Annotated in this window: 45 protein-coding genes and 1 pseudogene (1 of these 46 running past the window's edge); 18 read left to right on the forward strand and 28 right to left on the reverse strand. The window is 64.2% G+C overall.

Annotation, left to right across the window (positions count from 1 at the left end):
- The 3 genes from FJ546_RS31310 to FJ546_RS22520 all read left to right on the forward strand — a co-directional run.
- Window positions 1-2,702: hypothetical protein (locus FJ546_RS31310; RefSeq protein ID WP_181168048.1), on the forward strand; the 2,702-nt coding region annotated here is incomplete at its 5' end.
- Window positions 2,703-2,880: 178 nt separating this feature from the next.
- Window positions 2,881-5,010, forward strand: a complete 2,130-nt coding sequence (locus tag FJ546_RS22515) for a type I secretion system permease/ATPase (protein WP_140891459.1) — start codon at window positions 2,881-2,883, stop codon at window positions 5,008-5,010.
- Window positions 5,007-6,551, forward strand: coding sequence for an HlyD family type I secretion periplasmic adaptor subunit (locus FJ546_RS22520; protein WP_140891349.1), 1,545 nt, complete (start codon window positions 5,007-5,009; stop codon window positions 6,549-6,551). Before FJ546_RS22515 ends, FJ546_RS22520 begins: the two co-directional genes overlap by 4 nt.
- A gap of 185 nt (window positions 6,552-6,736) precedes the next feature.
- Here the strand turns inward: FJ546_RS22520 and FJ546_RS22525 are convergent, their stop codons facing one another.
- The 9 genes from FJ546_RS22525 to FJ546_RS22565 all read right to left on the reverse strand — a co-directional run bounded on the left by FJ546_RS22525 (window position 6,737) and on the right by FJ546_RS22565 (window position 15,845).
- The gene (locus FJ546_RS22525) at window positions 6,737-7,285 is read right to left on the reverse strand and encodes an invasion associated locus B family protein (protein ID WP_140891350.1); all 549 of its coding nucleotides are present in this window, start codon (window positions 7,283-7,285) and stop codon (window positions 6,737-6,739) included.
- The gene (locus FJ546_RS22530; protein WP_140891351.1) at window positions 7,270-7,731 is read right to left on the reverse strand and encodes a DUF4189 domain-containing protein; all 462 of its coding nucleotides are present in this window, start codon (window positions 7,729-7,731) and stop codon (window positions 7,270-7,272) included. Before FJ546_RS22530 ends, FJ546_RS22525 begins: the two co-directional genes overlap by 16 nt.
- A gap of 36 nt (window positions 7,732-7,767) precedes the next feature.
- A complete protein-coding gene (locus FJ546_RS22535) occupies window positions 7,768-8,436 on the reverse strand; it encodes a hypothetical protein (RefSeq protein WP_140891352.1) in 669 nt (222 codons plus the stop codon).
- 13 nt (window positions 8,437-8,449) lie between these two features.
- Window positions 8,450-9,010, reverse strand: a complete 561-nt coding sequence (locus FJ546_RS22540; protein WP_140891353.1) for an invasion associated locus B family protein — start codon at window positions 9,008-9,010, stop codon at window positions 8,450-8,452.
- Window positions 9,011-9,017: 7 nt separating this feature from the next.
- Window positions 9,018-13,505, reverse strand: a complete 4,488-nt coding sequence (locus FJ546_RS22545; RefSeq protein WP_140891354.1) for a YadA-like family protein — start codon at window positions 13,503-13,505, stop codon at window positions 9,018-9,020.
- Window positions 13,506-13,703: 198 nt separating this feature from the next.
- Window positions 13,704-14,222 carry an AraC family transcriptional regulator gene (locus FJ546_RS22550; RefSeq protein ID WP_140891355.1) on the reverse strand — a complete coding sequence of 173 codons (519 nt, stop codon included), beginning with the start codon at window positions 14,220-14,222 and terminating at the stop codon, window positions 13,704-13,706.
- Window positions 14,223-14,416: 194 nt separating this feature from the next.
- Window positions 14,417-15,334 (reverse strand): AraC family transcriptional regulator, encoded by a 918-nt coding sequence (locus FJ546_RS22555; protein ID WP_140891356.1) that lies wholly within the window; start codon window positions 15,332-15,334, stop codon window positions 14,417-14,419.
- Between the two features lie 79 nt (window positions 15,335-15,413).
- Window positions 15,414-15,641: a hypothetical protein gene (locus FJ546_RS22560; protein WP_140891357.1), complete on the reverse strand. Its 228-nt coding sequence runs from the start codon at window positions 15,639-15,641 to the stop codon at window positions 15,414-15,416.
- 9 nt (window positions 15,642-15,650) lie between these two features.
- Window positions 15,651-15,845, reverse strand: coding sequence for a hypothetical protein (locus FJ546_RS22565; protein WP_140891358.1), 195 nt, complete (start codon window positions 15,843-15,845; stop codon window positions 15,651-15,653).
- 311 nt (window positions 15,846-16,156) lie between these two features.
- Here FJ546_RS22565 and FJ546_RS22570 point away from each other — a divergent pair, with 311 nt between their 5' ends.
- The 12 genes and pseudogenes from FJ546_RS22570 to FJ546_RS22630 all read left to right on the forward strand — a co-directional run bounded on the left by FJ546_RS22570 (window position 16,157) and on the right by FJ546_RS22630 (window position 30,293).
- A complete protein-coding gene (locus tag FJ546_RS22570; RefSeq protein ID WP_140891359.1) occupies window positions 16,157-17,620 on the forward strand; it encodes a phosphatidylserine/phosphatidylglycerophosphate/cardiolipin synthase family protein in 1,464 nt (487 codons plus the stop codon).
- 242 nt (window positions 17,621-17,862) lie between these two features.
- Window positions 17,863-18,657 carry an endonuclease/exonuclease/phosphatase family protein gene (locus FJ546_RS22575; RefSeq protein ID WP_140891360.1) on the forward strand — a complete coding sequence of 265 codons (795 nt, stop codon included), beginning with the start codon at window positions 17,863-17,865 and terminating at the stop codon, window positions 18,655-18,657.
- Window positions 18,658-18,734: 77 nt separating this feature from the next.
- The gene (locus FJ546_RS22580) at window positions 18,735-19,055 is read left to right on the forward strand and encodes a hypothetical protein (protein ID WP_140891361.1); all 321 of its coding nucleotides are present in this window, start codon (window positions 18,735-18,737) and stop codon (window positions 19,053-19,055) included.
- Window positions 19,056-19,173: 118 nt separating this feature from the next.
- Window positions 19,174-19,776, forward strand: a complete 603-nt coding sequence (locus FJ546_RS22585) for an ANTAR domain-containing response regulator (protein ID WP_032931485.1) — start codon at window positions 19,174-19,176, stop codon at window positions 19,774-19,776.
- Entirely contained in the window at window positions 19,773-21,011 is a 1,239-nt protein-coding gene (locus FJ546_RS22590; RefSeq protein ID WP_140891362.1) for a CmpA/NrtA family ABC transporter substrate-binding protein, read from the forward strand. Before FJ546_RS22585 ends, FJ546_RS22590 begins: the two co-directional genes overlap by 4 nt.
- Window position 21,012: 1 nt before the next feature.
- Window positions 21,013-21,222 (forward strand): annotated as a pseudogene (locus FJ546_RS22595) (ABC transporter ATP-binding protein); the annotation flags it as partial.
- Window positions 21,223-21,619: 397 nt separating this feature from the next.
- The gene (locus FJ546_RS22600) at window positions 21,620-21,811 is read left to right on the forward strand and encodes a twin-arginine translocation signal domain-containing protein (RefSeq protein ID WP_140891363.1); all 192 of its coding nucleotides are present in this window, start codon (window positions 21,620-21,622) and stop codon (window positions 21,809-21,811) included.
- Between the two features lie 116 nt (window positions 21,812-21,927).
- Window positions 21,928-23,169: a nitrate/nitrite transporter gene (locus FJ546_RS22605; RefSeq protein WP_246686922.1), complete on the forward strand. Its 1,242-nt coding sequence runs from the start codon at window positions 21,928-21,930 to the stop codon at window positions 23,167-23,169.
- Between the two features lie 10 nt (window positions 23,170-23,179).
- Window positions 23,180-25,630: a nitrite reductase large subunit NirB gene (gene nirB / locus FJ546_RS22610; protein WP_140891365.1), complete on the forward strand. Its 2,451-nt coding sequence runs from the start codon at window positions 23,180-23,182 to the stop codon at window positions 25,628-25,630.
- 211 nt (window positions 25,631-25,841) lie between these two features.
- Window positions 25,842-26,171: a nitrite reductase small subunit NirD gene (gene nirD, locus FJ546_RS22620; protein ID WP_095772697.1), complete on the forward strand. Its 330-nt coding sequence runs from the start codon at window positions 25,842-25,844 to the stop codon at window positions 26,169-26,171.
- A 2-nt stretch (window positions 26,172-26,173) separates the two neighbouring features.
- The gene (locus FJ546_RS22625; RefSeq protein WP_140891366.1) at window positions 26,174-29,035 is read left to right on the forward strand and encodes a nitrate reductase; all 2,862 of its coding nucleotides are present in this window, start codon (window positions 26,174-26,176) and stop codon (window positions 29,033-29,035) included.
- Window positions 29,036-29,564: 529 nt separating this feature from the next.
- On the forward strand, window positions 29,565-30,293 hold the full coding sequence (locus tag FJ546_RS22630) for a hypothetical protein (protein ID WP_246686923.1): 729 nt from the start codon (window positions 29,565-29,567) through the stop codon (window positions 30,291-30,293).
- Between the two features lie 98 nt (window positions 30,294-30,391).
- On the opposite strand, the gene FJ546_RS22635 is transcribed toward FJ546_RS22630, so the two are convergent.
- The 10 genes from FJ546_RS22635 to FJ546_RS22675 all read right to left on the reverse strand — a co-directional run bounded on the left by FJ546_RS22635 (window position 30,392) and on the right by FJ546_RS22675 (window position 43,872).
- Window positions 30,392-31,906 (reverse strand): aldehyde dehydrogenase family protein, encoded by a 1,515-nt coding sequence (locus FJ546_RS22635; protein ID WP_140891368.1) that lies wholly within the window; start codon window positions 31,904-31,906, stop codon window positions 30,392-30,394.
- A gap of 188 nt (window positions 31,907-32,094) precedes the next feature.
- Entirely contained in the window at window positions 32,095-33,369 is a 1,275-nt protein-coding gene (locus FJ546_RS22640) for an RNA polymerase sigma factor (protein ID WP_140891369.1), read from the reverse strand.
- Complete coding sequence (locus tag FJ546_RS22645) at window positions 33,366-33,740, reverse strand: YciI family protein (RefSeq protein ID WP_140891370.1); 375 nt, start codon at window positions 33,738-33,740, stop codon at window positions 33,366-33,368. The genes FJ546_RS22640 and FJ546_RS22645 overlap by 4 nt, the downstream gene beginning before the upstream one ends.
- A 100-nt stretch (window positions 33,741-33,840) precedes the next feature.
- The gene (locus tag FJ546_RS22650) at window positions 33,841-34,932 is read right to left on the reverse strand and encodes a DNA topoisomerase IB (RefSeq protein ID WP_140891371.1); all 1,092 of its coding nucleotides are present in this window, start codon (window positions 34,930-34,932) and stop codon (window positions 33,841-33,843) included.
- Between the two features lie 106 nt (window positions 34,933-35,038).
- Complete coding sequence (locus FJ546_RS22655; RefSeq protein WP_246686924.1) at window positions 35,039-35,635, reverse strand: hypothetical protein; 597 nt, start codon at window positions 35,633-35,635, stop codon at window positions 35,039-35,041.
- Window positions 35,632-35,841: a glycosyltransferase gene (locus FJ546_RS31705; RefSeq protein ID WP_246686925.1), complete on the reverse strand. Its 210-nt coding sequence runs from the start codon at window positions 35,839-35,841 to the stop codon at window positions 35,632-35,634. Before FJ546_RS31705 ends, FJ546_RS22655 begins: the two co-directional genes overlap by 4 nt.
- Before the next feature lie 44 nt (window positions 35,842-35,885).
- A complete protein-coding gene (locus tag FJ546_RS22660; RefSeq protein WP_019860913.1) occupies window positions 35,886-36,770 on the reverse strand; it encodes a transglutaminase family protein in 885 nt (294 codons plus the stop codon).
- A 3-nt stretch (window positions 36,771-36,773) separates the two neighbouring features.
- On the reverse strand, window positions 36,774-39,185 hold the full coding sequence (locus FJ546_RS22665) for a circularly permuted type 2 ATP-grasp protein (RefSeq protein WP_140891372.1): 2,412 nt from the start codon (window positions 39,183-39,185) through the stop codon (window positions 36,774-36,776).
- A 6-nt stretch (window positions 39,186-39,191) separates the two neighbouring features.
- Window positions 39,192-42,551, reverse strand: a complete 3,360-nt coding sequence (locus FJ546_RS22670; protein ID WP_140891373.1) for a transglutaminase family protein — start codon at window positions 42,549-42,551, stop codon at window positions 39,192-39,194.
- 124 nt (window positions 42,552-42,675) lie between these two features.
- On the reverse strand, window positions 42,676-43,872 hold the full coding sequence (locus FJ546_RS22675) for an acyl-CoA dehydrogenase (RefSeq protein WP_140891374.1): 1,197 nt from the start codon (window positions 43,870-43,872) through the stop codon (window positions 42,676-42,678).
- A gap of 102 nt (window positions 43,873-43,974) precedes the next feature.
- Between FJ546_RS22675 and FJ546_RS22680 the strand changes: the two genes are divergently transcribed.
- Window positions 43,975-44,886 carry a LysR family transcriptional regulator gene (locus tag FJ546_RS22680; protein ID WP_140891375.1) on the forward strand — a complete coding sequence of 304 codons (912 nt, stop codon included), beginning with the start codon at window positions 43,975-43,977 and terminating at the stop codon, window positions 44,884-44,886.
- Here the strand turns inward: FJ546_RS22680 and FJ546_RS22685 are convergent, their stop codons facing one another.
- The 8 genes from FJ546_RS22685 to FJ546_RS22720 form a co-directional block, all read right to left on the reverse strand.
- Window positions 44,887-47,211: a Tex family protein gene (locus tag FJ546_RS22685; protein WP_140891376.1), complete on the reverse strand. Its 2,325-nt coding sequence runs from the start codon at window positions 47,209-47,211 to the stop codon at window positions 44,887-44,889.
- A 129-nt stretch (window positions 47,212-47,340) separates the two neighbouring features.
- Window positions 47,341-48,522: a serine hydrolase gene (locus tag FJ546_RS22690; RefSeq protein ID WP_140891377.1), complete on the reverse strand. Its 1,182-nt coding sequence runs from the start codon at window positions 48,520-48,522 to the stop codon at window positions 47,341-47,343.
- A gap of 33 nt (window positions 48,523-48,555) precedes the next feature.
- Window positions 48,556-49,752, reverse strand: coding sequence for a serine hydrolase (locus FJ546_RS22695; protein WP_140891378.1), 1,197 nt, complete (start codon window positions 49,750-49,752; stop codon window positions 48,556-48,558).
- A 63-nt stretch (window positions 49,753-49,815) separates the two neighbouring features.
- Window positions 49,816-50,850, reverse strand: a complete 1,035-nt coding sequence (locus tag FJ546_RS22700; protein WP_140891379.1) for an extracellular solute-binding protein — start codon at window positions 50,848-50,850, stop codon at window positions 49,816-49,818.
- A gap of 23 nt (window positions 50,851-50,873) precedes the next feature.
- A complete protein-coding gene (locus FJ546_RS22705; RefSeq protein ID WP_140891380.1) occupies window positions 50,874-51,674 on the reverse strand; it encodes an ABC transporter permease in 801 nt (266 codons plus the stop codon).
- The gene (locus FJ546_RS22710) at window positions 51,667-52,587 is read right to left on the reverse strand and encodes an ABC transporter permease (RefSeq protein ID WP_010911255.1); all 921 of its coding nucleotides are present in this window, start codon (window positions 52,585-52,587) and stop codon (window positions 51,667-51,669) included. Before FJ546_RS22710 ends, FJ546_RS22705 begins: the two co-directional genes overlap by 8 nt.
- Window positions 52,587-53,681, reverse strand: coding sequence for an ABC transporter ATP-binding protein (locus FJ546_RS22715; RefSeq protein WP_140891381.1), 1,095 nt, complete (start codon window positions 53,679-53,681; stop codon window positions 52,587-52,589). Before FJ546_RS22715 ends, FJ546_RS22710 begins: the two co-directional genes overlap by 1 nt.
- Before the next feature lie 139 nt (window positions 53,682-53,820).
- A complete protein-coding gene (locus tag FJ546_RS22720; RefSeq protein ID WP_140891382.1) occupies window positions 53,821-55,500 on the reverse strand; it encodes an amidohydrolase in 1,680 nt (559 codons plus the stop codon).
- Between the two features lie 259 nt (window positions 55,501-55,759).
- Between FJ546_RS22720 and FJ546_RS22725 the strand changes: the two genes are divergently transcribed.
- Together FJ546_RS22725 and FJ546_RS22730 are read left to right on the forward strand one after the other, a co-directional pair.
- The gene (locus tag FJ546_RS22725; protein WP_140891383.1) at window positions 55,760-56,413 is read left to right on the forward strand and encodes a TetR/AcrR family transcriptional regulator; all 654 of its coding nucleotides are present in this window, start codon (window positions 55,760-55,762) and stop codon (window positions 56,411-56,413) included.
- Window positions 56,414-56,436: 23 nt separating this feature from the next.
- Window positions 56,437-57,468, forward strand: a complete 1,032-nt coding sequence (locus tag FJ546_RS22730; RefSeq protein ID WP_140891384.1) for a histone deacetylase family protein — start codon at window positions 56,437-56,439, stop codon at window positions 57,466-57,468.
- Between the two features lie 74 nt (window positions 57,469-57,542).
- On the opposite strand, the gene FJ546_RS22735 is transcribed toward FJ546_RS22730, so the two are convergent.
- Window positions 57,543-57,671, reverse strand: the 3' portion of a protein-coding gene (locus tag FJ546_RS22735; protein ID WP_246686926.1) for a TMEM43 family protein. It continues 117 nt past the right edge of the window; 129 of the gene's 246 nt are visible here — the last part of the coding sequence; its start codon lies beyond the right edge, outside the window — the gene reads right to left on this strand; it ends in the stop codon at window positions 57,543-57,545.

The following is a 57,671-nucleotide window of genomic DNA, read 5'->3' on the forward strand; positions in this document are numbered from 1 at the left end:
ATCCCGACATCGTGCTCGGCCGCGAGACGAACAGCACCGGCACGGTCGCGTTCGCGCTCCTGCTGCAGCCGACGAGCAGCGGCGCCACGATCTGGGTCGTGCAGTACGAAGCTCTCGCCAACACGAAGCCGGCGCTAGGGGAGGACGCGAACACCCTCGATCTCTCCACCCTCGTCTATGTCAGCGGGTCGACCACCACCACCTCGTCGTTCTTGATCGGTACCAAGCAGCCCGGACAAAATTACTGGCTGCCGTTCAACAACACCACCGGGACAGCAACGGTCATCGTGACCGGGCTCGATACCACCAAGCTCGACACGGTCAACACCAGCTCGGTCGGCGACGGCAGCGACAGCCAGTCGATCACGCCCGGCGGGGCCCTGCGCTTCGATTTCGTCACCACCACGGGCTACAGCACGACCACCAACACCAAGGACAAGACCTTCCTCACCGACAACTCGCTCAGCATCTCGACCTTCATCGAAGGCACCGGCGCGAGCTTCGACATCAGCCAGGTGACCCCGACCGGCAAAACGATCAGCGTAAAGATCGTCGCCCAGAACGAGTCCGCTGGCACTTTTAGCTCTGGCCCTGGCTCTTACGCGGACACCACTGTCAATACAGTGCCACTCACCGAAATCAAGGTCTGGACCGGCGGGGTCGGCGGGACCTTGGTCGCCGACTCGGCGCAGGCCCCCTCTCTCAACCATGGCATCACCTTCGGAGGCACCGCTAGCGCCCCCGATGGGACCGTCAACAATCTCGCCGTCCACGAGACGATTCAAATCCTCACCGGCAGCACGCTGTTCGACCAGTTCGTGGTTGAAAACAACAACCCACCCAAGGGCGCGGGCTTCGACATCCTCAACGTCTCCCAAACGCAGTCGAGCACCCAAACCGACACCACGGAAGTCGGCGCGCACATCATCTTCGAGGACAGCGTGCCGACCGCCAGCACGAGCACGGTGGCGAAGACGGTCTACGAGGACGGACTGGTCGCGCTGGACGACCCGACCAGCGCGACCACCGCCACGGGCTCGGTCTCGACGCTCTTCAACCCGGGCGTCGACAAGCCGCTCACCTACGGGCTTTCAAGCGATACATCCAGCCTGACGAGCCAGAACCTCGAGTCGGGCGGGCACGCGTTGTCCTATTCGGTCGATACCACCACCGACATCTTGACCGCCTCCTACACCGTCGGAGCGGCTACGACCACCGTGTTCACGCTCGCGCTGACCAAGAACGGCGCGAACGCCGGCGATTTCACCTTCACGCTCGACGCGCCTGTCGATCATGCGCCGGGCGCGAGCGACTCGAAGTCGACCGAGATCGACTTCGGTTCGATCGTCCAGGCGACCGACGCTGACGGCAGCCAAGCCACCGCGGCCCTCGCGGCGCTGGCGGTGACGGTCGTCGACGACGTGCCGGAAAACTTCACGCCGGTGCCGATCGCCAGTGCGGACAACATCCAGGACGCCGCCGGCTCGACGGCCACCAAATACCTGACTGGCGGTGCGAATGATCCGTACCCCGCCCTGAACATCGATGACCACGCCGGGGCCGACGGCTTCGGCGCCCTGACCTTCACCGGCACGAACGGCTCGCAACTCACGGGCCAGCTCGACAGCGGCGCGACCGGGACTCCCCTGACAACAGCGGGCGGGTCGCCCATCTACCTGTTCGGCTTCGGCACGGGCACACTGACCGCGACGACCGACCCCAACGGCCTGATTGCTGCGGACGACGTGTTCACCATCACGACGGATCCGGCCAACAACCAGTACACGTTCGACATGCTACAGGCGATCGGCAACGGCTCGCATACCCTGTTCAGCGACTTCGCCGACGTTCCGGCCGGCGACTACGCCTGGTTCTCGTTACCGTTCAACCCGACGACGAAGCAGCCGGTCACCCCGGGCATGTCGGTGGTCTTCACCGGCAAGACTGCCGGCACGGACACGGTCAACCCCAGTTCGATCGGCACCGGCACCGATGCCCAGTCGGTCAAGGACGGCAACGCCATCCGGATCGACTTCGTCAACGACGTCCATTCGATCAACACCACGAACGACCTGAAGTCCCTCGGCACTCTCGGCTATGCCGGCCACTACGAGGTCAACGACAGCGGCTTCACCCTGGCTCAAGTCAATGGGTCGGGCGGCCCGAACGCGACCGTCGACATCCGCCTCGACGCCTACGACATCGCTCAAGGGTCGCTCACCCCCGGAGTGGGGACGTTTCCGAGCGATTCGAACCAGGACGCGATCACCGAAGTCAAGCTCGTCACCTTCGACAGCAGCGGCAATGAGACACTCCTCGCCGATTTCACAGGGAGTGGGACGAAACCGATCACCTCCGGCGGCAAGACCGAGTCCGTGACGGTCAATTTCGATCCGACGGGGGACGGCAACGGCGTGGATGTGGAGGGCCTCAAATACATTCCTGGCGTCTATATCCTCGCCAGCACCGCCGACGGGTTCGACCGCCTGGTGGCGACCAACGTCGACACGACTTACAACAACGCCAATCACTCGTTCGACGTGGGCGCGGTGAGCGCCGGAACCTTCGTCGCAGGCACGGACGTCAGCATGGCCTTCGACCTCGCGCTGCGGGACGCCGACGCCTATGCGAGCGCCCCGACCAGCTTCACGGAGGTCGGGACGGGCACGCTCAACATCAAGCTGACGGCACCCACGGTGTGACAGGTGGCTTCGGCCGAGCCGGGAACCCGGCTCGGCCTTTCTTTTAGGGGGCGTGGCGTTGGACCAAGCAAGCAGTGACATCATCGCCCTGACCGCAGAGGCCGAGCCGCCCGAGGCAGAGCGCGCGCCGACCGAGCTATCCAGAGTCGGACCTGCGCCCGCGCCGCCGTTCACGCCGATGGACTCTGGCCTGGCCGGGCTGGCGGTGATCGCGGGATACTACCGCATCGCCGCCGATCCGGCGCAGATGCGCCATCAGCTCGCGCTGACGGGGCGATTCGCCGCGGTCGAGGATATCGTGCGCGGCGCCAACATCCTGGAGCTGCGCTCTCGAATCCTGCGCCGCATCACGGCCAAGCGCCTCGCCGCCGTTCCCTATCCCGCCCTGATCGGCCTCAAGGACGGCACCTTCGGCGTGCTGGCAGCTTCACCCACTAAGGGGCTCGCACGGCTGCTCGATCCTATCGCCCGCATTGCTCGGGAGCTGCCGATCGCGGACATCGCGGCGCTCTCCTCGGGCGAGGTTGTGCTGGTCACGCGTCGTCTGGGTGGGGCAGGCACAAACCCCAGAACTTTCGGATTCCGCTGGTTCCTGCCCTCGATCCTGCGTTACCGGCGGCCTCTCGCCCAGGTCGTGCTCGCGTCGCTCTTCGTGCAACTGTTCGCGCTGATCACGCCGGTGTTCTTCCAGCTCATCGTCGACAAGGTGCTGGTGCACAAGGGGGTGTCGACGCTCACCGTGCTGATCGTCGGCCTGGTGACGCTGGGGCTGTTCGACTCGGTCCTGCAATTCCTGCGCGCCTATACGCTGAGCCACACCACCAACCGGATCGACGTCGAGCTCGGCCGGCGCCTTTTCCATCACCTCTTCCGCCTGCCGCTCGCCTATTTCGAGACGCGCGCGACCGGCCAGACGGTCGCGCGCGTGCGCGAGCTCGAAACGATCCGCAACTTCCTGACCGGACAGGGGCTTACCGCGCTGCTCGACCTCGTCTTCACGCTGGTCTTCTTCGTCGTGATGTTCATCTATTCGGAAAGACTGACGCTGGTCGTGCTCGGCACGATCCCCGTCTATCTCCTGATCGCGGTGCTGATCCGCCCGGTTCTTCGCGAGCAGATCAATGAAAAGTTCAACCGCGGCGCGCGGTCGCAGCAGTTTCTTGTTGAATCGATTGTCGGCGCGCCGACCCTGAAGGCGGCGAGCGTCGAGCCGATGATGCAGGCGCAATGGGAGGAGCGGCTTGCCGCGTACGTCCGCACCTCGTTCGACGCCGGCATCACCGGCGCGCTCGGCCTGAACCTCATCCAATATGTGAGCAAGGTGACGACGGCGTTGATCCTGCTCTTCGGTGCTGAAGCGGTGATCGACGGCGCTATGACGGTCGGCGAGTTGATCGCGTTCAACATGATCGCCTCCCAGGTCGTTGCGCCGATCCTTCGCCTCTCGCAGCTCTGGCAAGATTTCCAGCAGGTCCAGGTTTCGGTGGCGCGGCTCGGCGACATCCTGAACACGCCACCAGAACCCGTGCCTCAGAATCTGCTGACGCTGCCGCCCCCGAATGGAGCGATCGAACTGCGCGGCGTGTCGCTGCGCTATCGGCCCGATGCGGCCGAGGCCCTGCGCAATGTCACGCTGTCGATCGCCCCGGGCGAAGTCATCGGTTTCGTCGGTGCGTCGGGTTCGGGCAAGTCGACGCTGGTCAAGGTGGTGCAAAGGCTCTATTCGCCGCAGGCTGGGCAGGTAATGCTCGACGGCGTCGATATCGCCCAGCTCGATCCGGGATGGCTTCGCCGTCAGATCGGGGTCGTGTTGCAGGAAAACATCCTGTTCAACCGGTCAATCCACGAAAATATTGCACTCGGCGATCCCGCCGTGGCGCGGGCGTGGGTGATCCAGGCAGCCAGGCTCGCCGGCGCCGACGAGTTCATCGCGCAGATGCCGCAAGGCTACGACACGATCATCGAGGAGCGCGGCGCCAATCTCTCGGGAGGACAGCGCCAACGCATCGCCATTGCCCGCGCGCTCGCCACCAATCCGCGCATCCTCATCTTCGACGAGGCGACCTCGGCGCTCGACTACGAGAGCGAACGCATCGTCCAGGAGAATATGCGTGCAATCGTGCGCGGCCGCACGGTGCTGATCATCGCCCATCGCCTGGCGGCGGTGCGTCCATGCACGCGCATTGTCGGAATGGAAAGGGGCGAGATCGTCGAGATCGGAAGCCACGAGGAACTCCTCGCGCGCAAAGGCGGCCTCTACGCCCGGCTCTGGGCGCTGCAATCGGATCAGGCGAGGGCCGAGCCATGAATGAGAGAACCTTGCCGCCGCTGCCTTCGCCATCGCCGCGTCCAGTCAGCCAATCCGTGGCCATTATATCTGGTCGCGATCGCGAATTCCTGCCTGCGGCGATTGAAATACTGGAAACGCCGGCGCCGCCGCTGTCCGTCATCACGATGCTGACGATTTGCGCCTTCTTCGCCGCCGCGCTCGCATGGTCGTTCTACGGCCGGCTCGACGTCCACGCCGTGGCGCCCGGCAGAATCGACACGGCCGGGCACGCCAAGGTGATACAGCCGCTCGACCCCGGCAAGATCGCGGCAATACATGTTCAGAACGGGCAGCGCGTGAAGGCGGGAGACCTGCTGCTGGAGATGGACCCCGCGGAGCCGGCGGCTGAGGAAAACGCGCAACGCGACGGACTTGATGCAAACCTCGCCGAGATCGCACGGCGGCGGTTTGCCATCGCGACGGCGCGCGCGGTGCTCGACGGTCCAGCGAAATCGAGCGAAGCAAATGCGGGCGAGGTCATTGTCGCGCAACTGGCGCAAGCCGCCGCTGACCCCGAGCCGAGGATTGCCTGGGACATCGAGTTGCCGGAAGCGACCCGCCTGCGCGAGGCTTCAGTACTGATGGCCGACCTCGACCAGCTCATCGGCGCCTTGCAAAGCCTCGACAAGCAGGTCCTGCAGAAGGACGCGACGCGTCAGCGCCTCAATATGAGCATCGCCTACCAGAACAAGTTGATCGAAACACTGACACAGCTCGTCGGCACCCGCCAGGAGGCGCTCAATCGTGAAGTCGGCAGCAAGATCAATCTCTACGACTCCACGCAGCAGCTGGAGAAATCGCAATCGTCGCTGGCGTCGGACGAAGGGCAACTTATCGAGACCGATGCCGCCCTGAAGGAGCTTGGGAGCGAGAAGATCATGACGCTCTCGCAATTCGTAGCCGACAACGACAACAAGCTCGCCGACGCCGAGCGCAAGGCGGACGAAGCCAAACAGGCGGTCGTCAAGGCGGACGCTCGCCTCGCACGTACCAAGCTCTATTCACCGGCTGACGGCGTCGCGCAGCAGATCGCCGTGACCACGGTCGGTCAAGTCGTGACGACAGGGCAGCAGCTCCTGGTCGTAGCGCCGACGGATGGGACGCTGCAGGTTGAGGCGCTCGTCGCCAACCTCGACATCGGCTTTATCAAGCTTGGCCAGAGCGCGGCGATCAAGGTCGACGCCTTTCCCTTCACTCGTTTCGGCGTGCTGCACGGCCGAGTGACGCGCATCGCCTCCGAAGCGGTCGAGGAGCAGGAGGCCAAGCGCGGGCTCGCCAACGCGGTAGCCGCCGCCAATACGACTGCTGCGCCCGCCAGCCAGGCGGGGCAGCCTCAGAGCTTTGTCTTCCCGGTCACCATCGCGCTCGAGGAACAGGCGATAAACATAAACGGCGGGATGATCCCTCTGACTTCGGGCATGACGGTGAGCGTGGAAATCAAAACCGACAGCCGCCGCGTCATCGACTACCTGCTGTCGCCGCTCGCCAAGGTAGCTTCCGAGGCGTTCAGAGAGAGATGATGTATCCCGGCCGAGCCACGATTTGTGCCGTGCGCTCGGTCAGCTTTCCACGTTTCACGAGCGTGGGTTTGACATAGGTTCCTCATCATCACGATCCGGTGACGGCGGAGCCGGGACTAAACGACCTCGGCTCGCCAACGTTCCATGGAACCCGGCAAAGGCGGCCGGCACGCAGTTCCTCGTCCCTACCGTGCGCTCAACGCGACCATGCGGTCGAGCGCCGCGGTCAGGCCATGCAGCGACACCGGGAATGTCAGTGGCGTCTCCGCATCTGTCGTGACATTGAGCTTCAGCACCTCGCCTACCCTCAGCTTTCCGAGCACGGATCGGTCAATGGAAAACACCGCGATGCAGCCTGTCGGCAGGCAGGTCCTGAAGCGCTGCGGGGACAATGGCGGCTGATCGTCGATCTGCGGCGTCACGCCCGGATCGAGCAAGATGCCGAAGGGCAGAAGCAGGGTGGCCATCGTCGACCCGTCCGCGCGCCTCTGTATCTCCATGGCAAGCAGCCTTTGGCCATTCTTCTGGACCTGGTCCTGTGAAAGCGAGCAAACCCTCGCATTCTCCTGGACAGAGCAAGCCACGCTCCAGTCCTGATAGACTTCGCGCAACGATGACGGTCCATCTGGAGCAGCCGCTGCCTTTTGTTGAGCCGACGCTGGCGACATCAACGAGAATGCGATTGTCCCGTATGCGCAGGCGGCCTTGAGGCCACGCTTCATGTGCAGACCCATTCGCGAATCTTGCATTTGGCCCCTGACGCCTCGCAGGTCTGCAAGGCAAGGTCTTCGGCCTCCCGGCGGGTCTCGGCCGAATTCACGCCCCAGGGCGTGAAACGGTTCTCGACCTTGTCGGCCATGGCGAGCGCGCCGCAATGCTTGTAGGGAAAGCCGGTCTCGTCGTCATCAGTCCAATGGCGATGGTTGCGGAAGACGGAGACGACGTTGCAGGCCTTGCCGCCGGCGTTCTCGCAATATTTCTGCGCGATGTCCTTCGCCTCCTGCCGCTTGTCGGCGCCCCAGAAGAAGCCGTATTTGCTGTCGGACTGCGAATAGGCGATGGCCGCCCAGATGCCTTTTTCCTCCTGCTGCGGTTCCGAAGGTGCCACCAGGTCGGCCGAGACGACGTGTCCGCTCCACAACAAGGTCAAGCCCAAAACTGCCAAAGCCCGTAATCTCATGGTCGGCACCCCTTTCCTTGATCCTGGTCGCTTTACCTACTTCGCCGCCGAGGCGACGGAGATCACCACGCAGCTTTTGCCTGTCGGCAAGAGAAGGGCCTCACCGGCATTGCCGCCGAGCTCGTAAACCTCGACCTGCCCGAGATGGTCGGTGATCTTGCTGCCTTGCGGAAGAATGGACTGGAGATCGGCGCATGGGCTGGCGAACGGCGCCACCCGCACCATCGTCCCTTCGCAACCCGAAGCGGTGGGCGATGCGAAAACGACGCCCGCGGCAGGTCCGCTATAGCGTTCCGTCGCATAGTCCATGCCGACGAAGGCCTGGACCGCATGCTTGTCTGCGGCCTGGTCGTTCCACAAGGATTTGACGCTGTATTTCGTGCCTGTCGTCAAGATCTGCCCGAGCACCGGATAGATGGTCGAACAGGCCTGCACCCCGGCCTGCTTGACATGCTCGAGGAAAGGCGTGTCCGGAAGCGCCGGGTTGGCGGTCTCAGCCTGTGCGGCCGTCGCGCTGCCGACCAGATTGGCGATCGCGGCGTAGTTCCCGGCGGCGAAGCCAAGGCCGGCCACGGCGAGCCCCAACAATGAAAATCCGACGACGCGCGGCCACCGCCGCGGTCTCGTTTCGACGAGCCGCTGCCGATCCGCCTCGACGGCCGGGCTGCTGCGTTTTGCGGACATGAACTGGTCCTGCTGGCTCATTGTGTTGCCCCGGTCATTTGAGTGGCGAAAGGGCTGCCGACAGCCCCTTGAGTGTTGCTGCGGTCACGGTGATCGTCTTGCCGTCGACGGTCGGATAGGAAATCGCCGGCGTCGCATTCTGCGTGATCTGCTGGCGCATGACGGGGCCGACCGGCAGCATGCCGACACAGACCACCTCATTGCAGCCGTTCAGGTGGACGTCGATCGCCTGGTCCCGCCCGTCGAATTTCAGCGACACCAGGCCGTCGCTCCTGGCGTTCGGCGCGGTGCGAACGATCATGTAGGGCTTGCCGTCTTGCGTGGCGGCAAGCGACCAGCTGAAGGCCATCTTGCCCGAGGAATCCTCGATCACCTGCGAGACATTGCAGACCTTCTTGCGGGCCTTGAGGTTCTCGTCGCAGATCAGCGTCCAGTTTTCGAAGGGACGGATCGTGCGCTGATAGGTTCCCAGCTTCACGTCGGGCGGCAGCACCACATCCGAAGGCTTGATCCTGTAGGGCGACGTCACCTGTCCCGCGGCCGGCGCGAGGCCGCCGCAGAGCACCAGGCAAGTCAGTACGGCAAGTCCTTTCATTCCTGCCTCAGTTCAAGGTGAAGCTGATGCCCGCGCCTACGCCGACATGACCGCCGGCGGCCGTGCCCGACACGTTGCCGCGGATGCGGCCGTCCTCGCTCGTGTAGCCCGCACCGAAGGCCAGGGCGCTCGAATCCCGCCAGAAGCCGCCGCCCGCCGCGACGCTGAGCTTGCCGGGACGGTCGTCATACCGCAGCGAGGCCGCGGCAAGGCCGATCGCCGCCGCCTGGCGGGCTTCGTCGCGTATGCCGTCGATGTCGGTATTGAGCTGGCTGAGCTTCTGGTCGGTATAGTTGTTGGCCTGCTGCAAGGTCGTGGCGGCCACCTTGTCGGTGTAGCTGTTGGACGTGCTGATGGCGTAATCGACGCGGTTGTTCATCTGGGTGACGTTGACCGCATCGGTGCCGGCAACACCGGGGCCGACATTGGAGATGACCACCGGCGCGTTGACGTCGCCACCCTGCAGCGTGATGCTGTTCTTCTTGCTGCCGTCCGGATTGGTGTCATAGGTGACGGCATTCTGGGTGAGCGATCCGAGGCCCGATTTCAAATCCTCGACCGCCGTGTTGGTGGCGTAGAGCTGCGAGCCGTTGATCGCATCGGTGCTGCCGGCGTTGACCCGTCCGGCGGCGACATTGGTGATCGTGCGCTCGGCACCGGCGTCGCCGACGCTGACGGTCCCGGTCGGGGTGGTGCCGGCGAAGGCGTAGGTCTTGCCGTTGATGACGGTGCTGGAGGTGCCGACCGCGGCCTGCGTCACCGAGCCCGAACCGAGCGCCACGTCATTGGCGTTGTTGGCCTTGGCGCCCTGGCCGAGCGCGACCGCGCCTTGTCCCGTGGCTGTCGAGCCATTGCCGGCGGCAAGGCTGTTGGTGCCGCTGGCCACGCTGGCCGGCCCGATCGCCACGCTGTCGGTGCCGCTGGCGGTGGAGTCGGCCAGCGTCGAATTGGCGTGGAAATACTTGATGCCGCCGCCATTGCTGATGTTGGTCAGCGCGTTGTTGACGGCCGTGAACCCGTCATAGACGGTCGAATAATTGTTGCCCTGGATCGTATAGGTCGGGCCGGTGATCGAACCGTCGGGATTGACCGTGGTGCCGCCGCCGAACAGGTTGCTGATGTTTTGCGACACGCCCTTAAGCTGCGAGACGTTGACGGCGTCGGTGTTGGCCGAGCCCGCCGCTACATTGGTGAGCTTGCGTTCGGCTCCAGCGCCGCCGATCGACACTTCGCCGACCGAGGTCTGTGAGCCTGACAGCGCGTAGGCCGTGTAGTTCGCCTGCGCGCCGACCGTGGTGACGGATTGCGCTCCAAGCGCGACGCTGTTGACGAAGGTGCTTTGGGCGCCGGCGCCGAGCGCCACCGACTGGATGCCGGAAGCCAGCGAATTGGTGCCGAGTGCCAATCCGTCGGCCAGCATCACATGGGCATTCTGGCCGATGGCCGTTCCGCCGGGTGCGGTCTGGTCGACGACGGCGCCGTTGCCGATGCCGACGCCATTATCGCCGTTGACGACCGTCGTCGGGCCGACCGCGACCGATTCCGCGCCGACCGCCAGCGAGTCGCCCGCCGTCGAATTGGCATGGAAGTACTTGGTCGAGGTGACCGACACGGCGGCGATGGCGCCGGCGAGCTGGCGCACCGTCACCGCGTCCTGATTCTGCGTGCCGTCGGCGACGTTGGTGATCTGCCGGTACGCCGAGGTGGTGCCGACCGACACGGCGCCGAGCAGCGCCTTGTCGGTGGTGTTGTACTGGATGAAGTTGGACGGCCCGGCCGCGATCTGCCCGGAAGCCGGAGCGATCGCGCGATCCGAGACGGAACCCGAGCCGAGCGCCACGCTGCCGTCGATGCTGGCCTGTGTGTCGCGGCCGAGCGCCAGCCCGCTGACGCCGGTCGCGGTCGCCTGGTAGCCGACGGCGGTGGAGCCGACCCCTTGCGCGAAGGAATCGGTTTGCGCCAGTCCGGCCTCGTTGGTGCGGGCGTAGCGGATGCCTATGCCATTGGCGTCGGTATAGGCGGTCGAGGTGTCGCCGGCGATGTTGTTGATCGTGTTGCCGAGATTGGTGACGCCACTGCCGATATTGGCGATATCGGTCGTGTTCTGCGTGACCTGCTGGTTGGTGGCGAAGAGCTGCGAGCCGTTGACCGCGTCGGTCGAGCCGCCATTCAACTGTCCGGCCGCGACGTTCTGGATCTGGCGCTCGGCGCCAGCCGACCCGACCGAGAAGGCGCCCGCCGGCGTGCCACCGGCGAAGGTGTAGTTCACGCCGCCGATCGTCGCTCCGCCGACATTTGTCGTTGCGCCCGATGCTGAATTCAGGCCGATCGCCACATCGCCGGCATTGTTGGCCACGGCGTTGGGTCCGACAGCGACGGAATTCGTTCCAAGGGCCTGGGAATCCGGCAGGGCCGAATTGGCGTGGAAATACTTGATGCCGCCGCCGACATTGATGTTGTTGAGCGTTGCGCCGATGGCGTCGACCGCCTGGTTGGTGGCGAAGAGCTGCGAGCCGTTGATCGCATCCGTTGAGGAGCCACTGATCCGCCCAGCCGCCAGGTTGGTGAGCGTGCGTTCCGCGCCGGGCGCGCCGATGCTGACCGTCGAGGTCGGATTGGTGCCCTGGAAGGCATAGGTCGTGCCGTTGATCACGGCATTGGGCGTGCCGACCGCTGCGACCGTCACCGAGCCGGAGCCGAGCGCCACGTCGCCGGAGCTTGCCGCCGCGGTGGCACCGTCGCCCAGCGCGACATTGCCGGCGAGGCCGGCGGCACCCGCCGTCGAGCCGTTGCCCAGCGCCACGGAGCCTTGCCCGATCGCCTTGTTGCTGTTGCCGATGGCGACGGCGCCCGCCGCCATATTGGCCGCGGAGGCACTTGCCGTGCCGTCGCTGTTGGCGATGTTGTTGGCGCCGCCGGTGAAGGCGCCGGTGCCGCTGGCATAGCTGGGATCGCCGATGGAAACCGCGCCGTCGCCATAGGCGGTGTTGCCGGAACCGATGGAGACGGCCTTGCCGCCGGTCGCCACCGCATTGGTGCCCATGGCGACCGCTTCGGCCGAACTGGCCTTGGCATTGTTGCCGACGGCGATGGCGCTCGTCGCCGACGCATTGGCGCCGATGCCGAGTGCGGTACTGCCTGCCCCGCCTGCGTTGGCGCTGACGCCGGCGGCGAGGGAATTGTCTCCTGTCGCGTTCGCGCCGGACCCGAACGAGGAGGCGTTTGCGCCGCTGGCTACAGCGACGTTACCGACCGCTGTGCTGGCGGTGCCACTCGCAATTGAGGTCGTGCCGATGGCGATGGCGCTGGCCGCCGACGCAGTCGCATTGGCTCCGACCGCAAGCGACCGAGCGCCCGAAGCATTGGACTCGGAACCGATCGCGTTTGCGAAGTCTCCGCCTGATTGCGCGGCGTTTCCGATGGCGGTGGAAGCGACGCCCGGCGCCAGCGCTGCGCGCCCGAGCGCCATTGAATAGTTGGCGCTGGCGTTGGAGCTTTGACCCAACGCTATGGCGTTGAGCGCACTCGCTTGACTGAGCCGACCCAATGCCACGGAACTGCTGCCCGATGCATTCGCCTCGCGCCCAAGCGCCACCGCAAATACATCCGAGGCTTGCGAGCTCTGGCCGATGGCAACGGAAGACATTGCGCTTGCATTGGAGCCGATGCCGAGCGCGGTGGAATTGGCGCCACTGGCGACCGATGACCAGCCTCCGGCGAACGAACTAGCGCCGCTAGCCAAGGAACTGGTGCCGACGGCAGTGGAATTCCCTCCCGAAGCGACGGAGAAGGTACCCAAGGCGTTGGCACCAGCCGCGGTGGCTTGGGCCTGAACACCGAGCGCTACGGAATTGACGTTGCTTGCGATCGTGCCTTGGCCCAGCGCCATCGCGCCACCCGCGCCTGTGGCTTTGGCGTTTAGGCCAAGAGCCACCGAGTATTGCGCCGACGCAAGGGATGACCGTCCGACCGCGATGGCGTCGGCCTGGGAAGCCGTGACATCCGTACCGATGCCGATTGCGCTCGTCGCAGTACTGCCTGTTCCGGCGACTGTTCGTGAGCCAAGATAGATGGAGTTGATCTGGGAGGCGATCGAGCCGAAGCCGATCGCGACGGCATTCTGGGCACCCGCACTGGCATTGGTGCCCTCGGCTATCGAGTCGGCTCCGTTTTGCACGGCTCCGGATCCAAACGCGATACCGCGTACCCCGTTCGCCGTGCCGCCGCCGCCGAAAACCTGTGCTGATGCCGGCGTGGCGATGCCGCCCAATGCGATCGCACCCAGCGCCGCCGCCACCATCTTGCCGATGCCGAGCATGCCGAGTCCAGATCCGTTGCGCCGCATGCCGAGCACGCGGTGCGCCATGCGCAGCACCGCCATCAGCCGGCGGCGAACCGAGCGAGAGCGGGGATCGGCCCCCGCAATCCAATGCCTGGCGAAATGCGCCGTGCGGTGCTGAACAAACGAGCCACTCGAAATGTAATTGTCGGTCATGGTCCCTCTCCGTTCGCCAGCCGTCAGGAAATATCCGACAATTCCAGCAGTCGCAGAAAGCCATGATTCTGGTTTGCCGTATTTCAGGAAATTGCTGTTTTGTCAGAAAAAATCGCGGCAACTTCGCGGGAGTTAACGGATAGTTACTTTAGTTAGAGCTTTAATAATGCAGACTAAAACAACGACGCGACCAATATATCACTTAAGCTTCGAATCAAGCTTGCCGAAGCGAGCCTGCAAAGGCGTCGATCGCCGGTATTTCTTCATCACGGTAGTAAAATGGCTCTGGCTCGAAAAGCCGCTCAAATGGGCGATATCGGCGATCGTCATGCGGCTTTCGGCAAGCAGTCTTTCGGCGAAGCCCAACCGCAGATCAAGCACATATTGATGCGGCGGCACCCCGAACGTCCGCGAGAAAGCCCGCACGAAATGATAGGACGACAGCCCGCAAACCGCCGCCATTTCGGCAAGCGCTATCTTGCGCGTAAAATTCTGATCCAGGAAATCCCGCACCTTGCGCGCGCTGTGGGCGGAAAGCCCGCCTTTCACGTTCAGCGCCGGCTGTCGCGCCGGACCGGGTCCGGATGCCGATCCCGGAGGGCCATCATCAGACCGCATCTTTCGGTCCCTTGATATTTCGCAGATGGAATTCAACCCGAGACCGCCCTCCCCGTTCCCCCCAAAAACAATTCGTGATTGATCGAGCTGTGGCTGCATTGTCGCTCCGGTTCATTCGATCAGTCCGGCCAGATGGCGAATAGTGCACAGGCTGCATGCTACTTCGAATGACTCCCGTAATGCCTGCGGCACAGTGGTGGCGGACGTATTTTGGAAAACTCCGGAAGCTTAGTAGGAAATTCCGGTCTTGGATTATCGGAAGGCAGGTGTTGCCACTTTGCCATCCCGAGCTTTCAGTTTCTGCCCGGCGCATATCCGGTCATGGTCGGTGTTCTGCCCCTGTACCTCTTCATGGTTGCGGCCAGATGACTCTGATCCGAAAACCCTGCGAGGTAGGCGACTTCGGCGATTGCAAGCTCGCCGTCAACGAGTAACTTTTCCGCGAAGTCCAGGCGCAGGTTGATCAGGTATCGGTGCGGCGGCATGCCGAACGTGCTGGCGAACCTTGCTATGAAATGATTGGGCGAAACCCCCGCGACCGAAGCCAGCTCGGCGACCATGACCTTCCGCACGAAATTCTCGTCGAGATATTCGCGCACGCGTCGGGCGCCGGCGGCGGAGAGCCCGCCCTTGGGCGACGCGGTCTGCCGGCTGCGGCCAGTGTAGGTGCGCAGCAGATGCACGCCGAACACGGTGAGCAGCGAGTCCAGGTAGAGCTCGTTCGGCGGCAGCTTGCCGGTCAGCTCCGCGGTGATCATCTGGGCGATGTTGAACGCCCTCAGGTCGACCTTGCCGAACGCAGGCGGCTCAAGCTCCAAGTCGGAGCGATCGAACTCGTGCGCGGCCAGCTCCGATAGTGCTTCGGGGGAGATGGAAATGACGGCGTTTTCCCTGGTCTGCGACCAAGCCAAGGTGCTGTCGACTCCAGCGGGATTGATGACGAGGCATCCGACCGGCGCATCGTATTGCGTGATCTTGTCGCTGCCGAGCGAGGCTCTGAATTTGCGCCCAGGTCTCAGCACGATGCCCGCGGAATGTTCCCTGGCCAGGAACGTCTGCGACCCGGGACCGCGGACGGAATAGATGACGCTGCCACGCGCGGTGGCTCTTCTGGGACCGGCACTTTCTGGAATGATGTCCAGGACATATCGGGCTACCCGATCGACGCCCCGGGAAACGCCGCTTTCCCGAGCTTCGCCCGCATTTTTCATTCGCGTCGCCTCAGCCGCCTTGCCGCCGCCTGAAATCCCCTTGCCCGAACCCGGAACCAAAGTAACGCAGGCGTCTCGGCTAGGGAAGAACTCCCATGCGCAAAGAAAAATTTTTATTCGCGAAAAGAGAGAAAAAATGACCGGTCATCGAAATTGGCGAGCATTCTATTTCAGGGCGATGGCCGATTTTCGCCATCCCAGAGATCCATTTATCGCCCGTGGGCGCGGCTTCGGCGAATCCATTGCTTCGTTTTTTGGCGCCGGCATCGGCAGCCAGGCACGACGGGGCGCCAAGCCGGCCGGTCACGAGCGGCTGCTACAGATCACCGCGACGTTTCTCGTACAGATCCCAGGTGAGTTCGACAAAGGCCAGAAGGACATCGTCGCGGTTCCAGCCGGCCGCGACCGCCGCCTGGACGATCTCACGGACGGGAGGCAGCAACTGGCGCTGGCATTCGGCAGACAGGTCGCCGTCCCCCACGGGAGGCCCCTCGAAGTTGAATTTCGTCATTCGGCGTCCCCCCGCCTCGGATCAAAGTTTATACCGCTAATTTCGTTCCAACTGATATACAACAGATGTGATGCCAAATTACAGGAAGCCTTGGACCACAAGGGCAGCACAGGGCGATGCAGGATCACGCCGTCTCTTTGCTTTCCCTCGCGTCAAGTTGATTTTCCCAGGCGGGCGTTCAGGGAGAATTCATTGTCCAAACCCTGCCTGGGACTAGATCTCCTTGGCCAGGCGGCAACCGCCATCCACCGAATGCGAGGCATGAACCGGCCGCATTGCGTTCTGCAACCGCTCGCTGGATAGTCCCGGCAATGTTCGAGACCATTGCGACTCACTGGACCCAAATCCTGGCGATCATCTCGGTGGTCATGGCGACCGTCGGCATCGCCCACGCCGTCATGACCAAGGAGGATGTGCGCGCCGCCACCGGCTGGGTCGGCGTGATGGTGCTGTCACCGATCCTTGGCGTGCTGATCTATGCCGTGGCCGGCATCAACCGCATCCGCCGCGCCACGATCACGGCGCAGCGTCCGCTCACCGGCGACGCGGTATCCGCCAAGCACGAGCGCGACATCGCCGCCGAGGAGGCCCTGATCGTCGAGCGCTACGGTCAGCGCTTCACCGGCCTGCGGACGCTGGGCGACAGGGTGGCGCGGCGCGCCCTCAACCCGGACAATGCCATCGACGTTCTGGAGACTGGCGACGAGGCCTATGCCGCCATGTGCGCGGCGATCGACGGCGCCGAGCGCAGCGTCCTGCTCGAGACCTATATTTTCGACAATGACGCCGTCGGCCTGCTTTTCGTGGAATCGCTGGCCGGTGCCGTCCAGCGCGGCGTCGCCGTTCGCGTGCTGATCGATGCCGTCGGTGCCCGTTACTCCGTTCCCAGCATCCTCGGCCATCTGCGCCGCGCCAACATTCCCGCCGACGTCTTCAACGGCAACATCGTCATAGGCCTGCGCCTGCCCTACGCCAATCTCCGGACCCACCGGAAGATCCTTGTGGTCGACGGCACCGTTGCCTTCACCGGCGGGATGAACATCCGCAAGGGTTTTTCGGCCGAGTTCGCAGGCTCCAACAGCGCCAGGGACACGCATTTCAAGGTCACCGGACCTGTCGTCGCCGACCTGTTCTCGGTCGCTGCCGAAGACTGGCGCTTCGCCACCAACGAAGCGCTGAAGGGCGATGCCTGGCGAATTGCCCCGCTGTCGCCGCCACCCGGCCAGCCGATGCTGGTGCGGGCGGTCGCATCCGGGCCGGATGCCAGCAATGAGACCAACCACAAGCTGCTGATCGGCGCCTTCTCGGTGGCGCGCAAGTCGATCCGTTTGATGTCGCCCTATTTCCTGCCGGACCGCGAACTGATCAGCGCCTTGATCACCGCCGCCCGGCGCGGCGTCGAGATCGATGTCGTGGTGCCGGCGGTCAACAATCTCTTCCTCGTCGACCGCGCCATGACCGCGCAATTCGACCAGATCCTGAAGAATTATTGCCGCATATGGCGCACGGACGGCCCATTCGACCATTCCAAGCTGCTGTCGATCGACGGCGTGTGGGCCTATGTCGGCTCGTCCAACCTCGACGCCCGGTCGCTGCGGTTGAACTTCGAGATCGATCTGGAGATCCTCGACGCCGGCTTTGCCCGCGAGATCGAAGCCCGGATCGGATCGGCAATCGAAACGGCCATTCCCGTCACGCTGGACTCCTTGCGAGCCCGCCCCTTCATCATCCGGCTGTTCGACCGCATCCTGTGGCTGGGATCGCCCTATCTCTAGATGGGTTTCCACCCTATCTCTAGATGGGTTCTCACCCTATCTCTAGATGGGCTCTCACCCTATTTCTGGAAGGCTTTAACAAAACGACGTTTTTGACGGATAGTTGGTGTCGGCCATGGAACATAAGCGCAAAGACTCGATTTGAGGTGCATGGTGAGACCAGCAGGCATGGCAGGCACACGGTGCGGATAAACGGACGCAGCCTCCCGGCAACCATGCTTTTGTCCATTCGCGACAGGCGGATGCGCAAGGCAAACGCGGCTGCGCACAAGGCAACCGCCACCACGGGCACCTTGGTTGCCTCCTACAACGTCCACAAATGCATCGGCGTCGACCGCAAATTCGATCCCGAGCGCACCAGCCGCGTCATCCGCGAAATCGACCCCGACGTCATCGCGCTGCAGGAAGCGGACAACCGTTTCGGCGACCGTGACGGGCTTCTCGACCTGCCCCGCCTCGAGCGGGAAACCGGCCTGGTGCCGGTGCCGATTTCAGCGACCGGCAAGGGCCATGGCTGGCACGGCAATGTCCTTCTGTTCAAGAAGGGCGTCGTCCGTGACGTGCATCAGATCAGGCTTCCGGGCCTGGAACCGCGCGGCGCGGTGGTGGCGGAGATCGACCTCGACGGAAACCGTACCTTGCGCATCATCGCCGCCCATCTCGGCCTGCTGCGCCATTCGCGCTCGCAGCAGGCCCGTGTCGTGCTGGACATCATGAGCAGCGCCGATGAAAAGCCGACCTTGCTGCTCGGCGACCTCAACGAATGGCGGCTCGGCAACCGCTCGGCGCTCAACACGCTGCACGCGACGTTCGGGCCTCAGCCGCCGGCGGTGCCCACCTTCCCCTCGAACCTGCCGCTTTTGGCGCTCGACCGGATCATGACCAATCGGCACGGAATGATCGCAGCGGTCGAAGCCCATGACACGCCGCTTTCGCGCGTCGCCTCCGACCATCTGCCGCTCACGGCCTTCGTTCGCCTGGACCACATGGTTTCCGCCGATAACGCCATGATGTCCCCGGCGTCGCAAAGCGTGTAGATCTGCAGTGGAACGCTCCGGGTCATCCGCGAGTTTATGTGTCAAGTTTATATGTGCTGAACGCACAGGAGGACAAAATGAAAAACTTGATTTTAGCGTCCCTTTTGGCATTGGCCGCAACCGCATCGGTCATTGCGCCGACGCAGGCCGCAAGTGTGACTATCCAGTCCGACGACGGCAACCAATATTCACCAGACGATTCCGACAATGGCGGGATCGTTATTCGCCGGCATCATGACCGGCGCTATGACAACCAATATGAGGACGACCAGAGCGTTCAGTACGATAATTATGGCCAGTATCGGCGTTACCACCGGCACCATCGCTGCCATGTGGAAACAGTCGTGCATTGGCGCCACCACCATAGGGTGGTCGAAGACGTTCGCGTTTGCGGCTAACCCGCGCCTTACCCCGTTCTGACAGGACGTAGTCCTCGGCGGCGGCATAGCCATATTCCTTTCAAGGACGTGGCTATGCCGCATTGCACAATTTCTCGGCCTTCCCCACAATGCAGGCATGGTCCGATCCTCCCTAGCCGTCCTGGTGATCGATGAAAATCGCATCCGCGCCTCGATCATCGAGGCCGGCCTGCGCGAAGCCGGCCATCAGCTTGTCACCGTCATCCATGACGTAACCGGCATTGCGCGGCGGATCGCCGAGATCGAACCCGACGTCATCGTCATCGACCTCGAAAACCCCAACCGCGACATGCTCGAAAACATGTTCCAGCTGTCGCGCGCCGTGAAGCGCCCGATCGCCATGTTCGTCGACCGCTCCGACCAGGCCTCGATCGAGGCCGCGGTCGATGCCGGCGTGTCGGCCTATGTCGTCGACGGTCTGCGGCAAGAGCGTGTCAAGCCGATCCTCGACATGGCGGTGAGCCGCTTCAATGCCTTCTCGCGCATGGCGCGCGAACTGGAAGAGGCGCGCAGCGAGCTAGAGAGCCGCAAGGTCATCGATCGCGCCAAAGGCATACTGATGAAGTCGCGCGGCCTCTCGGAGGAGGCCGCCTACACGCTGCTGCGCAAGACGGCGATGAACCAGAACCGCAAGATCAGTGACATCGCCCAGAGCCTGGTGACCGCGGCCGGGCTGCTGGGGCCGGCGGAGGACGAATGAGCATGAGGCATCAGATCACCGCCGGCTTCATGCCGCTTTTCGACAGCGCCGTGCTGGTCGCCGCGAGCGAGCTTGGCTTCGCCGCCCGCGAAGACATTGAGTTGACGCTGCACCGCGAGACCTCCTGGGCCAACATTCGCGACCGCATCGCCATCGGCCATTTCGATCTTGCGCATATGCTGGGGCCTATGCCGCTCGCCTGCAATCTCGGGCTGACGCCGCTCGCTTCCGAGACCATCGTGCCGTTCTCGCTCGGGCTCGGCGGCAATTGCGTCACCATCTCCAACGCTGTCTGGGCCGGCATGGCGGCGCATGGCGCCCAAGCCGATCTCGATCCCGCGTGCGCAGGCGCGGCCCTGCGCGCATTCATTCGCGATCGAGCGGCCGCGCGCCGCGAACCGCTGCGCTTTGCCGTGGTGCACCCGCATTCCGGGCACAATTACGAACTGCGCTACTGGCTTGCCGCTTGCGGCATCGATCCCGACCGCGCAATCGAGATCGTCATCGTGCCGCCGCCCTTCATGGCCGACGCGCTCGCCACTGGACGCATCGACGGCTACTGCGTCGGCGAACCCTGGAACAGCGCTGCGGTCGCCGCCGGCACCGGCCATATCGTCACCGTCAAGGCGCAGATATGGCGCAACAGCCCGGAGAAGGTGATCGGCGTGCGCAAGGCCTGGGCCGACGAGAAACCGGAGGCGCTGGCGGCGCTGCTGCGCGCGCTGCATCATTCGGCGCGCTGGTGCCAGGATCCGGCCAACCACGCCGAATTGGCCGCGGTGATGGCGCAGCCCGGCTTCCTCGGCCTGACGCCGGCCGTGCAGATGCCGATCCTGACCGGCCATCTGCAATTGGGCGGCGGAGCGGAGCTGGATGTCGACGACTTTTTCTTGCCCTTCGACAAGGCGGCGAACTTTCCGTGGAAGAGCCATGCACTGTGGCTCTACACGCAGATGGTGCGCTGGGGTCATGTCGCGCACACGCCTGATAATCTCGCCATCGCCCGGGATTGCTATCGGCCCGACCTCTACCGCTCGGCGCTGAAGCCGCTCGGTGTCGCGCTCCCCGGGGCCAATGCGAAGGTCGAGGGCGCGCTCAAGGTCGCCACCGCGGTCGGCGCGACCGGCGCCGGCCTGGTGCTCGGCCCGGACGGTTTCTTCGACGGCCAGATCTTCGATCCCGACGAGATCGACGCCTACATAGCGCGCCAGAAATCGGCCCGCACGGAAGCCTGATCACGATGTCGACGAGGCGGTGCTGCTCTCCGACCGCATCGTCATGATGACCAACGGTCCGGCAGCGACCATCGGCGAGGTGCTTGCGGTGCCGCTGGCGCGCCCACGCCGGCGCGTCGAACTTTCCTCCGACCGGACCTTCCTGCGCTGCCGTGAGGCGGTGCTGAAGTTCCTCTACGAACGCCACCGCTTCGTCGCAGCCGCCGGGTAAGGCCATGACCGAAAAGCGCGATCATCGGCAATTGGCAATGTGCATCGGTAATAGGCAGCCTACCGCACTGCACAAATATTATGCTGCCGCGCAAGGCATTCTGACTAATCTTTGATCCGCTACCGCGCTTGGTCGAAAATCGTTCGGCTGCGGTTCACATTGATTTCATTCGATAATCCAGGCAGCTCTCGAATTGGCACGCTTCCTGCATTTCAGAATGTAGGTCCGCAAAGGGCCAAGTGATAACGGCGTCCAATGGCGGGCGCCACAGGCAAAGCTGCCGCTCAGGTCATGCGCGATCCCGGATGGACGGACGCGCGAAGACCTGGCCGGCGGCTTTTTTGTTTTTCGCTCGATCGACGGCGCTGGTCCAAGCGGCGCCAAAACGGAGACAACGATGACGAAACGGATCGGAACTGGCGCGTCCCTCGCGGACTTCACGCGGCGCGATTTTCTGGCCAGCAGCGCGCTGACGGCGGCACTTTTCACCGCCGCGCTCCTGCTGTTTCCGATAGGCGCCAAGATTCAAGGCAAGGACCTGACCGTCGCGAACTCGGTCTCGTTGCATCCATCGATGCCGCGCCGCTGATCATTCACCCACAAAATATCCATGGTGCCTCCCACGCCGCAGATCGGAGCCAGACATTGACCGCAAATCTCCCAGCCCCGCCCAGCCAGGACAGTGCCCCCCGGCAGGCGCTTGTGATGTCCACCATCGCCTTCACCGTATGCTTCGCGGTGTGGACGATCTTTTCAATCATCGGCGTTCGCATAAAGCAGGATCTCGGGCTGAACGAGACGCAGTTCGGCCTGCTCGTCGGCACGCCGATCCTCACCGGTTCGCTCGTGCGCATGGTGCTCGGCGTCTGGACCGACCGCTTTGGCGGACGGCTGGTCTACACCGCGACCATGCTTGCGGCGGCGGTGGCGACCTTCCTGCTGGCTTTCGCGCATACCTACGGGCAGATGCTGGTTGCCGCGCTTGGCGTCGGGCTCGCCGGCGGCTCCTTCGCCGTCGGCGTGTCCTATGTCTCGCGCTTCTTCCCCGCGGACAGGCAGGGTACCGCCCTCGGCATCTTCGGTGCCGGCAATGTCGGGGCCGCGGTCACCAAATTCCTGGCGCCCTTCGTGCTTCTCTCCTGGGGCTGGCAGTCGGTGGCGCTGATCTGGGCCGCAGCGCTCGTCGTCATGGCCGCCATCTTCTGGTTCACCACCGGCGATGATCCCGTCATCGGCGAGCGCCGCGCCGGCAAGGCAACACCCACCAGAAATTTCTGGCAGGAATTCGCGCCGCTCAAGAATGTGCAGGTCTGGCGCTTCGCCTTCTACTATTTCTTCGCCTTTGGCGCGTTCGTGGCGCTGTCGCTCTGGCTGCCGCGCTACCTGATCGGCGTCTACGGCTTCGGGCTTGCGACCGCCGGCATGATAGGCGCGGCCTATTCAATTCCCGCAAGTGTCTTCCGCGCCTATGGCGGCGTGCTTTCCGACCGGATCGGTGCCCGCACCGTGCTCTATTCGACGTTCGCCGTCAGTGCCGTCGCGACTCTCGTTCTGTCTCTCCCCTCGGCAGACTACGTCGTGCGCGGCATTAGCGGGCCGATCGCCTTCCATTTCGAGATCGGCCCGCTCGCCTTCATCGCCGTCGCCTGCGTGCTCGGCTTCTTCATGAGCCTCGGCAAGGCCGCGGTGTATAAGCACATCCCGGCCTACTATCCGCGGAATGTCGGCGCGGTCGGTGGTGTGGTGGGCATGATCGGCGGGCTAGGCGGCTTCATCCTGCCGATCGCCTTCGGCGCGCTCAACGACCTCACAGGCGTGTGGTCGAGCTGCTTCATGCTGCTGTTCGTCATCGTCGCCACCTGCCTTGCCTGGATGCATGTCTCCATCCGGCGCATGGAGCGCGCGGCATCCGCCGAAACTTCACCCCTTTCCTACGCGGCTGAGTGAGAGAGCGGACATGACAGAAAAACTCGTCATCATCGGCAACGGCATGGCCCCCGGGCGCATGCTGGAGCACCTCCTCGAGCAAGCGCCGGGCCGCTACGCCGTCACCATCTTCAACGCCGAGCCCCGCGTCAATTATGACCGCATCATGCTGTCGCCGGTGCTGTCGGGCGAAAAGGATTATGAGGAGATCATCATCCATGGTGACGGCTGGTACATCAAGCATGGCATCACCCTCTACAAGGGTCACAAGATCGTTGCCATCGACCGGCAGGCGAAAACCGTCACCTCCGACCATGGCGTAACCGAGCCCTACGACAAGCTCGTCATCGCCACCGGCTCGGTGCCGTTCATCATTCCGGTGCCGGGCCACAACCTGCCCGGCGTGCTGACCTACCGCGATCTCGACGACGTGCGAGCCATGATGCTGGCCGCCCAGTCGCGGGCCAAGGCGGTCGTCATAGGCGGCGGGCTGCTCGGGTTGGAGGCGGCGGCGGGTCTCAACGCGCAAGGCATGGACGTCACCGTGCTGCATGTCATGCCGACGCTGATGGAGCGCCAGCTCGATCCGGCCGCCGGCTACCTACTGCAGCGCGCGGTGGAGCAACGCGGCATCAAGGTCATCACCAAGGCCAACACCCAGGCAATCACCGGCAACGGCAAGGTCGAGCGGGTCGAGCTCGCCGACGGCACCGTCATTCCGGCGACGCTGGTGGTGATGGCCGTCGGCATCAGGCCGAACGCGGCGCTGGCCAAGGATGCCGGCATCGCCGTCAACAGAGGCATCGTCGTCGATGCCGGCATGCGCAGCAACGACCCCGACATCTACGCGCTCGGCGAATGCGCCGAGGTCAACGGCATGGTCTATGGGCTGGTCGCGCCGCTCTATGAGATGGCGCGCGTCGCCGCCCACCAGCTTGCCGGCAACGAGGCCGCCGCCTTTGTCCATTCGGACACGCCGACCAAGCTCAAGGTCACCGGCATCGAGCTGTTCTCGCTCGGCGACTTTGCCGAGGGCGAGGACCGCCAGGAAATCGTGCTGCGCGACGCCTCGGCCGGCGTCTACAAGCGGCTTGTGCTGAAGGACGACCGCATCATCGGCACGGTGCTCTATGGCGAAACGGCGGACGGCGCCTGGTTCAACGACCTGAAGAAGAAGCAGACCGACATATCGGAGATGCGCGATACCTTGATCTTCGGCCAGTCCTATCAGGGGGGTGCCCCGCTGGACCCTATGGCGGCCGTTGCAGCCTTGCCGGATGATGCGGAAATCTGCGGCTGCAACGGCGTCTGCAAGGGCAAGATCACAGGCGCTATCACGGCCAAGGGCCTGACCGCGCTCGACGATGTCAGGGCGCACACCAAGGCGTCCGCCTCCTGCGGTTCCTGCACCGGGCTGGTCGAGAAACTGATGGTGCTGACGCTCGGCGACACATACAACCCTGCGGCCGTGCAGCCCATGTGCTCCTGCACCACGCTCGGCCACGACGAGGTGCGCCGGCTGATCAAGGCAAAGCACCTCAAGACCATTCCCGCCGTCATGCAGGAACTGGAGTGGAAGACCTCCTGCGGCTGCGCCAAATGCCGGCCGGCGCTCAACTACTACCTCGTCTGCGACTGGCCGGACGACTACGCCGACGACTACCAGTCGCGCTTCATCAATGAGCGGGTGCATGCCAACATCCAGAAGGACGGCACCTATTCGGTGGTGCCGCGCATGTGGGGCGGTGTCACCAATGCCGCCGAACTGCGCGCCATCGCCGACGTCGTCGACAAGTTCGATATCCCGATGGTCAAGGTCACCGGCGGCCAGCGCATCGACATGCTGGGCATTCGCAAGGAGGACCTGCCGGCGGTGTGGGCCGATCTCGGCCAGGCCGGCTTCGTCTCCGGCCACGCCTATGCCAAGGGCCTGCGCACGGTGAAGACCTGCGTCGGCTCCGACTGGTGCCGCTTCGGCACGCAGGATTCGACGGGGCTGGGCATCCGTATCGAGAAATTCATGTGGGGCTCGTGGACCCCGGCCAAGGTCAAGATGGCGGTGTCGGGCTGCCCGCGCAACTGCGCCGAGGCGACCTGCAAGGATGTCGGCGTCATCTGCGTCGATTCTGGCTACGAGATCCATTTCGCCGGGGCGGCAGGCCTCGACATCAAGGGCACCGAAGTGCTCGGCCTTGTGAAGACCGAGGACGAGGCGCTGGAGCATATCGTGGCGCTGACGCAGATGTACCGCGAGCAGGGCCGCTATCTCGAACGCATCTACAAATGGGCCAAGCGCATCGGCATCCCCGAGATCAAGCGCCAGATCATGGACGACGATGCCAAGCGCAAGGCCTATTACGACCGCTTCGTCTTCTCCCAGAAATTCGCCCAGGTCGACCCGTGGTCTGAACGCGTCTCCGGCAAGGACAAGCACGAGTTTCGGCCGATGGCTTCGGTCGGGTTCGCGCAGGCGGCGGAGTGATGGAGATGTTTGCGCGAAGCACCCCCCTCTGGCCTGCCGGCCATCTCCTTCTCAAGGGGGGAGATCGAATGTCGTTTCGGCTTTCGCCAATCTCCAACGTCGCAGGACGGTCGCCGTCATCGAGGCTGCCAATCTCGCCCCTTGAGGAGGAGATGTCCGGCAGGACAGAGGGGGGTGCCTTGGCGCAATCCTATCAAGCAAAGGCAGCCCAATGAACTGGATCGCCATCGGCACCATCTCCGACATCCCCCGCCGTGGTGCGCGCTGTGTCGCCACCCCGCAAGGCAAGGTCGCCGTCTTCCGCACCCAGGACGATCAGGTCTACGCCATCGACGACCATTGCCCGCACAAGGGCGGGCCGCTGAGCCAAGGCATCGTCCATGGCGCGGCGGTGACCTGCCCCCTGCACAATTGGGTGATCTCGCTGGAGACAGGCAAGGCGCTCGGCGCCGACGAGGGCGCAGTACGCACCATCCCGGTCAAGGTCGAGGGCGAGCGCCTGTTCCTGGCGCTGGAAGCGCTGGCCAGCCGCGCTGCCTGACCATGGAGATCGACGCAGCACGCGAGGTGAGGACCACTTGCCCCTATTGCGGGGTGGGCTGCGGCGTGCTGGCGAAGGTCGCCGCGGACGGGCAAGTGTCCGTCCGCGGCGACCCCGATCATCCCGCGAATTTCGGCCGGCTCTGCTCCAAGGGTTCCGCCCTGGCAGAGACCATCGGTCTCGACGGCAGGTTGCTTCATCCAGAAATCCACGGCCGCCGGACAGGCTGGAACGAGGCGCTCGACATCGTCGCTTCGACCTTCTCGCGCACCATTGCCGAGCACGGACCGGATGCGGTCGCCTTCTATGTCTCGGGCCAGTTGCTGACCGAGGATTACTACCTCGCCAACAAGCTGATGAAAGGCTTCATCGGCTCGGCCAACATCGACACCAATTCGCGTCTCTGCATGGCCTCGTCCGTCGCCGGCCACCGCCGCGCCTTCGGCTCCGACACGGTACCGGGAACCTATGAGGATCTGGAACGCGCCGACCTGATCGTGCTGGTCGGCTCCAACCTCGCCTGGTGTCATCCCGTGCTCTATCAGCGCATCGCGGCGGCCCGGGAAAAGCGGCCGGAGATGAAGATCGTGCTGGTCGATCCGCGCCGCACCATGACATCTGATATCGCCGACATGCATCTGGCGATCGCGCCCGATGGCGACGTCGCCCTGTTCACCGGCCTGCTCGCCTGGCTCGGCCAGCACAATGCGCTCGACCGCGCCTATATCACGGCGCACACGACCGGCTTCGGACAAGCTCTTTTTGCGGCATCGGCGCTCGATCTCGCCAGTGTTGCCACCGCAACAGGCCTGAGCGAAGACGAGCTTGCCCGCTTCTACAGCCTGTTCGCCGCGACCGCGAAGACGGTGACCGTTTACAGCCAGGGCGTGAACCAGTCGTCGTCCGGTACCGACAAGGTCAACGCCATCATCAACTGCCATCTCGCGACCGGCCGCATAGGCAAACCGGGAACCGGCCCGTTCTCGGTGACCGGCCAACCCAACGCCATGGGCGGTCGCGAGGTCGGCGGCATGGCCAACATGCTCGCCGCCCATATGGAGATCGAGAATCCCGAACACCGCGATCGCGTGCAGCGCTTCTGGAATGCGCCTGACATCGCGCAAAAGCCCGGGCTGAAGGCCGTCGAGATGTTTCAAGCCGTGGCTGACGGGCGCATCAAGGCGCTGTGGATCATGGCCACCAACCCGGTCGATTCGATGCCTGACGCAGACGCCGTCGAAGCGGCAATCAAGGCTTGCCCGTTCGTTGTGGTTTCGGACGTGCTGGCCAGCACGGACACAGTGCGTCATGCTCATGTCCGGCTGCCCGCCGCCGCCTGGGGCGAAAAGGACGGCACCGTCACCAATTCGGAGCGCCGCATCTCGCGCCAGCGGTCGTTTCTGGCGGCGCCCGGCGAGGCGAGGCCCGACTGGTGGATCATTGCGGAGGTGGCGCGGCGGATGGGTTTTAGCGAGGTATTTGCCCATGAGACGCCTGCGGAAATTTTTGGCGAGCATGCCGCCCTGTCTGGGTTTGAGAATGACGGTGCGCGGGATTTTGATATTGGAGCTCATGGCGGAATGAATGCAGAGGCCTATGAAGAACTGGCGCCGTTCCAATGGCCAGCGCCGGCCCGAGGCGCCCCCCTCTGGCCTGCCGGCCATCTCCCCCTCAGTGGGGGAGATCAGCTGTTGCCTCGGCTTTCGCCAGTCTCCAACGTTGCAACTGGAGAGCCGGCGTCGAAGCTGTCGATCTCGCCCATCAAGGGGGAGATATCCGGCAGGACAGAGGGGGGCGATCAAGCTCGACATTCGCAACAAGCGAACGGCACGACGGAGCAGCAACCCGCGCGTTTCTTCGCCAACGGCCATTTCTACACACCCGACCGCAAAGCCCGCTTCATCGCCATCCGCGCCACCACGGAAACCCGCACCACCGCCGACTTCCCGCTCGTCCTCAACACCGGCCGCATCCGCGACCACTGGCACACCATGACGCGCACCGGCAAAAGCCCGCGTCTGTCCCAGCACATCGCCGAGCCCTTTGTCGAAATCCATCCCGTGGACGCGCAGCACCACGGCATCGGCGACGCCGACATCGTGCGTATCTCCAGCCCGCGCGGCGACGTCCTGGTCCGCGCCCTGATCACGTCACGCCAGCGCCAAGGCAGCGTCTTCGCGCCGATGCACTGGACCGATCAGTTCGCGGCAAAAGGCCGGCTCGACGCACTGACCGCACCGCTCATCGATCCGGTTTCAGGTCAGCCGGCGTTGAAACATGTCGCCGCCCGTATCGAGAAATTTGCCGCAAAGGCCTTTGGTTTCGCCGTGATGCGCCGCCGTCCCGAGGCGATTGCTGCCGACTATTGGGCGGTCGCTCGTTGCAGGGGCGGATGGCGGGTCGAGCTTGCCTTTGCCGACGACGACGCCGACTGGACAGCCTTCGCCGGTTCGCTCTTCGAGGCTCCTTCGGCCGAAATGCTTGCCTATCACGACCGCGACGCCGGTCAGCACCGCATCGCCGCCTTCGACGGTGAGCACCTCACGGGTGCTTTGTTCGTCGCGCCCGGTCCGGTCGCGGTGTCGCGCGGCTGGGCCGCCGAACAGCTCGAAGAGGTTCACGCCAGCCAGCGCGAGCGCTTCAGGATCGTCGCCGGCCGCGCCTGTGCCGAACGGCCGGATGCCGGCGCGACCGTCTGTTCCTGCTTCAACGTCGGGGCCAACCAGATCGTGGCTGCGGTGATGGCCGGCTGCACCACCGTCGAAGCCATCGGCGGCGTGCTGAAGGCCGGCACCAATTGCGGCTCCTGCCGGTCCGAGATCCGCGCCCTCATCCAGGCTGGCCGCGTTCAAGCGGCCGAGTGAGCCGCAATCTCGTGCGACTTGAGCGGTCCGCGAGGCCGCGCCAAACCTGACCAATTGTTAATACGACTTCGTCGGGCTTCGGCCATATTGGTGGATGGGATGATGCCGCCGTGGACCAGCAATTGGAAATGGTCACCTGCCCGCTCATCCAGGTGAATTTCAAAGAGGGCCAGGACCCGCAGGTCGCCCTTCAACGGGGCAGCCGTTCGGCCGACTATCGTTGCGAGGGGTTTTCCAATCAGTTAGCGGACTGAGCCACGAACCCGTCGCTGTCGATCCGTGCCTCGGCTGGCCCTGTTGTCCGCAAATGGTACGTCTGGACACAAGTGTTGAAGGCTGAAAAATAGGGAACGTAACGTCGCTATCCGAGTTGATTCAAGAGATCGGGAGATTCGCGCTGAATCTGGAAGAGATAGCCTCCCATCCGGCCTTGCACCGCTACGTACAGGAACAGTCGCAGTCCCTGATCCGAATCTATGAGGAAACCCCGCGACTGGCTTCAATCTTTGCCACGCAGCAACGCTGGTTGATGGCTCATGTCGGGCTTTCCATGCATTTCCGGCGGGACCCGAACGACCGCCGCAAGGAGTTGACCGTCTCGCGTTTCACCGAGATCGTGTACAAGAACGCCGTGGCCAGCCGCAATACGGCGGATGCTTTCATCAAGGAGATGCTGCACTACAACATCGCCGAGTACGTGGCGGGCGGGGACGGCCGCACGCATCCCCTGCAACCGACGCCCGCCACCATCGAGAGGTTCACCGGCTGGGTGACCGCCCATCTGCGCACGCTTGACCATATCGATGGCGGCGACCGGCTGGGCAGATATCTGGAACGGCCTGACATGCTTGCCACGCTGCAGCCACTGATCGCTGACGGCCTGCTGGCCTCAAAGCCGGTGCGCGAACCCAACCAGACCTTTTCCCTTTTCATCTGGCTCAACAATGGCGGCATCGTCATGGACTGGCTGATGTCCGGCATCGATCCGGATCATGCCGGCCTGGAGCGGATTCCGACCAGCGTCGTTTCGATCGGCGATTTCGCCAAATGGCTCAACCTGTCGCGGACCCATCTTGGCCGCAAACTGCGCACCGCCGAGGAACTCGGCAGCATTGGCTGGCTTGGCCAACGCGGCCATTCGGTGATGTGGGTGTCGCACGGGTTCTACGAGGAATACATGACCGTGCAGGCCGCCAAGCTGGCTGTCGTCGACAATGCCTTCAAGGCTTGTTTCCCGCCACCGCAAGGCGGTGACTGAGCAGCGCCCTGCACAGGGGCCGATTTTGGCGAAAGCGTGAGGCGATTGATGCTCTCCGAGCATCAATCGCCTCTGATCTTGGACAGACCTCGGCGTTCTCAGTCGATGTCGAACGAAACGCCTTGGGCAAGCGGCAGCGCCTTGGAATAGTTCACCGTATTGGTGGCGCGGCGCATATAGGCCTTCCACGCATCGGAGCCGCTTTCGCGGCCGCCGCCGGTTTCCTTTTCGCCGCCGAAAGCACCGCCGATCTCGGCACCCGACGTGCCGATATTGACGTTGGCGATGCCGCAGTCCGAACCGTCGACACCGAGGAAACGCTCCGATTCCTGCAGATCGCGGGTGAAGATCGACGACGACAGGCCCGCACCCACCGCGTTGTGTTCGTCGAGCACGGCGTCGAAATCCGAATACTTCATCACATAGAGGATCGGCGCGAAGGTCTCTTCCGTCACCGGCGACACCTGCTTCGGCATCTCGACCAGCGCCGGATGCACATAATAGGCGTCCGGGTGGCCGTTCTCGACGCGCGCGCCGCCGGTCACCTTGCCGCCATGGGCGGTGGCTTCCTTCAAGGCCTTCTGCATGGCGTCAAAGGCGGCCTTGTCGATCAGCGGCCCAACCAGCGAAGAGGTCTCCAGCGGATTGCCCACCGAAACACTCTCATAGGCCCTCTTCAACCGCGGCAGCAGCGCATCATAGACGCTCTCATGCACGAACAGGCGCCTCAGCGTCGTACAGCGCTGGCCGGCCGTGCCCATGGCGCCGAACGCGATGGCGCGCAGCGCCATGTCGAGATCGGCGGTGGGGCAGACGATGCCGGCATTGTTGCCGCCGAGTTCCAGCACGGCACGCGCAAAGCGCTTGGCCAGGCGCGGGCCGACGTCGCGGCCCATGCGGGTCGAGCCGGTCGCCGAAACCAGCGGCACCTTGGGATGGTCGACAAGGATCTCGCCGACGGCGCGGTCGCCGATTAGCACCGGCGCCAGCCCCTGCGGCGCGTCGACGCCGAAACGCTTGACCGCGCGCTTGAATATCGCCTCGCAGGCAAGTGCCGTCAGCGGCGTCTTCTCCGATGGCTTCCACACCACCGCGTCACCGCAGACCAGTGCCAGTGCCGCATTCCACGACCACACCGCGACCGGGAAGTTGAAGGCGGAAATGACGCCGACCACGCCGAGCGGATGCCAGGTTTCCATCATGCGATGGCCCGGACGCTCGGTGGCGATGGTCAGACCGTACAATTGCCGGGACAGACCGACGGCGAAATCGCAGATGTCGATCATCTCCTGCACTTCGCCGAGGCCCTCGGACGGGATCTTGCCGACCTCGATCGACACCAGCCGGCCAAGCTCGGCCTTGTGCGCACGCAATTCCTCGCCGAGCAGCCTTACCAGTTCGCCGCGCTTCGGGCCGGGCACCAGCCGCCAGGACTGGAACGCCTTGTGCGCGGCATCGATGGTCTTGGCCGCATCGGCCGGCGAGATGGTCTTCAGCGCCGCGATCTGTTCGCCCGTCACCGGGCTGCGCACGATGAGATCGCCGCCGGACAGCGCGTCCTTGGCCACACCCAGTTTCGCCAGAAGCTCGGCCGTTTCCTTCGCTATGGTCATTTTTGTCCCTTTCAGATCCCGTCGTCATCATCTGGCGTCGGGTCAAAGCCTCGCGCCATCTCGCCCGCGTGCCGAAAAGGCACTTCGGGCACAGTCATGGCGTGGCCTTACTCGTTTCAAGGGAAAATCGCCACCCCGGCATGGTCTAAGCCCGGGCGACACGATTGAGCCAGATGGGCAAACGCGGCTCAGTTGGCCTTTTTCGCCGGCACGCGCACGGCGCCGTCCTTCATCAAACGGTCGATATGCATGCGGATATGGGCTGCCTCCGCCGCCGTGTTGGCCAGCGCGATGGCCCGGTCGAAGGCAACCCGCGCCTCCTCACCCCGGTCGAGTTGCATCAGCAGCCCGCCCTTGAGGCCGAAGAAGTGGAAATAGCCGGAAAGCCTTTCTTCCAGCGGCTCGATCATGGCAAGGGCGGCTTCCGGGTCGCGTATTTTCGAGACCGCCACCGCGCGGTTGAGCGTGATGACGGGCGACGGTTGCATCTGTTCGAGCAGGCCGTAGAGCAGATCGATCTCCACCCAGTCGGTGTCCTCGGCCTTTTCTGCCCGGGCATGCAAAGCGGCGATTGCCGCCTGCACCTGATAGGGACCGGGCTTGCGATGGCGCAACGCCTTGTCGACCAGCGCCAGCCCCTCGTCGATCATCTTGCGGCTCCACAGGCCGCGATCCTGGTCCTCCAGCAGCACGATCTCGCCGTCTTCGTCGAAGCGGGCCGGCGCGCGCGCATGCTGCAGCAAAAGCAGCGCCGTCAGCCCCATGATCTCCGGCTCGGTCTGGAACAGCCGCAGCAACAGCCGGGCAAGGCGGATCGCCTCCTCGCATAGCGGCGCGCGGGCCGGCGCCTCGCCGCTATTGGTCGAATAGCCTTCGTTGAAGATCAGGTAGACCATCGCCGCCACCGCGGCGAGCCGCTCGGAACGCTCGACCGCGCCCGGCGTCTCGAACGGCACGCCAGCGTCGGCGATGCGCGCCTTGGCGCGGGTGATGCGCTGCTCCATGGCGCTCTCGCCGACCAGGAAGGCGCGAGCGATCTGCTTGACGGTGAGACCGGAGACGATGCGCAGCGCGACCGCGATCTGCTGCGTTGCGGGAAGGTCCGGATGGCAGCAGATGAAGAGCAGCCGCAATATGTCGTCGCGGTAGTGCGCGCCGTCCAGCCGCTCGGCGATGTCGCTCTCGGCATCTTCCAGATCGGAGATCTGGTCCTCTTCCGGCATCGGCGCCTGCTTGGCGCGCTTGCGCACCGCGTCGATGCCGCTGTTGCGGCCGACGAAGATCAGCCAGGCCGCCGGGTCGCGCGGCGGCCCGTTCTGCGGCCAGTTCTTCAACGCCCTGAGACAGGCATCCTGGAAAGCTTCCTCCGCCGTATCGAGATCGCGGAAATAGCGCAGCAGCGCGCCCATTGCCTGCGGGCGGGCGGCGCTGATCGCGGAGCTGATCCAGGCAAGTTCGGTCATACGGCAACACCGGTGGGATTGAACACCGAGACCGGCCGGATCTCGTAGGAGCCGCCGCTCGGGTTGACCTCGGAGAGCTCACGGGCGAATTCGACAGCCTCGTCGAGATCGGTGCATTCGAGCGTGTAGAAACCCAGGAACTGCTCCTTGGTCTCGGCGAAGGGCCCGTCGATGACGACCGATTCGCCTTTCACTTTCCGCAGCGTCGTCGCCGCCGTCGTCGGCAAAAGCCGCGCCACCGGGCCAAGCCGGCCAGCCTTGGCGTACTTGTCCTGAACGTTGAGGAGATTGGCCATGACTTCGTCGTCCTGCGCCTTGCTCCAGGAGCTGACGACGTCTTCGGAGGCATAGCAGAGTATGGCGTAGAGCATGGGCTGGTCCTTTTCTGTATCAAAGGACGAAACAGTATGACCGATCCCGACACGACGTCGACAAAAAAACACGGATTGAGCGACCGTCAATCGCCGCCAGTCACCGTTGATGCGCCTTCAACCATCTCAGCACGATCGCTTCCTCGTCATCGAGACCCTCGATGGGCCGCTTGCGCTTGTTGGCTTCCGCCATTTCTGCCAGCAGCCGTCCCTGCGACCAGGCCTCGAAAACCAGCGGATGAATATAGCATTTGCGGCAGACGGCGCGCGTGTTGCCCAGCCGCTCGGCCACCTTGTCGATGACGCTGTTCATCACCCGCTTTTGCTGGGCCTGGGTTTCGGGCAGCTCCGTCTGCGCAAACAGCGACGCGGCATGGATGGTGCCGCCCCAGGTGCGAAAATGCTTGGAGCTGAACGCATCGCCGGCGGCATCCCTGATGTAGCGGTTGACGTCGTCGGAGTGGATCGGGCGTCTATTGCCTTCCTCGTCGAGATACTGGAACAGTTTCTGGCCCGGCAGGTCCTGCGCACCCCGCACGATGCGGGCGATACGGCGATCGACCAGCTTCAGTTTCCATTCCTTGCCGGACTTGCCCTCGAAGGCGAAGCGCAGGCTCGATCCCTTGATATCGACATGGCGGTCGCGCAACGTCGTCAGGCCGAAGCTCTTGTTGTCTCGCGCATAGGCGGCATTGCCGACGCGGATCATCGTGTTGTCGAGCAGCCAGACGACCGCGGCGACGACGCGCTCGAACGGCAGGCCGTGGCGGCGCAAATCGCTGTCTATCGTGCGCCTCAGGCTGGCCAAGCTTTCGGCGAAGGCAACGAGGCTCGAATATTTGGCATCGTCGCGTTCTTCGGCCCATTGCGGATGATAACGATACTGCTTGCGCCCCCGCTGGTCCCTGCCGGTCGCCTGGATGTGCCCGTCGGCATCAGGCGAGATCCAGACATCCGTCCAGGCCGGCGGTATGACGATCGCCTCGATACGCGCCCTGGCGGTATCCGAGACCGCTTTCCCGTCCGGCCCTTTGTAGGAAAATCCCTTGCCTGTCTTTAGCCGGCGTATACCGGGCTCGGCATCGCTGACGTAGGTCAGTGCGGCGTGCCCGGCCGCGCTTTGCGCCCCGTTCTTCGGCGCGGCGTCGCCGTCGGTTGACCGGCAGGGCGGCAATCCGGGTCTCTGCAGCATGCAAGCTCCACGCAAATATGCGTAGATAAGCTGCTGGCCGACAGCTGGTTCCACGCCCCGCGCGAAAGTCGACTGGCCGCGGCAAGCGAATGACGGAACCTTACGACTACAAGGCGCCCCGCGGTTCCACCCGCGGCGCCGACAGCCGCCGTCGCACTGCGAGCTTGAACCTGTAGCGCAGGCAGCGCCAGGCTTCTGACCGCCGCTTTGGCGCGGCAGCGGCCACTGCCAGGAAGCGCGCGGCAATGTCCAGGTCGCCGCGCGCATAGTGGACGCGGGCGATCTTGAGGGCGACAAGCCCCTCCCTGGTCTTGAGCGCCGAGACCGGGATGCCGCAATCGGTGAGCGTGCGCGATTCCCGGCGCCACTCCAGGAAGCGCCGCACCGGGTTGATGGCAAAGCGGTCGTCGGAACGGGCCGGCGAAACCTCATAGACCATGACGGGTTGCGGCGTCATGGCCAGCGAAGCCTTGCTCATCAGCCGCGCCCAGAACAGCGTGTCCTCGTCATAGGCAAGGCCCACCGGAAACCCTGTATCGCCGATCAGTTGCCGGGACGCCAGAACGCTGCCCACGGCGACGGAGCGTATGTCGCCTTTCACATAGGCCGAAGCATTTGCCAGGCACGCAGCCTGATAGCCGTTCGGAATCTTGATCTGCCGATCCTGGCCGTTCACCCGCCGCCGGTAGGCGCCGACGATCATGCCGGCCTTCGGCCGTTCTCCGCCTGCCGCAGCAGCGCGCGCAATCCGCCCTGAAGATGCAAATCGTCTGCGTCGATCAGATACACCCAGGGATGGAGCGCCTGCGCCAGCGCCACGTTGCGGGCGCCGCCGGCGTCGCGGCATTCGGCCGGCAGCACGCGCAGCGGCAAGGCCAATTGCGATGTTTGAGAAGTCGCTTCGTCCACCCACAATTGCTGTGGCGGAACGCTTCGCGCTTTTCAGCTCGCTTTCATACCTTCTCGAGCGCAACCGGAATGACGTCGACGGCCTGCTCGCCGACCTGTCCGCCAGTGGTCTTCAGCACACCGACGATCGGCGCGACGTCGGAATAGTCGCGGCCGTAGCCGACGGTGATATGATCGTTGCTGGCTCGCATGCCGTTGGTCGGGTCGAATTCCTGCCAGCCGGCGTCGCGTCCGCACCAGACCTTGACCCAGGCATGCATGGCGTCGGCGCCTTCCAGCCGCGGCTTGCCCTTGGGCGGGATGGTGCGCAGGAAGCCGCTGACATAACCGGCCGGAATGCCGAGCCCGCGCAAGCCCGCGATCATGATGTGCGAAAAATCCTGGCAGACGCCGCGCTTCAGCCTGAAGGCGTCGCTGGCCCGGGTCCGCACCGTGGTCGCCTCGCCGTCATAGGTGAAATCCCGATGGATGCGGTTGCACAGATCCATTGCCGTGCCGGCGGCCGAGGTACCGACGCTGTCCTGCGCATAAGAGGTGATCGCCGCGTCGATGCCGGAGTGAGCGCTTCCCGCCAGAAAATGGTGCGGCGAGTCAGACGCCAACGACCGCACCGCGGCCAGTTCCTGCCGCAGCCGCCCTATATCGGGCGACACGTCGAGCCCGGGCTCGGGCCGCGACACCGAAACGCGGGCGCTCATCCTGATGTCGAGCGCGTCATGCGCATCGCGAAAAGCAATCGAAGTGACGTTGTTGCCGAAGAAATCCGAGAAATCCGACCGTTCATTGGGCGCCGGGGCAAAGGACAGCGATGCGGCAATGACGCGCTGCACACCCGATATCGTCGATGGCAGCACGCGGATCTGGTGGCGGCCGCCGCCCGCCGCCGCTGCATAGTCGTAATGGAGATGAAGCCTGATGTCGTAGAGCATGGACTAGCCGAAATAGGCTTTGGCGAGGCTGTTGTAGAGACCGCCGATTTCATAGGCGAGTTCGTCCAGCGCCTTTGCCGTCATGTCCGAAGGCTCCTTGATGGCTATGGCCGTGTTGAGCTGCAGGATCTCCTTCGCCGCCGGCGACATGTGCCCCTCGCCGCCGACCGACGGCAACAGGCCGATCTCGGCCTTCAGCCTTTCCAACTGGAACAGGATCGAGCGAGGGTTGAGCGGGTCGAGCGCCAGAAGATCGATCACCGTGCGCCGGCCGGCCTGCACCGGATATTGCCGGCGATGGGTCATGACGCTGTCGCCGATCTCCAGCATCATGTCGAGCGCGCCGTCCGGCGCGTTGGGACTGGTCAGCCGGGACAGCGTCCGGGCGATCTGGATGCCGCGTTCCAGCCGCCGGCCGATCTCAAGGAACCGCCAGCCGGCGAAACGGTACATGTTCTCATGCAGCAGGCCGGAGAAACCGGCGAGCTTGCGCAGGATCACCGTCATGGCCCGCGTCGCGTCATCGCCCGGCGCCACTGTCGTCGCGAACTGGTGGATGGTCTTCGACAGGTCCTTGAGTGCCAGCCAGCCATCGGGAGAAAACCGGTCGCGGATCTGGCCCGCGCTGTAGACCGCGCTGTCGAGCGTGCCGATCAGCCCCGACGGGATCGCCGTCTCGACGTCGATGCCGAACGGTTCGAGATAGTCCCTGATGTCGGCCAGCAGCGGCATGTCCGGATCGGATGTCTCGGCCAGCCGCACATGATAGGCGCGCAGGATGCGCACCGTGTCTTCCGAACGCTCGATATAGCGGCCGAGCCAGGTCAGGTTTTCCGCGGCGCGGCTTGGCAGGCTGCCCGGCCTGGTGCGGGTGAAGCTGTCACCCTCCTGCGGCAGCAGCGTCTCGCGCTCGACGGGCCTGTCGCTGACCACCCAGACGTCGGCCGCCTGGCCGCCGTGCTGCATGGCGATCGCCGTTGGGTCGAGCGACAGGCCGACGCGGGCGAACCCGCCCGGCATCACCGTCCAGCCATCGGGCGTGCGCGCCAGGTAGACGCGCAGGCTCGCCGGCCGCGGCTCCAGCCAGCCGCCGACAAAGACCGGTGTGGTCGACAGCGTCACAGCTTCCTGGCCGACGAAGGCGCCGCCATCGCGTTCGATACGCGCCACCAGCTCGGCCCGTTCGCCTGCCGACAGCGCCGAACCGAGCGTGGTCTGGCCATCATCCTCGAAGGCAAGTCTCGTCGACAGCGCCGGGCCGACCACCATGCGGTCGATATTTGCAAGCACATGGGCGCGTTCGGTCGCCTGCCCGCACCACCATGTCGCGACGCTCGGCAAGAGCAGCTCCTCGCCACGCAATTCGCGTGCGATCTTGGGCAGGAAGGCGAGCAGCGCCCGCGTTTCCATCAGGCCCGAGCCGAGCGCATTGACGGTGGCCACCGCCCCTTGGCGGATCGCCTCGACCAGCCCCGGCGTGCCGATCTGCGAATCCGACCGCAATTCGAGCGGATCGGCAAAAGCCGCGTCGAGACGCCGCCACAACACGCTGATCGGCATCAAGCCGGAAACGGTGCGCACCATCAGCTTGCCGCCTGAAACGGTCAGGTCCTCGCCTTCGAGCAGCATGATGCCGAGATAGCGGGCGATATAGGCGTGTTCGTAGTAGGTTTCGTTGAGTGGCCCCGGCGTCAAAATGGCGACGCGGCCGTCGCTTTCCCTGGCCATGCCGATCAGCGCATCGCGGAAACGGCGAAAGAAGCCGGCGAGCCGATGCACATGCATCTCGCCATAGATGTCGGACAGCGCGCGCGTCGTGGCGACGCGGTTCTCCAGGGCGAAGCCTGCGCCTGACGGCGCCTGCGTACGGTCGCCCAGCACCCACCACTGGCCGTCAGGCCCACGGCCAAGCTCGAAGGCACAGATATGCAGGTAATGGCCGCCGGCCGGCGTCGTACCGACGACAGGCCGCAAATATTCGGGACTGGACGCGATCAATCCCGCAGGCAGGATGCCTTTTTCGATCAGCCGGTTGCGCCCATAGATATCGGCGATGGTTTCCTCGAACAGTTCGGCCCGCTGCACGAGACCGGCGCTGATCGCGGCCCATTCGCTGTCTTCGATAAGCAGCGGCACATGCGCCAGCGGCCATTCGCGCTCATTGGCGCCGGCCTTGTCATACACGCGGTAGTAGACGCCGGCATCGCGCAGATACTGGTCGGCGCGGGCAAAACGCTGGCCGAGCTTCTCGGCGCCAAGATCGTCGAGCGCCTCGATGAAATGCTTCCAGACCGGACGGGGATTGCCTGCGGCGTCGACCATCTCGTCGACGACGCCGTCGATGGGCTGGTAGTGCTCCAGCAGGCTATGGATCTGCGGCTTGCCGCGTATCCTTTTGTGATTCCCCTTTGCCATCGCTGATCAGAGTCTTGCCGGTCGCCTGAGGTCAAGGGTCATCGGGAAATCCTCCGCCGGTTGTTCCTCGCGCAGCACATAGGCCGATGGTGTATGGCCGCGCGGCTCGAAGCGGGCGAGCCGCCGCGCTTCCGCCTCGTTGCCGTTGACCGGGAAGGTGTCGTAATTGCGGCCGCCGGGATGCGCGACATGGTAGACGCAGCCGCCCACCGCCCTTCCCGACCAGCGGTCATAGATATCGAACACCAGCGGCGTGTTGACCGGAAGCGCCGGATGCAGGCCCGAAGCCGGTTGCCAGGCCTTGAAGCGCACGCCGGCCACCGCGACCTCGCGGTTATCCGTCACCTTCATCGGCACGATGCGTCCGTTGCAGACGATGGCATGGCGTTCCGGATTGAGGCCTTCCGTCTTGACCTGCAACCGCTCGACCGAGGAGTCGACGAAGCGCACGGTGCCGCCGATCGCGCCCTGTTCGCCCATGACATGCCATGGCTCCAGCGCCTGCCGCAGCTCCAGCTTGATGCCGGCATGCTGAACCTCGCCGCAGAACGGGAACCGGAATTCGAGCTGCGCATCGAACCATTCGGGACGGAACTCGAAGCCATTGAGCTTGAGGTCGTCCAGCACGTCGAGGAAATCCGCCCAGACATGATGCGGCAGCATGAAACGGTCGTGCAGGGAAGTGCCCCAGCGTACGAAGCGGCCATCGAGCGGGTTCTTCCACGCACGGGCAATGATCGCCCTGACAAGCAGTTGCTGCGCCAGGCTCATGCGCGCATTGGGCGGCATCTCGAAGCCGCGGAATTCGACCAGTCCCAGCCGCCCTGTCGGGCCATCCGGCGAGAACAGCTTGTCGATGCAGATTTCCGAGCGGTGCGTGTTGCCGGTAACGTCGGTCAACAAATTGCGGAACAGCCGGTCGACCAGCCACGGCAAGGGTGCCGCGCCTTGGTCCGGATGCGGCACCTGCGCCATGGCGATTTCAAGTTCGTACAGCGAATCGTGACGCGCCTCGTCGAAACGCGGCGCCTGGCTGGTCGGGCCGATGAACAGGCCTGAGAACAGATAGGACAGCGACGGATGCCGCTGCCATTGCAGCACCAGGCTCTTCAACAGATCGGGCCGGCGCAGGAACGGGCTGTCATTGGGCGTCGCACCGCCGACGACGACATGGTTGCCGCCGCCTGTGCCGGTGTGACGGCCGTCGATCATGAACTTGTCGGCGCCAAGCCGCGTCAGCCGCGCTTCCTCATAGATCGCCGTGGTCGTCGCCACGCAGTCCTGCCAGTTGGAAGCCGGATGGATGTTGACCTCGATGACGCCGGGGTCCGGCGCCACACGGATGACGTTGAGGCGCGGGTCATGCGGCGGCCCATAACCCTCTATATGCACGGGCAGACCGATGGCACGCGCCGCATTCTCGGCGGCGGCGACCAGTTCGAGATAATCCTCCAGCGCCTCGACCGGCGGCATGAACACGCACAGCCTTCCGTCGCGCGGTTCGACCGAAAGTGCGGTGCGCACGGCGCCGCCGATCTCGGTGATCTCCTGTTCGACCCGGTCCTGCTGACCGGTCGCGGCGGCGAACGACGCCGCCGGCTGGCGGCGCGCCATTTCGTCGGCGCCTTCAAGCTCGGCCGGCGCCGCCGTGGGCAGGATCGCTTCGCGCGCCGGCAGCGGGCCGCGCGGCAGTGACGGGTCGACCGGCACGATGTAGGGGAATTGTGCCGGAGGCACATAGGGCAGCGTGCCCAAGGGCAAGCGGTAGCCGACCGGTGAATCGCCCGGCACCAGGAACAGCCGGCCGCGCCGCGTCTTCCATTTCTCCGAACGCCAGCGCGGTCCCGAAGCCTGGCTGTTCCAGCGCTGCACCGGCAGCACATAGCCCGACGGTTTGGTCAGTCCGCGCTCGAACACTCTTGCCATGCGGCTGCGCTCTTCCGGGTCCTCGAGCTTCGAATTGGACGGATCGACATTCTCCGGCAGCTTGCCTTCCTTGAGCAGCCATTCGGCTGGATCCTCATAGGCTTCGCTGACCATGGCCTTGTCGATGCCGAGCTCGCCGGCGATCGCCGTCAGCAGGCTTTCGGCCTGCTGCGGGCCAACCTTGGCTTCGCTTTTCTCCCGCGCGATCAGCGACGGATCGCTCCACACCGGCTGGCCATCGGCACGCCAGTAGAGCGAGAAGGTCCAGCGCGGCAGGCTTTCGCCCGGATACCATTTGCCCTGGCCGTAGTGGAGGAAGCCTCCCGGTGCGAAGCGCTCGCGCAGCCTGCGGATCAGCGCATCGGCCTTTTCGCGCTTGGTCGGACCGACGGCGGCGGTGTTCCATTCGGCGGACTCGAAATCGTCGATCGACACGAAGGTCGGCTCGCCGCCCATCGTCAGCCGCACGTCGCCTGCCGCAAGTGTCGCATCGACCTTGTTGCCGAGCGCATCGAGCGCCTGCCAGCTTTCGTCGGAGAACGGCTTGGTGATGCGCGGATGCTCGGCAATGCGGTCGACCCGCATGTCGAAGCCGAACTCGACATTGGCAAAGCTCGCCATGCCGGAAATCGGCGCGGCATTGCGGAAATGCGGCGTGGCGGCAAGCGGCACATGGCTCTCGCCGGTGAGGAGACCCGAGGTCGGGTCGAAGCCGATCCAGCCGGCGCCGGGAAGATAGACCTCGCACCAGGCATGCAGGTCGGTGAAATCGACCGATGTGCCGGCCGGCCCGTCCAGCGTGACGAGATCGGGCTTCAGCTGGATCAGATAGCCCGAGACGAAACGCGCGGCGATGCCGAGATTGCGCAGGATCTGCACCAAGAGCCAGCTCGAATCCCGGCACGAGCCCTTGCCGGCGGCCAGCGTTTCCTCCGGCGAGAAGACGCCGGTCTCCATGCGCACGATATAGGCGATCTCGCGCTGCAGCCGCGCATTGAGGTCGACGAGGAAATTGACGGTGTTTTTCGCGCTGGTGTCGATGGTTCTCAGGAAGGCCGAAAGCAGCGGCCCCGCCGGCTCAGGTATGCGATAGATGGCGAGATCATCCCTGATCTCTTCCGGATATTCGAACGGGAACGCCTCCGCCGACGGTTCGACGAAGAAGTCGAACGGATTGTAGACCGTCATGTCGGCGACGAGGTCGACCTCGATCTTCAGTTCCGTCACTGGCTCGGGAAAGACGAAACGGGCGAGGAAGTTGCCGTAGGGATCCTGCTGCAGATTGACGAAGTGGTTGGCCGGCTCGACCTTGAGCGAATGGCTCAACACCTTGGTGCGGGAATGCGGCGCCGGCTGAAGCCTGATGATTTGGGGCCCGAGAACCGCCGGCCGGTCGTATTTATAGTGGGTCAGGTGGTAGACGGCTGCCAGAATTGCCATGGGGCCCCGGAGATCGGCGTTTCAAACGAATTCGCCGAACCCTGGCACATCTGCTGGCCATTCTCCAAGCACAGATGTTGCGGTGCACCTAATTTAAGCAGCCGAAGCCGGCTTAAGGCACGGCTTAGAAGAACGCCTGTATCCCGGTCTGCGCCCGTCCCAGGATCAGCGCGTGCACGTCATGCGTGCCCTCATAGGTGTTGACCGTCTCCAAATTCTGCGCGTGGCGCATGACGTGGTAGCCGATCTGGATGCCGTTGCCGCCATGCATGTCGCGGGCCTGGCGGGCAATGTCGAGCGCCTTGCCGCAATTGTTGCGCTTGACGATCGAGATCATCTCCGGTGCCATCTTGCCTGCATCGAGCAGCCGCCCGACGCGCAAGGATGCCTGCAGCCCAAGCGCGATCTCGGTCTGCATGTCGGCGAGCTTCTTCTGGTACAGCTGCGTGCCGGCCAGCGGCTTGCCGAACTGCTTGCGGTCGAGACCATACTGGCGTGCGCGCTGCCAGCAATCTTCCGCCGCACCCATCGAGCCCCAGGAGATGCCGTAGCGAGCCCGGTTGAGACAGTCGAACGGGCCGCCAAGGCCCTTGGCGTTGGGCAGCAGCGCGTCCTCGCCGACCTCGACACCTTCCATCACCACTTCACCGGTGATCGACGCGCGCAGCGACAGCTTGCCGCCGATCTTCGGCGCCGACAGCCCCTTCATGCCCCTTTCCAGCACGAAGCCGCGGATCTCGTCCTTGCCCGTCTCGCCCTTCAGCTTGGCCCAGACGACGAAGACGTCTGCGATCGGTGCATTGGAGATCCACATTTTGGAACCGGAGAGCTTGTAGCCGCTGGCGGTCTTTTCGGCGCGGGTCTTCATGCCGCCGGGGTCGGAGCCGGCATCCGGCTCGGTCAGGCCGAAACAGCCGATCCACTCGCCGCTGGCGAGCTTGGGCAAGTACTTCTTGCGCTGCTCTTCGGAGCCATAGGCGTGGATCGGATACATCACCAGCGACGACTGCACCGACATCATCGAGCGATAGCCGGAATCGACGCGTTCGACTTCCCGCGCGACCAGCCCGTAGGTCACATAATTGGCGCCGAGGCCGCCATACTCTTCCGGGATGGTAATGCCGAGCAGGCCGGCCTCGCCCATCTCGCGAAAGATGCCGGCATCCGTCTTTTCATTGAGATAGGCATCCTCGATGCGCGGGGCGAGCTTGTCGGCGGCGAAGGCCGCCGCGCCGTCGCGCACCATGCGCTCTTCTTCCGAAAGCTGGTCCTCGATCAGGAACGGGTCTTCCCAGACGAATGCATTCTTGTCGGCGGCCATGGCTTGTCGATCCTCAAACGGGTGAAGCCTGGCTTATCGGCCCGTGGTCTTAAAAAATCAAACGAAATTGCTTCACGGATCAATGAGCGTTAGGAATGGATCATGAGTGTCCAGCGTCGTCTTTTGCCCAACATCAGCGCCCTCGCCGCCTTCGAGGCGGTGGCCCGGCTTGGGTCTTTTACTGCCGCTGCCCAGGAGCTGGACCTGACCCAGGGCGCGGTCAGCCGGCAGATCAGGCTGCTGGAAGACCAGTTCGGGCGCCGGCTGTTCGAGCGCGACAGCCGCAATGTCCGGCTGTCGACGGCAGGCGAAATCTACGCCGAAGCGGTGCGTTCAGCCCTCGGCCAGTTGCGCGACGCAGCCCTTGGACTGATGAGCAATCGGCATAGTGGCATCTTGAACCTCGCCATTTTGCCGACCTTCGGCACGCGCTGGCTGATGCCGATGATCCCGGATTTCGTCGCGAACAATCCCGACATCACCATCAACTTCGTCACCCGCGTCGGCCGCTTCGACTTCGCCAGGGAGAGGTTGGACGCCGCCATCCATTACGGCCTGCCGGACTGGCCGGAGGCCGATTCGACGCTGCTGGTGCGCGAAACCGTGGCGCCGGTGGCGTCGCCCGAATTCCTCGCCGGCCGTGCCATCGCCACGCCGGCCGATATCGGCCGCCTGCCGCTGCTGCACATGGCGACGCGCCCCGGCGCCTGGACCGAATGGTTCGAGCATCAGGGCCTGAACGCGCCGGCCGGACCCGGCATGCAGTTCGAACAGTTCGGCACCGCCGCCCAGGCCTGTATGGCGGGGCTTGGTGTCGCGCTGTTGCCGCTGCTCCTCATCGCGGGCGAATTGCAGCGCGGCCAGTTGGTGCCGGCGCCCGGCCAACCCATGCAAAGCCGCAGCGCCTATTACCTCGTCGTCCCGCACGACAAACGCGACCATCCCCCGGCGGCCAGCTTTCGGGACTGGCTGCTGGAGCAGGTTGAGAAGGAGCCGGCTGTTCTGGCCTGGTAGCTACTTCCGCTTCAGCGCATCGGCCAGCGCCGCACCGAAGGCCCCTTGCTGGGCCGGCCGTTCCGGCTGGCGTTGCGGCGCCGGCGAGCGCGGCGCCGGCCTGCCGCCGCCATTGTCGCGCGGCCCACCACGCGGCGCACCACCCTCACCGCCGTCCTTGCGCATGGAGAGCGCGATGCGCTTGCGCTTGATGTCGACGTCGACGACGCGCACCTTGACCACATCGCCGGCCTTGACCACTTCATGCGCGTCCTTGATGAAACGGTCGGCCAGTTGCGAGACATGCACCAGCCCGTCCTGATGGACGCCGATATCGACGAAGGCGCCGAAGGCCGCGACATTGGTCACGGTACCCTCCAGCAGCATTCCGGGTTTGAGGTCCTTGATGTCGTCGACGCCGTCGGCGAAGGTCGCCGTCTTGAAGCCGGGACGCGGGTCGCGGCCGGGCTTTTCCAGCTCCGCCAGAATGTCGCGCACCGTCGGCAGGCCGAAACGCTCGTCGACGAAGACGCGTGGGTCGAGTGCCTTGAGCGCGACGCTGTCGCCCATCAGCGAGCGCACATCGCGACCGCAGGCGGCGACGATCTTCTTGGCCACGCCATAGGCTTCCGGATGCACCGACGAGGCGTCGAGCGGCTCGCTGCCATTGGCGATGCGCAGGAAGCCGGCGGATTGTTCGAACGCGCGCGGTCCAAGCCGTGGCACCTTGAGGAGATCTTTCCGGCTGGCGAAGGGGCCGGTCGCATCGCGATGCGCGACGATGGCGTCGGCGACCGATGCGCCGAGGCCCGAAACCCGCGCCAGCAATGGCGCCGAGGCGGTGTTGAGATCGACGCCGACCGCGTTGACCGCGTCCTCGACCACCGCCTCCAGCGAGCGGCCGAGCCGGTACTGGTCGACATCGTGCTGGTACTGGCCGACGCCGATCGACTTGGGTTCGATCTTGACCAGCTCGGCCAGCGGATCCTGCAGGCGCCGCGCGATCGACACCGCGCCGCGCAACGAAACGTCGAGGCCGGGAAATTCGGCGGCCGCCGTCGCCGATGCCGAATAGACCGAAGCGCCCGCTTCGCTGACGATCACCTTGAGCGGCTTCGGCCCGCCGTCGGAAGGCATGTCGGACAGCATGTCCGCCACCAGCTTTTCCGTCTCGCGGCTGCCGGTGCCGTTGCCGATCGAAATCAGCTCGACCTTGTGCAAGCGGATGAGCTTGGCGAGTTCGGCCTGCGTGCCGCGCACATCGTTCTTCGGCGGGAACGGATAGACCGTCGTCGTCGCCACCAGCTTGCCGGTGCCGTCGACCACGGCCACCTTGACGCCGGTGCGGATGCCGGGGTCGAGCCCCATCGTCGGCCGCGAACCGGCGGGTGCGGCCAGAAGCAGATCCTTCAGATTGCGGGCGAAGACATGGATCGCCTCTTCCTCGGCCCGCTCGCGCAGATCGCGCATCAGATCGAGCGTCAGGTGCAGCGAAAGCTTGATGCGCCAGGTCCAGCCGGCAACCTCCATCAGCCAGCGGTCACCGGGCAGGCTGGCGCCGATAGCATAAGCGTTGGCGATCATCCGTTCGACCGGTTTCACCGGCGACGCGTCGTCGGCATCGACCTCGATGTCGAGCGACAGCACCTCTTCGTTGCGGCCGCGCAGCATGGCCAGCGCGCGATGGCTCGGCACGTTTGCCCAGCGCTCGACATGGTCGAAATAGTCCGAGAATTTGGCGCCCGCCTCCTGCTTGCCGTCGACCACCCGGGCGCGCATGAAGGCGCGGTCCTTCATGTAGGTGCGCAGTTTGCCGACCAGATCGGCATTCTCGGCGAACTGCTCCGACAGGATGTCGCGCGCGCCTTCAAGGGCTGCCTTGGCGTCGGCCACTTCCTCGGTGACATAGGCGAGCGCCAGTTCGGCGGGCACGAGCGAACGGTTGGCAAGGATGGCCTCGGCCAGCGGTCCCAGCCCACGCTCGCGGGCGATCTCGGCCTTGGTGCGGCGTTTCGGCTTGTAGGGCAGATAGATGTCTTCGAGTTCCGCCTTTGTGGCCGCCGCCGCGATCTTGGTTTCCAGTTCCTCGGTCAGCTTGCCCTGCTCGCGGATCGAACCGAGGATGGTGTCGCGGCGGGCGTCGAGCTCGCGCAGATAGGCGAGCCGCTCGGCAAGGTCGCGCAGTTGCGTGTCGTCCAGCCCGCCGGTCACCTCCTTGCGATAACGCGCTACGAACGGCACGGTCGCACCCTCGTCGAGCAGTTCGATCGCCGCCGCCGCCTGTTCGGGCCGCGCCTTGATCTCGGCCGCGATGATGGCTGCGATGCGCTTGGTGTCGGATGCCATGTCGTTCCTGCTCTCATCAAAAAGAGCGGCGACCATAGGCGCAGACGCCTGTCTCGCCAACCGCGACGTTTTCAACCGTCGCGGGCGGTCCACAGGAAAGCATGCGGCAACGAGGCCGCGACCGACGGGTCAGACCAGTTGGGTCAGCGCCTCGAAGAAGGCGACGATTTCGAGATCAAGCGGATCGTCGACCGGCACCGGCTGCGACGACATCTTGGCGATGACGACCTCGGTCCTGGGATCGACATAGAGCCATTGGCCATGAATGCCGATGCCGCAATAGGCGCCGTTCGGCTTGCCTGACTGATACCATTTGTTGCGGTAGCGGCCTTGCGGGAACAGCGGCAGCATGGTGCCACGCTGCCAGGCTTCCGCACTGCCGCCGGTGCTGACCGTGTCGCGCACCCAGGCCTCCGTCACGATGCGGCGGCCATTGGCGGTGCCGCCTTGCCGCATCATCTCGCCAATGCGCGCCAGGTCGCGCGGCGTCACCGAAATGCCGCCGGCGGTGCGGGCCGTGCCCTCCATGTCGACGCCGATCGAGGCTTCGCTGACAGCGCCAAGCGGGAGCCACAATTTCTCGCGCATCAGGTCGCTGAAGCGCTGGCCCGATGCGCGCTCCAGCAGCAGGCCGAGCAGGTCGGAATTGGGTGAGCGGTAGCGAAAAGTCCGGCCATGCGGCTCGGCAAGCCGCTGCAGGGTCAGGATGAATTCGCGCAGGCTTTCCGTGCCGCCACCCGGATTCCACAGCGTGGCGCGGCGGTAGCGGGCAAAGGCGCTTTCCGGATCGAGATAGGCCTCTTCGAAATCGAGGCTGACGCTCATGTCGAGCACATGCCGTGTGCTCGCATCGCCATAGGCCGAGCCGGCGGCTTCCGGAATGTAGGTCGTGACCGGCGCTTTCGGATCGAACACCCCCTCGCCTTCCAATATGCCGGCAATAATCGCGGTCACCGACTTGCTGATCGAGAAGACGATGTGGCGGGCGCCGAATTCCATCTGCGGCGCGAACCAGTCGCCGATCACCTTGCCGCCTTTCATCACCGTCAGCGCGTCGGTGCTGGAGCGTATGAGGAATTCGGCGACCGTCTCCGGCGCGCTGGCCAGCGAAACCTTTTCGCCGAGCAAACCACCGAAATCCTTCGCCGGCGCCTCGGCACCAGCCGATGCCGCGGCCACGCGCGCCGTGGGCACCAGTTCGCCAAGGTTCTGGAACGACCATCGGTTGAACGGGCTTTCGCGCCAGTTGGAAAGCAGCACCTCATTGCGGCGGAAGCCGTGGCGAATCTCGAACGCGGTCTTGCCGGTCATGGCGTTTCCTTCCAGGTCGTTTCTTGTGGGGGCCTAGAGCAGTGCGGCGGCGATGGCGTGCACGGCCTTCAGCGTCGCTGTGGAGTAGGCGAGATTGCTGAAATCCGGCCAGGTCGAAAGCTTCACCACGACCGTTCCTGTGTTCCAGCCGATATGGATCATCTGCCCGAACACGCCCCGGCACATCAGCGCGCGCGAACTGGGGTTCTCGATCCAGAACTGGTTGCGGTAGCTGCCCTCAGGCAGACTGGGGGAGAAATCAGCGCCATGCCTGCCATTGCGTGTCGCCTCGATCCATTCGGCCGGCACGATGCCGCCGCCATTGTCGAGGATCAGCTGGCCGAAGCGGCCATAGTCGCGCAGCGTCGCGTTGAAGCCGCCGTCGGCCAGCGCATAGCCGGCGCCGTCAACGGTGAAGCAGGCGCTTTCGTCGGCGCCAAGCTTTTGCCAGAGTTCCTCCGACACCAGCTGCGCAAGCCGCTTGCCCGTCACCCGCTCCATGATGAAGGCAAGCACGTCGGTCTCGATCGAGCGGTATTCGAACGCCGCACCGTGCGGCCGGACCGTGTCCTTCAAGCCCAGGATCAGCTCGAACATATGCGAGGGCCAGCGGAAGTCCGGATCGCTGCCCGGCGGCACTGGCTTCCAGCCGGTGGCGACATCAACCTGGCCGATATCGGAATAGCGGTCGGTATATTCTTCGGAAAAACGCACGCCCGTCGTCATGTCGAGCACATGCTGAACGCTGGCGCCGGCCCAGCCTGTGCCGCCAAGTTCAGGCAGGTAATCCGTGACCGGCCCGGCCGGATCGATCAGGCCGCGCCCGGCCAATATGCCGAACACCGAGCCGGTGATGGACTTGGCCATCGACTGCGACAGATGCAGCGTGCGCACGTCCATGTCGTTGAAGTAACGCTCATAGGCGACCCTGCCGTGCTTGAGCACCAGGAAGCCGTCCGTATAGGTCTCGTCGAGCAACCCGGCGAGCGTCGAGGGCCTCCCCGCGCTGTCCTCGACCGCCAGCCCGTCGAGATCGACCTCGGCGCGTTCGAGACGATGGCGGTGGCCGTTGCCGCGCCAGACTTCGGCGGTCGGCAGGATTTCCCGGATGTGCTGGAACGCCCAGCGGTTCCATGGCGGCCGGTCCCAGTCGAGCTTCGGCGGCACCATGGCGGGCGGCGAGCCCCGCATGATCGGCGGCCGCGGATCGCTGTTGCGATAGGAGTCCATGAAAGGCATTCCCGGAAAAGAAAAGACCCGGCGGTGTGTGCCGCCGGGTCTGGCATTCAGCGATTACTTCTGCAGTTCGGTCCAGATCTTGGTGTAGAGTTCCTGTGTTTCCGGCGCGCACATCTTCTGGAATTCGCCTTTCGGCTTGGCGTCGGCCGGAATGACGACTTCCGGCGCGTCCTTCATGTCGGCCGGCATGTATTTGTCCGAACCGGTGATGGCGTTGGCGTAACGGTGGAAGGCCGAGAGGCCGGCCGCGTTTTCCGGATCCATGATGAAGTTCTGGAACAGCTTGGCGTTCTCGACGTTCTTGGCCTCCTTCAGGACGACGACATTGTCGCTCCACAGGCCAAAGCCTTCCTTCGGATAGTTGTAATGGATGGCGGCATTGGCCAGACGCTGGCGCAGCGCCGAGCCGTTCCAGTCGCTGGTTGCCTTGAAGTCGCCGGCCCCCATCTTCTCGATGGTGTTGTAGTCCATCGCGATCCAGTTCGGCTTGGCCGCTACCAGCAGGTCGCGCACCTTCTTCAGCACCGCCTTGTCGTCGGTGCATTGCTGGCCGCCGACATATTTGATCGCCGCGAAGATGACGTCACCCATCTCGGGAACAACGTTGACCTTGCCCTTCAGCTCGTCGGGCGTGTTGAAGACGATGCCCCACGTATCGGCGGGACCCTTGTAGGCATCGGTGTTGACGACGACGCCGATCGTGCCCCAGGCCCACGGCACGGAATATTTGCGGCCCGGATCGAATTCAGGATTGGCCCATTCCGGGGCGACGTTCTTGAAATTCTCCATCTTGCCCGGATCGGTCTCGAGCAGGAGCCCTTCCTTGATCCAGATCGGCACGTAGGTCTGCGACGGCACGGCGATGTCGAAGCCGGTGCCGCCCTGCCGGACCTTGGCGAGCGCGGTGTCGTTGGAATCGTAATCGGTGATGGTCACCTTGATCTTGTATTTGTCTTCGAACTTCTTGATCACGTCGGGGCTTGTGTAGTTGCCCCAATTGTAGATGTTGAGCACGCCCTCGGCGCGGGCCAGGCCCGTCGAAGCGAGCAGCGCCAACCCCATGGCGGTCGCCATTGTCTTCCAGTTCATCGTTCTAACTCCCATTTTCAGATTCAGTCTCGTTTCCTGCTGACGAAGAAAAACAACGTGACGATCGCGACCGAAAGCAGCAGGAAAGCGGTCGATATCGCGTTGATCTCGGGTGTGACGCCACGGCGGATCTGGCCGAGCATGTAAGTGGGCAGCGTGTCCTGGCCGCCCGATTTGACGAACTCGGTGATGACGACGTCATCGAGCGAGATGACGAAGGCCAGCATCAGGCCGGCCAGGATACCGGGCCACAAAAGCGGCAGCGTGATGCGGCGGAAGGTCTTCCACGGGGTCGCGTAGAGATCGGCCGCGGCGCGATCGAGGGTCAGATCCATATTCTCCAGCCGCGCCCGGATAGGCAGATAGGCGAACGGAATGCAGAATGCCGTATGCGCGGCGATCAGGTAGCCGAGGCCGGAATAGCCGGTGAAGATCTTGATGCGTGAGAAGAAGATCAGCAGCGCCACGCCGGTGACGATCTCGGGCACCATCAGCGGCTGGTTGATTGCCGCATATTTGAAGGTGAGTCCGGGATAGGGGGCGGTGCGCGTGGTGGCGAGTGCCGCCATCGTGGCGAAGATGGTCGACAGCACCGCTGCGATGGCACCGATCTGGAACGAGCGCAGCGTTGCGTCGATGACCTGCGTGTTCTGGTACGCCGACTGGAACCATCGCAGCGAAAAGCCACCCCATTCGGATGTCGAGCTGGCCGCGTTGAAGGCGTAGGCGACCAGCACGATGATCGGCAAATAGAGCACGACGAAACAGGTCGCCGCGATCGCCGTGAAGCCCGGCTGGTGCTTGATGGAGAAGTTGCTAGCCATGACGCACCCCTGACTTGCCGGCGTTGCGCACATAGGCAAGCAACGCCAGCATGACGATGACCATCACCGTGATCGACAGCGCCGAGCCAAGCGGCCAGTTGCGGCCTTGTCCGAACTGCAATTCGATCAGGTTGGACAGCATCATGTTCTTGCCGCCGCCCAGCACGACCGGCGTCACATAGGCGCCGAGTGCCGGAATGAAGACCAGGATCGAGCCGGCAATGACGCCGGGCTTGACGAGCGGGAAAATGATCTTCCGCAGCACTTTGAAGCGCGTCGCGTAGAGATCATAGCCGGCCTCGACCAGGCGGAAATCGAGCTTCTCCATGCTGGCGTAGATCGGCAGCACCATCAGCGGCAGGTAGACATAGGCCATGCCGATCAGGATCGCGGTGTCGGTATAGAGGATCTGGATCGGCGCCGAGATGATGCCGAGCTTGAGCAGGATCGTGTTGATGATGCCTTCGTTGCGGATGATCTGCAGCACCGCGAAGGTGCGGATCAGGAGGTTGGTCCAGAACGGGATGGTGATCAGGAACAGCCAGAGATCCCTGGTCTTCTCGCTGCGCGTCGCCATGAAATAGGCCGTCGGGAAACCGAGCGCCAAAGTGGCCAGCGTCGTCACCACCGCAAGCTTGATCGAGCGCCAGAAGATGGTGACATGCGCCGCCGCGAGCGAAAGCGTGTCGTCGAAAATGTCACGTTCCATGAACACCGATATCCAGGCGTCGGGCGAAAACTGCCATTTCACGTCGCCATAGGCGCCGGGCGTCAGGAACGAGTAGACGAGCACGATCAGCAGCGGGCCGGTCGCGGCGAGCAGGATGACCAGCAGCGCCGGCGCTGACAAAAGCCAGCGGTCACGGACATCACGCCGTTCAGCTGCCTTGGCGACTTCTTCCGCGGTGGCCATCAGTCCCTCAGCACTTGCGCGGCGTCGTTGCCGATCAGGATGCCGACCTTGTCGCCGCGCTCGAAACCGCAGCCTGCGCTGCGCGTGTTCTGCTGGCGCACGGTAAAGGCCTCGCCGCCGTCGAGCTGGACATGGATATGCGTGTCGGTGCCGAAATAGACGATGTTTTCGACCGTGCCCGACAGGTCTCCCTTGTCCTTGGTCAGCTTGGCATGCTCGGGCCGTACCACCACGGTGGCGTTGCCCTTCGGCTGGAACCCTTCGGCGACGGTCGCCTCGATGGTCGTGCCGGATTTGAGCGTCGCGCGGGCCTTGCCGTTGCCGGTGCCCGATATGGCGGCGGTGAGGAAGTTGGTCTCGCCGATGAAGTCGGCGACGAAGCGCTCCGCCGGCTTGTCGTAGATATCCCAGGGCGAGCCGACCTGGAGGATCTTGCCCGACGACATCACCGCGATGCGGTCCGACATGGTCAGCGCTTCTTCCTGGTCGTGGGTGACGAAGATGAAGGTGATGCCGGTCTCGTGCTGCAGCCGCTTCAACTCGATCTGCATCTCCTTGCGCAGCTTGTAGTCGAGTGCCGAGAGCGGTTCGTCGAGCAACAGCACTTTCGGCTGCGGCGCCAGCGCCCTGGCCAGCGCCACGCGCTGCTGCTGGCCACCGGAAATCTGGGCCGTGCGGCGACCGGCAAGCGCCTCCATCTTGACCAGTTTGAGCATTTCGGCGACGCGCGCCTTGATCTCGCCCTTGGGCTTGCCGAGCATCTCCAGGCCGAAGCCGATATTGTCGGCAACCGTCATGTGCGGGAACAGCGCGTAGGACTGGAAGACGGTGTTGACCGGCCGCTTGAAGGGCGGCAGCGGCGCGATGTCCTGGCCGTAGAGCAGGATTTCTCCGGCGGTTGGAAAGTCGAAGCCGGCGATCAGCCGCAGAAGGGTGGTCTTGCCACAGCCGGACGGTCCCAGCAGCGTGAAGAACTCGTTCTCGCGAATGGATACCGATACCTTGTCGAGGGCAGCGACCTGCCCCTCACCCGATCCGAAAATTTTACTGACGTTTACTACTTCAATCGCATTCCGATCCGGTTTGTCCGGCACGATTACGCCTCACTGTTGACCCCGCTCTTGCTGGCGGAGCTGTTCCCCTGTTCGATGTGACCACACGCCCGGTAGGTTGGCAAGCCCGGCATTGAATCACAGTTCAGTCCGTCTTTAGCCAGCAAGCCTCATGCCATTGTCAGGCCTGATACGTGATCTTGCCGCCGCAAATCGTCGTCACCGGACGCACCTTGTGCAGATCGGCCGGCGCCGTCTTCTCGATATCCGCCGACAGAACCACCAGGTCGGCCATATAGCCTGATTTCAGCGTGCCTTTGCGGTGTTCGGCGAATTCGGCATAGGCGCCCTCGACCGTGTAGGCGGCGATCGATTCCTGCAGCGAGAAACTCTGGTCCGGGTCGCTGTCTGCCCATGGTTTACGCATCACTGCCGCCTGAATGCCCAGGATCGGGTCGATCGGCGACACCGGCCAATCCGAGGCGAAGACGACATGCGCGCCGGCATTCTTCAGGGTTCGCCAGGCATAGCTCAGCGGCCAGCGGGCCGGCCCGATGCGCGACACGGTCGGTTCGAGCGGGAAATCCATGGCGCCGGGCGGATGCGGCGGCTGCATCGAGGCGATGACGCCGAGTTCGGCGAAGCGCGGCACATCCGACGTGGTGGTGACCTCGATGTGTTCGACGCGGTGACGGCTGTCGCGCTTGCCATTGGCCTTTTGCGCCGCCTCGTAGCCGTCGAGCACCGCACGCACCGCGCCATCACCGATCGAGTGCACCGCGATCTGCAGTCCACGCCTGTCGACGGCAACGGCGAGATCGATGAACTGCTGCGGTGTGAACAGCGGCTCGCCCACCCAGTCCGGGCGGTCGGCATAGGGCTCGATCATCACAGCCGTCCAGGAATCGAGCACGCCGTCATAGAACACCTTGACCATGCCCGATGACAGCCACGCGCTGTTGTAGCGCTCGGCCATGACGGATGCCTTGTCGAGCATGTCGAGCGTCATGAAATTCTTGTAGTGGAAGGGTATCTGCACACGGCAGGGCAAACCTTCCTCGGCGTCGATCTCGGCCAGCAGTTCGAGCTGGTAGAGATTGCCGTCCATGTTCTGGATGGAGGTGATGCCGTGGCGCGCGCACCAGGCGAGGCCGCGCCGCATGATGTCACGGTCGGCGGCGCGTTCGGCCGCGGACGGCATCGGATCCGGCTCGCCGCCGGTCGCCAGCCCCAACCGCACCCGGCCCTCGCCGGCAAGATCGAGCACCGGGCCGAAGGCCTCGCCCTCGCGCAATTCGCCGGCTGCCAGGCCATCCTCGCCCATGACGATTTCATTGCCCGGACCAAGAGCGCGGCCATGCAGGATGCCGGCCATCTCCAACGCCTTGGTGTTGGCCCACATCGTGTGGTGATCGGGCGCGGCCATGCAGAACGGGCGATCCGGCAGGATCTCATCGAGATGGTGGCGCGTCACCCGCTCGTCGCCGAGCACGGTATAGTCGACGCCTTGCCCGACCAGCATTTTCGCGTCGGGCTTGGTCGACGCATAGTCGCGGATCACCTTTTTCAGCGCCTCGAAGCCATGGACACCGCCAAGCTGAAGATGCGCGAGCTCGGCCCCTCCCGAGAACAGATGCATATGGGCTTCGATGAAGCCGGGCACGACCGAACCGCCCTTGGCGTCGATCACCTGTGTGGCCGCTCCCTTGAGTTCTTCGATGGCGGCACGGCTGCCAACCGCGATGATTTCGCCGTCCTTGACGGCTACGGCCTCGGCTACGGGATTGCCATCGTCCATGGTCAGCACACGACCATTGATGACGATCAGATCCGCATTGTGACCCGCACCCGTAACAGACATCGCGACTCCGCGCTTTTGATGACCGACTGAGACCGACAGCCCTGCGCTCAACGACCTGCCAACTCCACCGGAGCGGCGCCACGGAACAAAAACCGATGCCAGTCCGCTGCCTTCGAAATTCCCCTTGTTATCCCGAGGGACAGCGTGGATAAAGAATGCGACTGATCATTCGCGTTTGTCAACATGCGGAATTTAGAATGTATTGTGGACAGCACCCTGCGCTCGTGTTGGGACCAGGCGGGGACGAGGACATAGAGCAGTGAAGCGCAGTCTCGACCGCAAAACCAGGATAGCGCTCGAGCCGCGCAAGCAGCCTCGGCAGCAACGGTCGAGCAAGGTGGTCGACCGCATTCTCGACGCGGCGCTGATCTTGACGCGGGAGCAAGGAACCAGGACGCCGACGACGCTCGCCATCGCGCAGCGCGCGGGCCTGTCGGTCGGTTCGGTCTATCAATACTTTCCCAACAAGGAAGCCATTCTTCTGGACCTCGCCCGGCGCTGGCTGTCCTCCTTTCCCGAAGTGATCGAGAAGCGCATCAAGGCCCCCAGGCCCACCAACCGCGACGAATTCCGGCGCGAAGTGCGCAAGCTCTTCATCGACACGTCCAGTATCTATCTCGAAAACGCCACCCTGATGCCGGTGATCGAGGCCATTTCAGGCAACGCCGATCTCAGGCCTATCCAGGACGAGTATGACGAGCAGATCATCGCGCTTTACGCCGGCTGGCTGCGGCATGTGAATCCTGCTCTCGAAGACAAGATCGCCAAACGGCTCGGCCTTGTGATGATGGAGGTCGGGCACGCCTGCCGGCTGGTCGCACTGAAGAGAGATCGCAGGACGTACAACCTCATCGAGGACGATGTCGAAGCCATGTGGCTCGCTCTGGTGAGCCCCTATCTCAACCTTGACTGATTGCGCATTTCGAGAGGAATTTCATGAAGACTGTCTATTCGCCGCTTCATGCTGGCCATGCAGGCCAGATGGAACTGGTCACCTCGGCCATCGTGCCGGGTTTTGAAAAACCCTCGCGGGCCGAATTCATCAAGGCGAGAGTCGAAAGCGAGAAGCTCGGTCCGATCGTCCTGCCGCTCGATCACGATCTTGCCGCCGCCAAGCGCATCCACAAATCAGACTATATCGACTTCCTGCCAACGGTGTGGCCGCAATGGGTGGCTTCCGGTCACGAGGGCACGGCCATGCCCTTCACCTGGCCGACGCGCGGCCTGCGCGGCGACGTGCCGCCAAAGCGTGTCGATGCGCTGCTCGGCTACTATTCCTTCGATGCCGGCGCCACCTTCGTCGAAGGCACCTGGGCCGCGATCAAATCGTCCTATGACGTGGCGCTGACCGCGGCCAGCCTGGTCAAGGGCGGCGAGAGGTCGGCCTTCGCGCTTTGCCGCCCGCCAGGCCACCATGCCGGCGCCGGCTTCATGGGCGGCTATTGCTACATCAACAACGCCGCCGTCGCCGCGCAGTGGTTCCTCGACCAGGGCGCCAAACGCATCTCCGTCCTCGATGTCGACTACCACCATGGTAACGGCACGCAGGAAATCTTCTATGACCGTGCCGACGTGCAGGTCCTCAACCTGCATGGTGATCCCCTGGTCGAGTATCCCTTCTTCCTCGGTCATGCCGATGAACGCGGCGCCGGGGCCGGCGAGGGCTTCAACGTCAACTACCCCATGCCGTTCGGCACCGGCTGGGACGCCTGGAACGCCTCGCTTGAGGATGCCTGCGCCAGGCTCACCGCCTACGCGCCCGACATCGTCATCGTCTCGCTCGGCGTCGACACTTTCGAGAAGGACCCGATCAGCCAATTCAAGCTGACAAGCCCCGACTATCCCAAGATCGGTCGCCGCATCGCCAGGCTCGGCCTGCCGACCCTGTTCGTCATGGAAGGCGGCTATGCCGTCGAGGAGATCGGCATCAACGCCGTCGGCGTGCTGACCGGCTTCGAGGACCGCTAAGCCCGCCCACAAAGCCGGAGCGGACAACACAGGTAGGAAAGAAAAAAGGGCGGCATATCAGCCCTTTTTGCAAGCTACGTTGCGGCGCCGGCGCTAGGCGCGGCCATCGGTGCGGCTGCCTTGCGTGAGCGGCCGAGATAATAGACCGCCGCTGCCGCGATGACGCCAGCCGCCAGTATGCCTGCCGCCAGAACCGGCCGATA

The organism is Mesorhizobium sp. B2-4-19, from assembly GCF_006441315.1.
GTDB lineage: Bacteria > Pseudomonadota > Alphaproteobacteria > Rhizobiales > Rhizobiaceae > Mesorhizobium.

Coding starts and splice junctions, on each gene's coding strand:
- FJ546_RS22515 (WP_140891459.1), top strand. CDS start 2,881: ATGGACTCTGGCCTGGCCGGGCTGGCGGTGATCGCGGGATACTACCGC.
- FJ546_RS22675 (WP_140891374.1), bottom strand. CDS start 43,872: ATGGCCGCCGACAAGAATGCATTCGTCTGGGAAGACCCGTTCCTGATC.
- FJ546_RS22565 (WP_140891358.1), bottom strand. CDS start 15,845: ATGACGAAATTCAACTTCGAGGGGCCTCCCGTGGGGGACGGCGACCTG.
- FJ546_RS22635 (WP_140891368.1), bottom strand. CDS start 31,906: ATGACCATAGCGAAGGAAACGGCCGAGCTTCTGGCGAAACTGGGTGTG.
- FJ546_RS22600 (WP_140891363.1), top strand. CDS start 21,620: ATGACGAAACGGATCGGAACTGGCGCGTCCCTCGCGGACTTCACGCGG.
- FJ546_RS22540 (WP_140891353.1), bottom strand. CDS start 9,010: ATGAAAGGACTTGCCGTACTGACTTGCCTGGTGCTCTGCGGCGGCCTC.
- FJ546_RS22590 (WP_140891362.1), top strand. CDS start 19,773: ATGAGCATGAGGCATCAGATCACCGCCGGCTTCATGCCGCTTTTCGAC.
- FJ546_RS22575 (WP_140891360.1), top strand. CDS start 17,863: ATGCGCAAGGCAAACGCGGCTGCGCACAAGGCAACCGCCACCACGGGC.
- FJ546_RS22625 (WP_140891366.1), top strand. CDS start 26,174: ATGGAGATCGACGCAGCACGCGAGGTGAGGACCACTTGCCCCTATTGC.
- FJ546_RS22530 (WP_140891351.1), bottom strand. CDS start 7,731: ATGAGATTACGGGCTTTGGCAGTTTTGGGCTTGACCTTGTTGTGGAGC.
- FJ546_RS22670 (WP_140891373.1), bottom strand. CDS start 42,551: ATGGCAATTCTGGCAGCCGTCTACCACCTGACCCACTATAAATACGAC.
- FJ546_RS22520 (WP_140891349.1), top strand. CDS start 5,007: ATGAATGAGAGAACCTTGCCGCCGCTGCCTTCGCCATCGCCGCGTCCA.
- FJ546_RS22650 (WP_140891371.1), bottom strand. CDS start 34,932: ATGCTGCAGAGACCCGGATTGCCGCCCTGCCGGTCAACCGACGGCGAC.
- nirD (WP_095772697.1), top strand. CDS start 25,842: ATGAACTGGATCGCCATCGGCACCATCTCCGACATCCCCCGCCGTGGT.
- FJ546_RS22550 (WP_140891355.1), bottom strand. CDS start 14,222: ATGCAGCCACAGCTCGATCAATCACGAATTGTTTTTGGGGGGAACGGG.
- FJ546_RS22690 (WP_140891377.1), bottom strand. CDS start 48,522: ATGACCGGCAAGACCGCGTTCGAGATTCGCCACGGCTTCCGCCGCAAT.
- FJ546_RS22700 (WP_140891379.1), bottom strand. CDS start 50,850: ATGAACTGGAAGACAATGGCGACCGCCATGGGGTTGGCGCTGCTCGCT.
- FJ546_RS22585 (WP_032931485.1), top strand. CDS start 19,174: ATGGTCCGATCCTCCCTAGCCGTCCTGGTGATCGATGAAAATCGCATC.
- FJ546_RS22580 (WP_140891361.1), top strand. CDS start 18,735: ATGAAAAACTTGATTTTAGCGTCCCTTTTGGCATTGGCCGCAACCGCA.
- FJ546_RS22525 (WP_140891350.1), bottom strand. CDS start 7,285: ATGGGTCTGCACATGAAGCGTGGCCTCAAGGCCGCCTGCGCATACGGG.
- FJ546_RS22665 (WP_140891372.1), bottom strand. CDS start 39,185: ATGGCAAAGGGGAATCACAAAAGGATACGCGGCAAGCCGCAGATCCAT.
- FJ546_RS22605 (WP_246686922.1), top strand. CDS start 21,928: ATGTCCACCATCGCCTTCACCGTATGCTTCGCGGTGTGGACGATCTTT.
- FJ546_RS22730 (WP_140891384.1), top strand. CDS start 56,437: ATGAAGACTGTCTATTCGCCGCTTCATGCTGGCCATGCAGGCCAGATG.
- FJ546_RS22685 (WP_140891376.1), bottom strand. CDS start 47,211: ATGGCATCCGACACCAAGCGCATCGCAGCCATCATCGCGGCCGAGATC.
- FJ546_RS22680 (WP_140891375.1), top strand. CDS start 43,975: ATGAGTGTCCAGCGTCGTCTTTTGCCCAACATCAGCGCCCTCGCCGCC.
- FJ546_RS22655 (WP_246686924.1), bottom strand. CDS start 35,635: ATGATCGTCGGCGCCTACCGGCGGCGGGTGAACGGCCAGGATCGGCAG.
- FJ546_RS22705 (WP_140891380.1), bottom strand. CDS start 51,674: ATGGCTAGCAACTTCTCCATCAAGCACCAGCCGGGCTTCACGGCGATC.
- FJ546_RS22720 (WP_140891382.1), bottom strand. CDS start 55,500: ATGTCTGTTACGGGTGCGGGTCACAATGCGGATCTGATCGTCATCAAT.
- FJ546_RS22535 (WP_140891352.1), bottom strand. CDS start 8,436: ATGAGCCAGCAGGACCAGTTCATGTCCGCAAAACGCAGCAGCCCGGCC.
- FJ546_RS22630 (WP_246686923.1), top strand. CDS start 29,565: ATGGCTCATGTCGGGCTTTCCATGCATTTCCGGCGGGACCCGAACGAC.
- FJ546_RS22555 (WP_140891356.1), bottom strand. CDS start 15,334: ATGAAAAATGCGGGCGAAGCTCGGGAAAGCGGCGTTTCCCGGGGCGTC.
- FJ546_RS22640 (WP_140891369.1), bottom strand. CDS start 33,369: ATGACCGAACTTGCCTGGATCAGCTCCGCGATCAGCGCCGCCCGCCCG.
- FJ546_RS22645 (WP_140891370.1), bottom strand. CDS start 33,740: ATGCTCTACGCCATACTCTGCTATGCCTCCGAAGACGTCGTCAGCTCC.
- FJ546_RS22695 (WP_140891378.1), bottom strand. CDS start 49,752: ATGGACTCCTATCGCAACAGCGATCCGCGGCCGCCGATCATGCGGGGC.
- FJ546_RS22545 (WP_140891354.1), bottom strand. CDS start 13,505: ATGACCGACAATTACATTTCGAGTGGCTCGTTTGTTCAGCACCGCACG.
- FJ546_RS22570 (WP_140891359.1), top strand. CDS start 16,157: ATGTTCGAGACCATTGCGACTCACTGGACCCAAATCCTGGCGATCATC.
- nirB (WP_140891365.1), top strand. CDS start 23,180: ATGACAGAAAAACTCGTCATCATCGGCAACGGCATGGCCCCCGGGCGC.
- FJ546_RS22660 (WP_019860913.1), bottom strand. CDS start 36,770: ATGCTCTACGACATCAGGCTTCATCTCCATTACGACTATGCAGCGGCG.
- FJ546_RS22710 (WP_010911255.1), bottom strand. CDS start 52,587: ATGGCCACCGCGGAAGAAGTCGCCAAGGCAGCTGAACGGCGTGATGTC.